Genomic DNA, 57671 nt, shown 5'->3' with positions numbered 1-57671 from the left:
CTGTCGGTGCAGGACAGAGCGGTGACGGAGTCGGCGGCGGACTGATCCCGCCCCCGGGTGCTGCCGCTCAGCAGTACGGCGCACGATGTACCGCATCCCGCATCCCGCATCGGGCAGCCCACAACCCGCACCGGGCAGTCCTCTTGCGCGGTCCGAGGAATGCCCGGTGCGGGACGTGGTCACCATTGGTGCGGCGTGGTTTCCTCCGCGACGTCGTCTGCGGCGCGGTCAGTTGAAGGCGGACAGCACGAGATCCTTCTGTTCATCGGCATGCCGCCGGGCAGACCCCACGGCCGGGGCCGGCGCCTCCGGTCGGCTGACGCACGCGACGGGCCGGTCCGCCAGCCGTTCCAGACGGGGCCCGACGAAGGACCATGCCCCCTGGTTCCGGGCTTCCTCCTGCACCCATCGCACCTCAGTGCCGGCGGGAAAGCGGGCCAGCTCCGCGGCGAACTCCTCCTCCGGAAAGGGATGGAGACGCTCCAGGCGAACGATCGCCGTGTCCGCCAGGCCCTCCTTCTGCCGGTGGGCGTCCAGGTCGAAGAAGACCTTGCCCGAAGAGACCAGCACGCGCTTGATCCGGTCGGCGTCCACGGTGTCATCGGGGATGACCGGCCGGAACGCACCGTCGGTGAGTTCGGCCAGGCCCGAGGTGGCCGCCTTCGACCGCAGCATCGACTTCGGAGTGAAGACCACCAGCGGCTTCTTGCGTTCGCCGAGCGCCTGCCGGCGAAGCAGGTGGAAGTAGTTGCCCGGCAGGGAGGGCATGGCGACGGTCATGTTGTCCCGCGCGCACAGCTGGAGGAACCGTTCGACCCTGCCGGAGGAGTGGTCGGGGCCCTGTCCTTCCAGACCGTGCGGCAGCAACAGTGTCAGCCCGGAGCGCTGACCCCACTTCTGTTCGGATGACGAGATGTACTCGTCGATGACCGTCTGGGCTCCGTTGGCGAAGTCGCCGAACTGTGCCTCCCACAAGACCAGGGCGTCGGGCCGCGCCACCGAATAGCCGTACTCGAAGGCCAGCGCACCCATCTCGGACAACGACGAGTCGTAGACCGTGAGTTCGGCGGCACCGGAACCGAGGGAACTCAGCGGTGTGTACTCCATGCCGTTGCGACGGTCGGTGAGCACGGCGTGCCGCTGGCCGAACGTGCCACGCCGGGAATCCTGCCCGGCGAGACGCACGGGGATCCCGTCCATCAACAGGGAACCGAGTGCCAGTGATTCCGCGGTGGCCCAGTCGATCGTGCCCGCGTCCAACATCGTTGCGCGCCGCTGGAGTTGCGGAGCGACGCGTGAGTGGACGGTGAACCCTTCCGGGGGATCGGTCTGCGCAGCGACGATGTGCCGGGCCGTGGCTTCCGTGATGGCGGTGGACACCGCGGGGTGTGCCGCCTTCTGGACGTCCACGGCGGGCTCGGGCGCGGGGGAGTGGGCCACCGGCAGCGCGCGGGTCTCGGTGAAGGCCCGCTCAAGGTACCCCTGGTAGTCCCGCAACGCGCCTTCCACCTGGCGCTCACCGATGTCCCCGCGGCGTATGAGCGCCTCGGCGTACAGCTTGCGCACCGAAGGCCTGTCGTTGATCCGGTCGTACATCGCCGGCTGCGTGATGGACGGGTCGTCGACCTCGCTGTGCCCGTGGCGCCGATAGCAGATGAGATCCACGACCACGTCCTTGTGGAAGGCCTCCCGGTAGTCGAACGCCAGGCGCGCGACGCGTACGACGGCTTCGGGATCGTCCCCGTTGACGTGGAAGATCGGCGCGTCGACCGATCGGGCGACGTCCGTGGCGTAGGTGCTGGAACGGCCGTTGGCGGGCGAGGTCGTGAAGCCGAGCTGGTTGTTGATGACGACGTGAACGGTTCCGCCGGTGCGGTAGCCGGGCAGCTGCGACATGTTCAGTGTCTCGGAGACCACGCCCTGGCCGGCGAAGGCCGAGTCGCCGTGGATGACGATCGGCAGGACGGGGTCGGCCTCCGCACTGTTGGCGGCCCGGTCCTGCTTGGCGCGCACCACGCCCTGTGCCACCGGTCCCACGACCTCCAGGTGCGAGGGGTTCGCCACGACGGAGACGGCGAGCGTGCGGCCGTCCAGGGCGCGGTAGGTTCCCTCCGCGCCGAGGTGGTACTTCACGTCGCCCGATCCCTGGACCGACCGGACGTCCGCGTCGTCCTCGAACTCGTGGAAGATGTCCGCGTAGGACTTGCCGACGATGTTGGCCAGTACGTTGAGCCGGCCCCGGTGGGCCATGCCGATGACGGCTTCGCTCATGCCCCGCCCGATGCCGCGGAGCAGCAGGGCGTCGAGCAGCACGATCGCCGACTCCCCGCCTTCGAGCGAATACCGTTTCTGGCCCACGTACTTCGTCTGCAGGAACGTCTCGAACGCCTCTGCCGCACCCAACCGGTAGAGAATCTGCAGCTGTTCGGCGACATCCGGCCGGGACGACGTCGACTCCGTACGCTGCTGGATCCAGTGGCGCTCCTGGGAACCGCGGATGTGCGTGTACTCGGTGCCGACCGTGCGGCAGTAGAACTCCTGCAGAGCGTTCAGCACACTGTGCAGCGTCATGGTGGTCCGGCCGGTGAACCCGTCGACGGTGAACTCTTCCGGCAGGTCATCGTCTCGGAGTCCGAACGCCGCGATGTCGAGGTCCGGCTGCGGGTCCCCGGACGGCTCGGTGAGCGGGTCGGTATCCGCCGCCAGGTGACCGTGCGCCCGGTAGGCATCGATGAGCGCGGCAACGCGAACGGCCTTGATCGCAGCCTCGTCCGACCCGGCGCGAGCAGTCGGCGCGTGCTCTGCCGCCCGCTGAGCCGGAAGGGAGACCGGGGACGTGAAGAACTCCCTCCAGGTCCGGCCCACCGAGTCGGGGTCGTGCAGGTAGCGCTCGTACTGTTCGTCCACGAGCCATTCGTTGATGCCGAAGTCCAGCCCCTTCAGGACCGGCTCCGCGGCATGGGATTGCGACGCCACGGTGTGGATCGCCTTCTTTCCTCATTCGGAACGACCGACGGCCGGCACTGCTGGATTCCGGCCTGTCACCCGCAGTGATCGCGAGCATCGTCTTCGCCGGACATCCGCCGTGGGAGCTGGGCATTCGCCCCTGTCGGGCCACCGACAATATGCTTTCGGCCCGGCCTGGGTGGATAGCCCTGAATGCCACATCGGCGGCAGATCAGGACATTGCGTCTAGTGCGGGCGAGTGGGCGCATCGCCCCGGTGGCCGGTCCTCGTGTAGGGGCGGACCGCGGAAACCGTCTGGGCGGCGATCACCACCGCCCAGACTCCGGTGGCGACCCAGATTTCCCCACGGCCCAGAGAGGTCAGCCATGACGTCCCGGTCGTGCGTCCCAGTTCGTGGGTGGCGACCCCGTACATGCCGATCGGGAAGACGAGGTTCCACCAGCCGAACTCGTAACGCAGCGGAATCTTCTGCACGCCGTGGCGCCATACGCCCAGGGCCAGCAGGAGGGGAATCAGCCAGCTCGCGAACGACCACAGGACGAAGGACCAGCCCGTGAGGACCGCGCGGGGGATGAGCAGGCTGTCCGCCGGCAGTTCGAGCAGTCGCGTCCCGGCGAGCACACTGATCGCCGCCGCACCCATGAAGATCCACAACGATGTCATGAGCTCCCCGGGCGCGACCGGTCGCACGAGCAGCCTGGCCAGGACGATCCCCGCGACCAACAGATACTGGATCAAGGCGATGGCCCAGCACACCACCGCCACCACCGGAAGGAAGTCGCCTGTGGTCACATGTGCCAGGGAGGCTGCCGCGACGGCCAGGGAGTCGGAGCCCACCGACCAGAGGAACCAGGTTCCGTTCACCTGGTCGATCGAGGGTCGTCGCCGTGTGGTGGTGATCAGTCCCAGGGGAATCGCGTACCCGAGGATGAGCCACATCGCCGCTCCGAACGCCAGGAACGCCCCGGCCACCGCGGTGTGTCCGCTCGGGACCAGTCGTGCGGCCAGGACGTTGGAGGCGATGGCGACGGTGAGGAAGGCGAACGAGCGCGGCCCGAGGAACCCCGCGACGAACCGCTCCCGCCCGCGCAGCAGTCCCCACCCGTATAGGGGCAGCAGCACGGCGAAGCCGGCAAGTCCCACCCAGAGCAGCGCGGCGGAAGCGGTGCCGGCGCCGTTGACGTACAGCGCGGTGGACACGATCCCCGTGCCCATGACGAAGGAGAGCGCGCCCGGGTTGAGATGCGCGACGGCGGAGGAGAGCCCCGCCCGGTATCCCTGGGGGTGGGTGTCAGGCTTGGTGGTGGACACCCGAGAGCCATTCACCGAGGACGGCTGTCTGACCGTCACGTAGGTCGTTCGACGTGAACACAGGTCTCCTCGATTCGCCGTGTCCGGGGCGGTCACCCCGCGCGTGCCCGCGCCCACCGCGGCCTCGGCGGCCGGAATACCGTCGGGCGGCGCACATCCCGCACGGCCCGGCCCGAATGCGCCGAGAGTGCAGGGCCGTCAGCCGGTCGGCGCCACGTAGGGGAAGGACGACGTGGTCGGTGCGTCGACGGCTTCCTTGCCCAGTCCGACGCTCAGGGCGCTGTCGGTCGTGAGGGAGAACATGACCTCACCCGCGTTGTCCGTGAGCGCCCGGCCGTTGAACTTCGCGAAGCCGAAGACGGCGGGAGTGCCCACTGTGTACGGAAGGACGTCCGGGAGGATCCGCTCGGCCACTTCCTGGCCGTAGACGTGGGGGTCCGCTGTTGTGCCGCGGGCGCCGACGACCGCGGCGACGCGGCTGGTGATCTCGCGGCTGAGGACGCGGGTGTCGTCAGCCGGCCGGGTCTGGTTCAGCAGTTCCGCGAGCTCGTCGTCGAACTGAGCGAAGATCGGCGACACCATCGGAAGTCCGCATCTGTTGATGCGGTGCCATCCGCCGGCGTCCGTCGCCAGCGCGGTCACGCCCCATACGCCGATGTCCCGGTCGCCGGTGAAGGCCAGCAGTTCGGAGTCCGGCACCTCCAGCACGATGGAGCGCACCTTCATGCCGGAGAACAGGCTGGTGACCTCGGAGGAGTCCGGCTCGGGCAGTTCGACGTCGGTGCCGTGCTGGAATGCCTGGCCGACCGCCTCGACGACGGCCGGATTCATCCAGAACGGATCGCTGGCCCGACCGGTCCACACCCGCAGACCCCCGTCGGTGCTCAGCTCACGCCCCGTCCGGCCGGCGAGCAGAACGGTTCCGGCCGCCGAGTCGTCGGCCGCGTCGGCTCCCGACATGCGGCTCAGCTCGACCGTTTGCGAGCCGTCGGCATCCGCCTCTCCGAAGGTGAATCGGAAGGCGAGGTCCTCGACCGCATCGCCGGTGCTGTCGATCTTGAATTCGTATCGAGCCTCGGGGTGGAATCCCTTCGGCGCGTCGGGACCCGCGGAGTCGGAGCAGACGTTCATCACGAGGACGGTTCCGCGGTCACCTCGGAACACATATGTGTCGGAGATGTTCAGCCGGGCATCGGCCCTGGCCGCGGGCGAATCGAGATGGTGGGACATGCGATGACTCCAGACGCAGTTTCGGCAGCGCATGGGCGACGCCGTGATTCCTGCGCGGCATGAGGCGGTCTGCGGGCTGGATGACCCCGGATGCACGACCTGTGCCCGTACTCAACTGCCCGCAAGAACAAGGGACCTGGACCGCGGGACGACAGTAAGTCCCCCGTTGGGCGGTATGCCGCTTTCTTCAGCGTACCGCTCCTGCCGATAGATGCACGGTGAACTCGGACTGGGCAGGACCTGTTCCCGGAGCGCCGGGACGGACGGGCCGGAACACAGGGCGGCGGACCTCTGATCCGATGCCCCGCACGCGTCGCCGAACCGATCGCACAGAGCCGGTGGCGTGCCCCCGCGGCACGCGCCGGCAGCCGACTGCCGCGACACGCGCGGCGACGCGCGCACCGGTACGACCCTGCCGGGCAAGAATCCCTCATGGACAACACGCGCAAAGTCGCCGTCGTCACCGGTGCCTCGCGAGGCATCGGGGAAGGCGTGGTCAGGGCCTACCGGCAGCTCGGCTACGCGGTCACCGGCGTCGCCCGCTCGATCGAGCCGTCGGACGATCCGGATGTGCTCGCCGTGGCCGACGATGTCGCCGCGCCCGGAGCGGGCGCACGGATCGTCGAGGCGACGATGGACCGGTTCGGCCGCCTCGACACGCTGATCAACTGTGCGGGAGTGTTCGTCGCGAAACCGTTCACCGAGTACACCGACGAGGACTACGAGACGGTCGTCGGCGTGAACGTGCGCGGCTTCTTCGAGGTCTCCCGAAGTGCGATCGGCGCGATGCTCTCCCGCGAGGGTGGCGGCCACGTCGTCAACATCTCCACCAGTCTGGTCGACAACGCCGACGCCCGGGTCACGGGAGCGCTCGCGTCCCTTACCAAGGGCGGACTGAACGCCGTCACCAAGTCGCTGGCGATCGAGTACGCCACCCGCGCCATTCGCGTGAACGCCGTCTCGCTCGGTGTCATCCGGACCTCGATGCACCCGACCGACCCCGGCGGCGAGCAGGCCGCGCTGCACCCGGTCCGCCGGATGGGCGAAGTGGACGATGTGGTGCGGGCCATCCTCTATCTGGAGCAGGCCCCGTTCGTCACCGGCGAGATCTCGCACGTCGACGGCGGGCAGAGCGCGGGACACTGATGAGGCCCGAGCGCGGGCCCCACGGCTCGCGCTCGACGCCGACCGTGCTCGACCGACATCTGCTGCCCCCTGCGCCGACGACCGTCTCTCGCTCGGGAGCGGTCGGCAGGGCAATGCGGCGGGCCGGCTGTCGCGTGACGCGGCCTCAGGCCGAAGGACTGCGGCGAACAGGGCATTCCGAGACTGTGCGGGCGAGGCGACAGTCATATGCGGCTAATGTCCTCATATGCTGTGAATGTTCTTTGCTTTTTTCACCCCTGACGTTCCTGCGTGGGGGCGGAGGAGGAAGCCGTGCCCAACGTTTTCGTCCAGGTTTTCCACACGCCCGACTTGCGTAAGAAGCTCTACTTCACGCTTGGCATCATTGTTCTTTACCGCGTGGGATCGCATGTTCCGATCCCCGGCGTGGACTACCAGAATGTCCAGACGTGTGTGAGTGCCGTGTCCAAGGGGACGGGACTGCTGGGCCTGGTGAATCAGTTCAGCGGTGGGGCCCTGCTGCAGATCACGGTATTCGCCCTGGGAATCCTCCCGTACATCACGGCGAGCATCATCCTGCAACTGCTGACGGTGGTGATTCCCCGACTGGAAGCCCTGAAGAAAGAGGGCGCGGCCGGACAGGGGAAGATCACGCAGTACACCCGCTACCTGGCGGTCGGGCTCGCCCTCCTCCAGAGCACAGGTCTGGTGGCCACCGCCCGGAGCGGCGCTCTCTTCCCCAACTGTCCGACTGCCGGCAACATCGTCCCCGACCGGTCGGTCTTCACCACCATCGTGATGGTGCTCACGATCACTTCGGGGACCGCCTGCGTGATGTGGTTCGGTGAACTCATCACGGAACGCGGTATCGGCAACGGAATGTCGATGCTCATCTTCATCTCGATCGCCTCCACCTTTCCCGGCGCGTTGTGGACCGTGAAGGAAGAGGGCACCATCGCCGGCGGATGGGTCAACTTCGGACTGGTCCTTCTCATCGGGTTCGCGATGGTGGGGCTGGTCGTCTTCGTGGAGCAGGCGCAACGCCGTATTCCGGTTCAGTACGCGAAGCGGATGATCGGCCGCAAGTCCTATGGCGGAACGGCTACGTACATCCCGCTGAAAATCAATCAGGCGGGTGTGGTCCCGGTCATCTTCGCCTCGTCGCTCCTCTATATCCCCGCACTGATCGCGCAGTTCGCCGATTCGTCCGCCGGGTGGACGACCTGGATCAACCGCAACTTCACCCGCGGGGACCATCCCTTCTACATCGCCGCGTATTTCCTCCTGATCGTGTTCTTCGCGTTCTTCTACGTGGCGATCACGTTCAACCCGGAGGAGGTGTCCGACAACATCAAGAAGGCCGGTGGGTTCATCCCCGGGATCCGGGCGGGCCGGGCCACGTCCGAGTACCTGGGCTACGTCCTCAACCGGCTCACCTGGCCGGGATCGCTCTACCTCGGCCTGATCGCTCTGGTCCCGACGGTGGCCTTCGCGAGCTTCGGCGGTGCCAACCAGCTGACGGGCACGAGCGTCCTGATCATCGTGAGCGTCGGTCTGGAGACCGTCAAGCAGATCAACAGCCAGGTGGAGCAGCACAACTACACGGGTTTCCTCCGTAAGTAGCCACGGAGACCGCGTTCGAGGTCTGCTCGTCGGGCGGCCGGTCGGTGGCACGTTCCTTGAACTGTGGCCGTTCCTCGTCGAGTTGCGGATCCGCTGTCGGGCCTGAGCTCAGTCGGACGGTGTGGGCGGGGTCCGCATGCCCAGCCACTGCTCGGCGCCCCAGGCCTCGAACCGCTCCACCTCGGTGAACCCCAGTTCCGCCGCGAGACGCAGGGAGCGGACGTTGGCCGTCTGGGTGGTGAGCACCACCGGTTCGCCGGGAAGCGCGTCGGCGAGCCAGTCGAGCGCCGCCGCGCATGCCTCGGCGGCGTACCCGCATCCCCACGTCCGTGGCAGGAAAAGGTAGCCGAGATCCGCCTTCCCCGTGGCGGCCGGGCGACGGTGCTCTGTCGCTCTCCTGAGCAGGATCTGGCCGACCATCGACCCGTCGAGCTCCACGACGAAGCTCCCCGGCCACCGCTCCGGCACGTCCGGCAGCTCGCTTTCCAGCTCGTGACGCGGCCGGGGGCCGCCCAGGTAGGTGTGCACCTCCGGCGACGAGAGCAGTTCGATGAACGCCGCACGGTCCCGGGCCTCGGGCTCGCGGAGCACGAGCCGCCCCGTCCGGATCGGGGCAGGTGGCCAGACGACGGGTCCGAGATCGGTCATGCCGGCCAGCCAATCAGCGGGCCCGCCAACGATCAAGACCGCCAGACCGCCAGACCGGTCGACCCGCCGCGCGGTCCGCGCGGTTGGCCGGGCAGAGTCTGCGCCGAGGTCCGGAGGAAGGTAAACGTCGGCAATATTGTCGGCTGGATCGCTAGGCATATTGTTAACAATCTTGTAGCGTCCCTCACGCCTTGACCCCAAGGCATCGGCGGAGCACTTGGTGCTCAACGAGGGGAGACCTCCCATGCAGCGGCCCTCCGCGTCCTTCGGGCGCGACGGAGAGACCCGAGCGACGGCCAGACGCGAAGGGAACCCCGCGATCCGCAGAGACTTCCTGAGAGTCGTGGCGATCACCGGCACCCTCGCGCTCGCTGCCGGCCCCGTACCTGCCTCCTTCGCGGCGGCCGGAACGGCAGCGGGCCACTCGCGGGGGAGCGCCAAGGGTACGGACCCACAGGACGCCGCGCTCGCGTTCGACTCCACCGCCTACACGACGATCACCGTCTCGGTCGACGGGCGGCCGATGAACGTGCGCTGGTACGAGGAGATCTGCTACGCCGCGAGCCCTGTCGCCGCGGCCGCGCAGCAGCCCAGTGGTCCCGGGGGCGGAAGCACCACGATCCCCAACACCGCCTGCGGCTACGAGAGTATGAACGTGTTCGTGCCCGAGAGCGCCTTCGCCGATCAGCGGGCCCCGGTCTACTTCGCGGTGAACAACAGTGGCTGGATGGCCAGTTACCTCAAGGCCAGCGTGACCGACGGCGCTTCCTACACCAGCGCGACGAGCAACGTCGGTGCCGCGCTGAAGGCCGGCTATGTCTTCGCCGACGTCGCCAACCGCAGCCGTGGACTGATCGGCGCCGACGGCACGTCTCCCGGCAAAGCCCCTGCCGCGGTGGTCGACGCGAAGGCCGCGGTCCGCTACCTCCGCCTCAACGACGCGGTGATGCCCGGAAGCGCCGAGCGGATCGTCGTGAACGGCACCAGCGGTGGCGGCGCACTGTCCTCGATCCTGGGCGCGTCCGGCAACAGCGACGAGTACACCCCCTACCTCGCCGCTATCGGCGCGGCCGGCATCGACGCGAAGGGCCGAAGCACCCTGCGCGACGATGTCTTCGCCGTCAACGCGTACTGCCCGATCACCGACCTGGGCAACGCCGACAGTGCCTATGAGTGGCTGTACAACATCCTCGCCACCCGCGACACCACCAGCGAGAACCCCTCACCGGTGGACGCCGCCGCCATCGCGGCCCAGTTTCCCGCGTACGAGAAGAGCCTCGGGCTGCGCAACCCCGACGGCTCGCGGCTCACCGCCTCCACCATGCTCGACACCATCAAGCACGAGGTCATCCGCTCGGCGGAGAGCTACATGAAGGCTGATCCCGCCAACACGATCCCGCCGCTGGGCGGCACGTTCGAGATCCAGTCCGGCGGCCCCGGCGGCCCGCCCACCACCAAGTCGTACGTCAACGACTGGATCGACGCGGACAACGCCACCGGCAAGGTCGTCTCCGTCGACATGTCGAAGTACCTCGCCTTCGTCGCCACCCAGGCGACCCTCAAGACGACTCCCGCCTTCGACGCCGTGGGCGTCAACGGCAACACCACCAGTGGCACCGAGACCAACCTCTTCGGCCCGCCGACGCAGAAGTACATGAACTACACCGAGTACAGCTGGAATCACAACAACGTCGCCGGCGACGGAAGCGGCACCGACGACACCGGACTGACGTGGGACCAGTACACCAGCAGGAAGAGCACCACGGTCGACGACCAGGTCCAGCTCATCGACCCGATGGACTTCGTCGGCACCGGCGCCGACACCGCGCCGAACTGGTACGTCCGCAACGGCACCCGCGATCGAGACACCGCGTTCATCATCTCGCTCAACCTCGACCGCGCGCTCGAAGCGGACAAACAGGTCAAGAACGTGAACTACCAGCTCGCCTGGAACCAGCCGCACGCCGGCAACTACGACGTGCCCGAGGCCATGGCCTGGATCGCCGACGTCGTCCGCAAGGCCGGCACCCCGCTCGCCCCCGGGCACCACGGATAGGGCGACTGCGGCCGTCCTGACGGACTGCCGGCGCGAACACCGGACGGCCCTTCGGAGTCGGTACGCGGCTGATCGATTCCCGGGCCGTCCGGTCTCCAGCCGTTCCAGGCAGGGAAGTTCGGGTACTCGGCTGGGACGACAACCGACGGACGAGCATGGAGAGCGCCATGGCGAAGACGAAGGCATCCGGCACTACGCACCCGAAGGCCGCCTCGGCGGCAGGCCGGGCCGCCAAGGGTGGCAAGTCGAAGAGCAGCAGGACCGCCGCTGCGAGCGCGCTGTCGCAGACCTCCGGCAAGACGGGCACGGCCGACGCCAAGACGACCAAGTCGGGGTCGGCTTCGGCGGCGGGCAAGACCGTGCGGGCCAAGAAGCGGTCGAAGTCGGAGAAGAGCGCCGCGGCCAGCGCCCTCGCACAGACTCCGGGCACGTCGACGCGACGCCCCGGCAAGAAGGTGCTCACCGCTGCCGCCAAGGTACTGGCCGACAAGAAGTCGACCAAGGCGGAGCGGTCCGACGCCGCGAGCACCCTCGCACAGGCTGCGGCGCACGCGCTGAAGTAGCGCGCGGGGCAGTGTGGTCGAAGCGGCCGGCAGCATCCCGGCGAAGGGAGCGGAGACCGCCGCCGACAGCGCCCTTGTGCAGAGGAGGCCTCATCAGCCGCGGCTGATGAGGCCTCCGCCACGTTCGACGGCAGGGCGTGACCGCCACCGACGGACTGAAACTCCGCGTAGCGGCGCCTGTCCATCACCGAGACCGTCGACCGGGCCGTCAGCATCGCCAACGCGGTTCATCGACAGTGAAGTCGCATCGCGAGCCGGTTCAGGGCCGACCCGCGCCTCGATGACCCTTGCGGGCTCAGCCGACGCTCGGCCTGCCGCCGTTGACGGCGGCGTTCAGGTCCAGCGGTGTGGAGGTCGGGTTGGGCGGCGGGTTGAGGACGACCTGGGGCTGGCCGGGGGCCGGGGCCGGCGGCGTCATGTCGGAACTCGGCAGCTTGGGTGGGGTGGTCTGGTTGAAGACCGTCGTGTCGAAGTCGACGAGGCCCGTCTTCTCCATCACGGTGATGTGGTCGAGGACCGTGTTGTTCGCCTGATCGGCCAGGGCGCGGATCAGCGTGTTCTTCGTGGTCGAGCGGACCTTGGCGATCGTGTTGAAGATCGAGCCGTGGGTCATCCGCAGGATGTTGGCGAAATCGACGTCGAACTGCCGGCCCGACTCGCCCTTGAGCTGGGTGACGAACCCTTCCTGCTGGGGGCTCGCCACGTTGGGCAGCGTGATGTTCAGCATCGGCGCGATCTTGCGGCAACTGGTGTCCAGGGCCGCGTGCCCGTCGACGAGGTGCTGGCTCGCGATCTTCACGGCCTTGCTCTGCCCCTTCTGCAGTCCGATCTCACCGAGCGGGTGCTCCCACAGGCCGGCCGCGCGCACCTTGACCACGAAGTCCCGCTCACCCTCGGTCAGTGGGCCCCACTGCGTGTTGGCGATGATCCGGTCGTTCGAGGTCGACACGGTGTCGAGGCCGAGCATCGCTGGGTACGCCAGAGCGGCGAGGGTCAGGGTGAGAGCGCCGCCCACAAAGAGGGTTCCGATCACGTTCCGCGAGCGCTGCACCGTTTCTCCTACCCGTTGGCTTGTCCGCCGATCTGTTGTCGTCCCTGGTGGGGGCGGACGTGGAGGAGTACGCATGGGGAGCGGCTCTGACTCAGCGGAGCGGGAAGGAATTCACGGGCGGCGCACAGGAGAAGGTCGGAACGGTGTCGAGCGGCGCCGGCTCGCGGGCGGATCCGTCCGAGACGGCGCCGCCGGGGCCGACGGCCCGGCCGGGAAATCACGTCACTGCTCAGGCATGACGTTCCGGGCCACGGCGGTGGAACAGCGTCCAAGGAACGACCCGTACGTTGCCAAGGGGACAGGCCGACGACGAGGCCGAGGACAGGCCACGGGTGCGCGCCGTGGGATCCGGTGAGCAGCGGCACGGGAGATGGTGATCGCGGGGCGGGAACATGGGAAGCTGCGGTGACGGCGGCTGTCGGCCGGAGGGTCAGCTGCCGGGACGGCGTTGATGAAGGAGTGTGTCTGCATGGCGCCACGGGTGACCATGAACGATGTGGCGCGGGCGGCCGGCGTGTCGTCGGCGACCGTCTCGTATGTGCTGAGTGGCAAGCGTCCGGTCGCCGAAGAGACGCGCAAGTCGGTGGAATCGGCCATCCAGCGGCTCGGCTTCACCCTCAATCCCGTCGCGCGCAGTCTCCGTACGGGGCGTTCCACGATGGTCGCTCTCGTGGTTCCTGACCTGGCCAACCCGTTCTACGCGCTGCTCGCACGCTCGATACAGGACGAACTGCGCGGCTGCGGCTATCACGTGGTGGTGTCCAATACCGGCGCACAGCGGGGTGAGGAGGAAGCGCTGCTCGAGGAGGTCCTCCACCAGCGCTTCGCCGGTGTGGTCATGACGCCCTTCCGACTTGCCACGGACGCCTTCGAAGAGATTCGCGGAGCCGGGATCCCCGTGGTGGTGAGCGCTGACACGCCTTTCGGGGACGTCGACCTGGTGACTCCCGACTCGGACGGAGCCGTCGTCGAGGCCATGACCCATATCGTGGCCTCCGGCCGCCGCAGTGTCGGCGTCCTCGCCGGGCCCAGCGACGCCACAGGCGGTGATCCGAGGCTCGACCGCATCGTTCAGCACGGGGCCGCTCTGGGCCTGACGGTGTTGCCTGAGCACATCGTTCATGGGGAACACACCCGTGAGGCCGGAGCGAACGGCTTCGAGCGGCTGATGCTCTCGCCTCGTCGCCCGGAAGCCGTGATGTGCGTCAACGACGTGACGGCCGTCGGCGCGTTGGATGCGGCGGAGCGCCTTGGTCTGGACATCCCTGGCGATGTTGCGCTGCTCGGCCACGATGACATCGATATCGCGGCTCTCGTGCGGCCTCGGCTCAGCACGATCCGGTACCCGGCTCGGGAGGTCGGCGCCGCCGCGGCTCACCTGCTGCTGGAGCAGATCGACGGTCGGACGGAGCCTCGCACGGTTCGTGTCGATGCCCATTTCGTGTCGCGGGCGAGTATCTGACGGGGTTGTGTGCCGAGGACTCGCTTCGCCTCCGCACTCCGCGGGATCCGGTACGGATCGATCACCTGTGACGCTGGCGTAATCGATTACGTTACGCGAGACTGGTGCCGGCGGAACGGCCGTGACGCCTGCGTCAGGGCTGCCGCGCGTCCATTTCGACGGTCTATGAGATGACGTGAGCGCCTTGTTGGTCTATCGCAGAGGGATCCTCGCGTGCGTTTACATTTGATTGACCCTGTTCGTTTCTTGGCTGCTTGACGTCATTGCTCATGTGGCTCCCGACGGTGGCCGCGTTTGAACGGCCCTGAATCGGCGGGTGGTCGAGCGCTGTCACGCCTCGTCACTTCGCGGCCGTTCGATGTCGCTTGCCGCCTTCGGCTGCCCTGATGTCTCGAAAGAAAGCGTTTTCGCAGGTCAGTCAAAGGTCGCAGTGCGACGAGCAGTTGGCTGAAGCGACGGTCCAGGTGGCGGTCACGTTTCGAACAAGTGCCAGTCCAAGCCTTGACGTGTGGGGGCGGGTCCCGCTCTTATTGCCGCCACGATGTTCGAATGAGTGCGTTTCTGATTGCTTTCGGCGAGCGCCACTGGCGTCGTCCTTGCCCACTCCAACCCTCAGGAGCCGTCATGCACCTTCACTTGCCGGGTCATTCCGCCCCGACTCCCAGTCGCCGCACGCTGCTTCGAGGAATCGGCGGCGCGGCAGCGCTCGGCGCGGGCATACCCCTGCTCAGCGCCTGCGGCGGCAGCGGCAGCGCGGCGGACCCGAAGACGGTCAGCGTCGGCTCCAACGCCTCCGACGCGGTGCCGAAGAAGGCCTTCGCCGACATCTACACGGCGTTCAAGAAGCAGTCCGGCGTCACGGCCGACGTGAACACGAAGGACCACAACACCTTCCAGGAGCAGATCAACTCCTACCTCCAGGGCACCCCGGACGACGTGTTCAACTGGTTCGCCGGATACCGCATGCAGTTCTTCGCGTCGAAGAAGCTCGCCTCGCCCATCGACGACGTGTGGGAGAAGATCGGCGGCAACTTCCCGGACGCCATGAAGGCGCTCAGCAAGGGCGAGGACGGCAAGTACTACTTCGTGCCGCTCTACACGTACCCCTGGGCGATCTTCTACCGCAAGAGCGTCTTCCGGCAGCACGGCTACGAAGTACCCACCACCTGGGAGAAGTTCGTCGCGCTGTGCAAGCAGATGAAGAAGGACGGTCTGGTCCCGATCGCCTTCGGTGACAAGGACGCCTGGCCCGCGCTCGGCACGTTCGACCAGATCAACTTCCGTACCAACGGCTACGACTTCCACGTCGATCTGATGGCGGGCAAGGCCGCCTGGACCGACGCCAAGGTGCGCACCGCCTTCGACCACTGGGCCGAGATCCTTCCCTACCACCAGGAGGGCGCGGTCGGCCGCACCTGGCAGGACGCCGCACAGAGCCTCGCCGCGAAGAAGTCCGGGATGTATCTGCTGGGCACCTTCGTGGGCCAGCAGTTCACGAACGAGGCCGACCGCGAGGACCTCGACTTCTTCGCCTTCCCGGAGATCGACCCCGCGTACGGACAGGACACCGTCGAGGCGCCCACCGACGGCTTCCTGCTCTCCAAGGCCCCGAAGAACCGAGCCGGTGCCATCAAGCTCCTGGAGTACCTCGGCAGCCCGGCCGCGGAGCAGATCTACCTGACGTCCGACCCGAACGTCGTCGCCGCCTCCACGAAGGCGGACACCTCCTCGTACAGCGCCCTGCAGAAGAAGGCCTACGAGATGATCAGCGGCGCCAAGCACCTCACCCAGTTCATGGACCGCGACAGCCGGCCGGACTTCACCGCGACGGTCATGCAGCCCGCCCTCCAGAAGTTCATCCGCGATCCCAAGGGCATCGACGGTCTGCTGTCGTCGATCGAGCGCCAGAAGAAGACGATCTTCGCCTCCTCATGAGTACCGACACTCTGACCAAGGACCTCGAGGACGAGGTGACTTCGCCCGAGGGCGTCGAGCCCGCCAAGGGGCGGACCGTACAGGGCCATCGCCGCCTGCTGACCCGGCGTGACCGCATCACGCTGGGTCTGATGGCGGGCCTGCCCACCCTCCTGCATGTCGCGCTCGTCTGGGTCACCGCCCTCGCCTCGATCGCTCTGGCCTTCACGACCTGGGACGGCATCGGCTTCGACTCCATCCACTGGGTCGGACTCCAGAACTTCCGTGAACTCCTCACCCAGAACCCGCAGTTCTGGCCCGCCCTCGAACACAACGTCATCTGGTTCGGCGTCCTCATCCTCATCCCCACCCCACTCGGCCTCTTCCTGGCCGTGCAGTTGGACAAGAAGATCCGCTTCAGCCGGGTCTACCAGACCGCGTTCTTCCTGCCGGTCGTCCTGTCCATGGCGGTCATCGGGTTCATCTGGCAACTCGTCTACAACCCCGACACGGGCCTGATCAACAGCGTCATCGGGGCCAACACGCCCGGTCACTACATCGACTGGATCGGCGACCCCGACCTCAACCTCTGGGCGATCCTCATCGCCGCCTCCTGGCGGCACACCGGCTACATGATGATCCTCTACCTGGCCGGCCTGAAGGGCGTCGACCCGTCGCTGCGCGAGGCGTCGGCGCTGGACGGCGCGAACGAGTGGCAGGCGTTCAAAAATGTCACGTTCCCGGTGCTGCGACCGACCAACACGATCGTGCTGGTCGTCACGATCATCGAGGCGCTCCGTGCCTTCGACCTCGTGTACGTCTTCAACGGCGGCGCCGAGGGCACCGAGTTGCTGTCCATCCTGGTGACCAACAACATCATCGGGGAGTCGAGCAGGATCGGATACGGATCGGCGATCGCCGTCGTCCTGCTGGTCGTCTCGCTCGTCGTGATCATTCCCTACCTGGTGGCCACCTTCCGGAAGGAGCGGCGATCGTGAGCGCCCCCACCCTCGTGTCCAAGGAGCGCGCACCCGTCCGGCCGGCCCGGCTCCTGCTCCACCTCTTCCTCGGCGGGGCATCCCTTGCCTGGATCACGCCGCTGCTCTGGGCGGTCTACGCCGCCCTGCGCCCGTACTCGGAGACGAGCGACAAGGGGTACGTCTCCTGGCCGGACAAGCTGAGCCTCGACAACTTCACCCACGCCTTCCAGCAGTCCGAGATGACCCGCTACTTCGGCAACACCCTGCTGATCGCGGTCCCCGCCGTCCTGCTCACGCTGTTCCTCTCGTCCTGCGTCGCCTTCTACGTCAGCCGCTTCGACTTCCGCGTCAACCTGTCGCTGCTGCTGGTGTTCACCGCGGGCAACCTGCTGCCGCAGCAGGTCATCATCACCCCGCTCTACCGTCTGTACCTCCTGATCGATCTGCCCGGCATCACGGCCAGCGGCAAGCTCTACGACTCCGCGCTCGGCCTGGTGCTCATCCACGTGGCGTTCCAGTCGGGCTTCTGCGCCTTCGTGCTGAGCAACTACATGCGCTCACTGCCCCATGAACTCACCGAGGCCGCGCTCGTCGACGGCGCCTCGGCGTGGCGCCTGTACTGGCAGATCACCCTGCCGCTGTGCAAGCCGGCGATGGCGGCCCTGGGCACCTTGCTGTCCATCTGGGTCTACAACGACTTCTTCTGGGCCATCGTCCTCATCTCGACCGGGGAGAACATGCCGATCACCTCGGCCCTGAACAACCTCTCCGGCCAGTACTTCACCGACCCCAACCTGGTGGCCGCCGGCGCCCTGCTCACCGCGATCCCGACGCTGATCGTGTACTTCGCGCTCCAGCGCCAATTCGTCAGCGGCCTGACCCTCGGCGCCAACAAGGGCTGACCGACTCGTCCCGAACGTGTCCTGGACCCATGGGAAGGACAACCACCGTGTCTCACACCTTCACCCCGCTGGCCTCCGTACGAGTGGATCCGCGCACCGCGCGTGTCCACGAGGAGGGCTGGCAGTCCTGGAGCCCCAGCGGCAGCTACGGACTCGACACCGCTCCCCACCGTCCGACGAACGACAACTGGGCGACGGTCTGCTACCGCCCCGGCAGAACCGTGCCCGCAGCAACCTTCCAGGGAGAGGGACTGCTCGCCCTGGACGCCGGCGACGGCTCCCCGGTCCGCCTGTGGGCCGCCGCGGACCCGGTGCTCGCCGTCCCGTCGATACGCCTGACGTCGGCGGGCGGTCACGCCGAGGTCAGCGCCGACGGACCGGTCAAGGAGTTCTCCTACACCGGTGACCACGGCACTCAAGGGGCCCTCGCCGACTGGGCCGAGGGCCTGAACCTGGCCGCCCCCCGCCCCGCCCCGACCGTGTGGTGCTCCTGGTACGAGTACTTCACCGCCGTCACCGAGGACGACATCCACGAGAACCTCGGCGCCATGGACACCCTCGGCCTGCCCGTCGACGTGGTCCAGATCGACGACGGCTACCAGAGCGCCCTCGGCGACTGGCTCACACTCTCCGAACGCTTCCGTTCCCGCGAGAGCATCGCCGAAGCCATCCGATCGCACGGCCGCCGCCCCGGAATCTGGACCGCGCCCTACCTCGTGGCCCCACACAGCGACCTGGCGGACCGACACCCCGACTGGCTTGTGCGCGACGGCGACGGCGCGCCCTTGCACGCGGGCCGCAACTGGGGCCACGACCTGTACGTTCTCGACACCAGCCACCCGGACGCGGCCGCCTACCTGACGGACGTCTACGCCACTCTGCGCGCGGAGGGGTACGACTACTTCAAGATCGACTTCCTGTACGCGGGAGCACTGGACGGCGCGCGGTACACCGAAGCCGACGCCCTGTCCGCTTACCGGGACGGCATCTCTCTCATCCGGGCAGCGATCGGCGACGACGCGTACCTGCTCGGCTGCGGCGCGCCGATGCTGCCCTCCACAGGACTCTTCGACGCCATGCGGGTCAGCCCCGACACGGCCCCGCACCGGCGACCCGAGGCGGACGACTACAGCCAACCCGGCCAGGAACCGGCCGAGTTCACCGGCGTCGGCCGGCAATGGCAGCACGGGCGGCTATGGATCAACGACCCCGACTGCCTCATGGCCCGTCCCCAGGTCGAGACACGGGAACGCTGGGCCGCCCACGTGGAGGCCACCGGAGGGCTGATGGCCTCCAGCGACCGCCTGCTGTCGCTCGACCCGTGGGGCGTGGACACCACGCGCCGCCTGCTGTCCTCAGGAGGGGCCGCATGACCACCGAACGCACCCTGTCCGTCCCCGGCCTCGCCTACGGCGGGGACTACAACCCCGAGCAGTGGCCCGAGGAGGTCTGGGCCGAGGACATGCGCCTGATGCGCGAGGCCGGCGTGACCATGGTCAGCGTCGGCATCTTCTCCTGGGCTCTTCTCGAACCGGCCGAGGGGACCTACGACTTCTCACGCATGGACCGCCTCCTGGACCTCCTGCTGGAGAACGGCATCGCCGCCGACCTGGCGACTCCGACGGCCGCGCCCCCGGCCTGGTTCTTCCGCTCCCATCCGGAGGCACTGCCCGTGGACCGGGACGGTCGCCGACTGTCCTACGGCAGCAGGCAGACGTTCTGTCCGAGCAGCCCGGCCTACCGGGAAGCCGCCCTGCGCGTCACCCGCGTGCTCGGCGAACGGTACGCCGGGCATCCCGCCGTGGTGATGTGGCACGTCCACAACGAATACGGCTGTCACAACGCGGCCTGCTACTGCGACACCAGCGCCGAGGCTTTCCGCCGCTGGCTGCGCGAGCGCTACGAGGACCTGGCTGCCCTCAACCACGCCTGGGGCACCACCTTCTGGAGCCAGTGGTACTACGACTGGGACGAGATCCTGCCGCCGCGCGTCACCGGCGCCGTCCCCAACCCGACGCACCAGCTGGACTGGCGCCGCTTCTGCTCCGACGAACTGCTCTCGCTGTACACGGCGGAGCGGGACGAGCTGCGCGCCGCGGCACCGTCGACACCGGCCACCACCAACTTCATGGTGATGGACAACTTCGACGCGTTGGACTATTGGCGATGGGCTCCCGAGCTGGACATCGTGTCCAACGACCACTACCTGATGTCGGCCGATCCGGAGTCGGAGATCGACGTCGCGCTCAGCGGCGACCTGACGCGATCACTGGCCGGCGGCCCCTGGCTGCTCATGGAACACTCCACCGGCGCCGTGAACTGGCAGCCCGTCAACCGCGCCAAACGCCCCGGCGAACTACGCCGCAACGCCTTGGCCCACGTGGCGCACGGCGCGGACGGAATCGCCTACTTCCAGTGGCGGGCCGCCAAAGCGGGCGCCGAGCAGTGGCACTCGGCGATGCTGCCGCACGCCGGCACGGAGAGCCGCATCTGGCACGACGTGGTGCGCCTCGGCGGTGACATGAAAGCCCTGGCCGAGGTGCGCGACAGCGTCGGGACGGCCGAAGTCGCCGTCGTCTGGGACTGGAATGCCCGCTGGGCACTCGAACTGCCCTCCCAACCCAGCGGCGAACTGCGGTACTTGGATCTCGTGCGGTCCTGGTACGAGCCGCTCTGGAGGTCCAACATCGCGGTCGACTTCGTACGCCCGGACGCGGATCTGTCTCAGTACCGGCTGGTTCTCGCGCCGAGCCTCTACCTGGTGGACGACGCAGGCGCCACGAATCTCGCCGAGTTCGCCGAGCGGGGCGGCACGCTCGCCGTCGGCTTTCACAGCGGTGCCGTCGACGAGAACTGCCACATCAGGCTGGGGGGCTATCCCGGCGCGTTCCGTGAGGTGCTCGGCGTTCGCAGTGACGAACTCTTCCCTCTTCTCCCCGGTGAGACAGCCGCGCTCGACGGGCAGGTTCCTCCGGGTGCCACGGGCGGGCTGTGGTCGGAACGGCTGTATCTGAAAGGTGCCGAGGCCGTCGCCGGCTACACGGACGGGCCGCTCATCGGCTGTGCGGCGGTGACGCGGCACGCATACGGGACGGGCAGCGCCTGGTACCTGGCGACGCGGCCCGACGCGGACACGCTCGCGACGCTGCTCGATCGGATGTGCTCGGAGGCAGGTGTGGCGGCACCGCTCGCCGGCCCGCCCGGGGTCGAGATCGTGCGACGGCGTGGAGAGGACGCCGACTACGTCTTCCTGATCGACCACGCAGGTGACGGCGCCGAGTTGACCGTTCCGGCGGGGGCGACGGAACTCCTGACGGGCAAGCAGATCCTGGGTTCCGTCAGCGTGCCTCCTGGTGACGTGGCCGTGGTCCGAGTACCGCGTTCCGACGAAGCGAGCTCTGCTTGACGCGTCCATGAGCGGCTCCTGTTCGGGCTGCGCCGCCGCGTCGGTGGCACAGAGGTCCTGGCATATGCCGATTTCCCCTTCTTGGCACCAACTGCCTGAAGGCCGACCGTTTCGGACAGCCACCGTTTACAGTCCTCCTGTGGCCGGTGCCGTAATCGATTACGGCACCGGTGGAGCGCGTTCGGCCGAGCGTCTCGGCGCTTCCGGCCGACGTGGTCGGTCCGGAGGGTGTCGGTCGCGCCGCTTATGCCGGAGGCCGGTCGTGCCTGCACACTTGCGCAGCGTCCACCGGTGCAGGCCCGTGGCCGGAGCCCGAGGGTCGGGCGTGCTACTCGAATGGAGCTGGATCGGTGACGTCGCCAGGTGGAGACCAGTACGGTGCGTACCCTCACCCACCAGGACAGTCGGACGGGTCCCGGTCTCCGGCCGCCTCGGGTCGCGCCGGTAAGCCCTCCGCGCTGGTGCGGCCCTACGCGATGACCGGTGGTCGTACCCGGCCGAGTCACCAACTGGCGATCGAGGCGCTCGTGAGCACCGCGGTCGACCTGACCCGAGCGCACGGTCAACCGCCGGAGGCGTACCGGATCTGCGTCCTGTGCCGGGAGGTCAAGTCGGTCGCCGAGATCTCGGCACTCCTCGCGCTCCCGCTCGGCGTCGCCCGTATCCTCGTCGCGGATCTCGCGGAGACGGGTCTCGTCGTCGTGCAGCAGCCGCAGGGAGACGAGGCCAGTGGCGGCAGACCTCACGTGACGCTGCTCGAGAAGGTGCTCAGCGGACTGCGCCGACTCGATTAACGGAATGACAGGTTCATGACCGCAGTGTCGGTCGTGACTGCCGTGTCGGTCGTGGCTGCCGCGCCGGCCTGGTCCGCGAGGTCCGGGTCGGCGTGGTGGTGCGGGTTCTGTCGACCTGTCCAGCGGGGTGCTCGCCGGTACTCCGTGGGCCGGGTCGATGCGGTGCGACGCGGTCGGCGGCAGGTGCATACCAATCGGTCGGTCAAGTTTCAGCCAGCCTCAGCGTAACCATGTACCGGCATGAGGGCGGCGCCTAAGGTGTTGGCCCATGGCCCACGTAATCGATTACCTCCACCCTGGTCCATTGACCGGGGTGGACGCCGCTCATGCCTGGGTGATGCAGGAACTACCGGCCGACCCCATGGACATCTGCGCCGTCGCTCAAGCGCTGGTCGTGTCGCCCGTGGATGCCCAAGCGCTCGGCCTGCCCGCCCACCGGATCGAGGAGCGGAGCGTCAGGCCTGTGCGTGGGCTGATCGCGGTTCTGGCCCAGCTCTACCCGGAGCGCCTGCACCGCCCTCGTCCGCCCGCCGCGCGCGTCGTGGGAACGAGCCGGCATGTGGCTGTTCTCGCCTGCACGCTGCTGCGGGCGAGAGGCTTTCCCGCACGGGTGAGAGCCGGGTTCGTCGTTCGCGGCGGCTACTTGACAGCTGAGGACCTGTGGATCACCGAGTATTGGTTCGGCCCCGAGCAGCGCTGGATACGAACACACCCGCACGTGGCGGTCGATGGAGCCGGTGGGATCGACTCGGGGCCCGGCAGCTTCCTGTCCGCCGGTGAGGCGTGGCAGCAGTATCGCGGGGGACTGCTCACCCAGAAGCCACCCGAGGACGGCGGCACCGGGAGCAGTTGGGGGCCGGTCGAGATCAGCTGCGCCACGGTGCGAGACCTGGCGGCTCTCTGCCAGGTGGAGATGCTGCCCGACGACGTGTGGGGCCGGATGGCGCAGGTCCACGAGGGTCGCATGCCGGCCGCCTACGACAACCTGATCGATGTCACGGCCTCCGCGTGCGCGCGAGGCGACACCACCGATCTGGCTCGCCTCTTCTCGACCGGCGACCTCGCCGTGCCTCCCCACATGCTCAGTTGATCGCCAAGGACGTTGTGGCGGAACACGCGAACCCTCGGCAAAGCCGCCGGACTGTCCGTATCCGACGGATCGATCGGCGCTCACAGGCGAGGCGGCCGTGTCCTGAGCGAGGGCATCCACGGAGCATGTCCGTCGTGCCACCTCGGTGAACCACAGCACTGCCACGTCCGCCTGCCGAACCTCCCGCGAACCCCTGAGGAGAGGAACAACTGCCGTGCTGTCTCCAGCCGTTCACCCTTCGCCACGCGCTCCACGCATCGTCGTGGTGTTCGCTCTACTGGTCTCGCTCATCAGCTTCTCGCTCACCGCGGCCGACGCGGCCGACGCGGCAGCCGGGCACCGCGTGACCTCCGGCCGTTCCTCGACCGTCTGCGCTACGACGGCCTCGCCCGACTTCGGCATGGATCTGGCGGGCAGCGGCTGGCGGTTCCGCACCGGCGACGACCCGGCCTGGGCCGCGGACGACTACGCCGACGCGTCCTGGGACAGCTGGACGGTCCCCGACGACTGGGGCCGATCGCCCGACCTCTCCACGTACGACGGCTATGCCTGGTACCGCAAGACGTTCACCCTCCCGGAGCGTCCCGAAGGCGTCGACGACTCCTCCGTCATCGCCGCGCTGGGGTTCATCGACGACGCCGACGAGGCCTTCCTCAACGGCGAGAGGATCGGAGGCACCGGGGCCTTCCCGCCGGCCTTCGACTCCACGTGGGAGGTTCCGCGCGAGTACTACCCGCCGAACGGCCTGCTCCGTTGGGGAGCCGTGAACGTCCTCGCCGTGCGCATGTACGACGACACAGGCGGCGGTGGCTTCTACAAAGGTCCTGTCGGTTTGTACTCGAAGGCGCACCTGCGCAACCTCTCCGGCCCTGCGGGTGCTGCCGCGAGCCCCCGTCAGCTCGCTCACGCCTGCGCTGTGCTCGACCGGCAGCACGAGGCCGTCGCCGCGGGAGACCTGGGCCGCTACGCCGGTACCTTGGACCACGACTTCTTCCACCAGGGCGACACCACTGCCCGTCGGCTGGCCGATGTCCGCCGGATGATGGCCGGCGGATCGGCGGTGGTGCTTCACGATGAGCAGGCGGAGGTCCTGGTCGACGCGCAGGGTCGTCTCGTCGTCGACACCGTTCGAAGCTGGGCGACCTCCGACGGCACTGTGCTCTCCCCACCGCGACGGGAGTTCCTCTACATCGACCCGCACAGGCGGCTCGAACTGGGCGACCACTCGCGCTTCTTCCGTGACAGCTACCGGTCCGCGGCGATGCACCGGCGTGTCGAGTTCACCGTGTATCTCCCGCCCGGCTACACCAGCACCACGGCCAGGCGCTACCCGACGGTGTACATGCTGCACGGCTTCAACGGCAGCAACATCGAATGGGAAGCCCGCGACATGGACCAGGTGATCGACCGCCTCGTCGCTGAGAAGCACATCGCCCAGTCCGTCGTCATCTTTCCTGACGGCGCGAGTGGTTGGTGGGTCGACAGTTCTGCCGGCGACTACGCCACCATGGTGACCGAAGAGCTCGTCCCGCTGGTCGACCGCGCATACCGCACCATCCCCGACCGGGACCACCGAGGCATCTCCGGCGTGTCCATGGGCGGACAGGGGGCGTTCACCCTCGGGCTGACCCACCCCGAACTGTTCAGCTCCATCGCCAGTCACATGGGCGCGCTCAGTCTGCCGCCGCTGGCCGGCACGGCCGAGGAGCAGGCCGCCCATGCCTCCCTCGAGCCGCTCACGCTGGTCCACTCCTTGGGCGCCCGCCAACTGCGCCGTCACAGCTACTACTTCGACGGGGGTTCGGAGGACGACTTCGGGTTCGGCCAGGCCGCGATCCGGATGGGCTCCGAACTGGCGGCCAAGGGCATCGCGTACGACTACCAGGGTGGCCCCGGGCGCCACGAGGATGCCTACTGGGTGCCCAAGCTCGACCGCTCCTTCGCGCTGCACAGCAAGCAGTTCCGCGCCCATCCCGTGCACCGGCAGTACGAGCCGCACAGGCCGAGCCCCGCGTCCGTCTGGCCGTAGCTGCTCGCGCGGGGGAGCTCGCTGCGGCGGCTCAGCGTGCCGCGTGCTTCCCCGCTCGCGCGGCCCCTCGTTTGCGCTCCCTGGCCAGTTCCCTCGTGTACGCGCGCGCGTCCACCTGGATCGTGTGCCGGGGAGACGCGACATAGCGGTGCCTGAGACGCTCGCCGTAGGTGTCGATCTCGCTGAGCATCTCCTCCCGCGTCGGCAGGGCGCATCTGCCGAGCAGCAGGTCGGCGACCCAGTGGGCCTGTGCTTCCGCCAGGGGCATGATCGCTCCGAGCGGTTGTATGAGCCCGATGAAGTAGAGGCCCGACTGATCAGGGGCGACGACGCGGTGGTACAGGTTCAGATCATTGCCACCGGGGTCGATCAACTCGGTCTTGAGGAACGGAAAGGAGATGTCGTATCCCGTGGCGTAGACGATCGCGTCGATGTCCTCCGCCGTGCCGTCCTCGAAGACCACACGGTGGGCCTCCAGGCGTCGTGGGGCGGGTCGCACGACGATGTCTCCGTGCCCCAGACGCGTCAGGAGATCGTCGGAGATGGTGGGGTGCGCGGCGAGGACCCGATGGCTCGGTGCGGGAAGCCCGTAGTCGCTCAGGCGGCCCCGGCTCAGACGCAACAGCAGCTCCAGGCCGAGGCCCTGCACCCGATGGGGTGCCCTGGCCAGCCATGAGTTGGTGAGATGGTCGGTAGGTCTCCCGAACAGGTACTTCGGGATGATGTGCGCACCGCGACGCATGGCCAGGACCGTCCGCCGCGACACGCGGGACGTCTCCACGGCTATGTCGCAGGCGGAGTTCCCCACACCGAGAACCAGGACGCGCCGATCGGTGAAGGGCTCGGGTGTCCGGTAGTCGTGCGAATGTGTCTGTGTGCCCGCGAACGCCTCCGTTCCCGGTAGTGACGGTTGCGGCCAACGGGCCTTCCAGTGATGCCCGTTGGCGACAAGGACGGCGTCGTAGGTTCTCGCTGTCTCCCGCTCCGTGTCACGGTGACGGCACCGGACCGTCCACCGGCCGTCCGCACCGGGTGCGACGTCGATGACCTCCGTGCCAAAGGCGATGGACTCGCGCAGTCCGAAGTGGTCCACGAACGCGTCGAAGTAGCGGGCGATGTGAGCGTGGCCGGGGTAGTCGGGAGTGTCGTGCGGCATCGGGTAGGAGGCGTACTCCATCACCTGACGTGAGGTGTTGATGTGCAGCGAGCGGTAGGCGGCCGAGAGGCCGTTGTCGTTCATGTACCTCCAGTTCCCGCCTACCTGAGAACCGAGTTCGAAGCAGTCGTACGGGATGCCGCGTGCGGCGAGCACTTGGCACGCGGCGATTCCGGAAGAGCCCGCCCCGATCACACACACCCTGCGCATGTCCCTGCACCTCCCGTGTGCGTCCGGCCGTATGACCAGGTGGTCACAGGCTGAGGCCCGAGATGTGCCGTGTCAATGGGGGATGCACGCTCTGCGGCCGGCCGGAGATTCCCAACAACCCTTCCTGCGCTACGCGTTGACACTTCCCGACGGCCGCTCCACGATGACCGGGCGGTCACATGACCGTCCGGTCATCAGGGAGTGCCCATGCCCACGTCCACCTGGACCCGGCTTTCGCCGGCCCGACGCGAGAGCGTGCTCGTCGCCGCCATGGACGAGTTCGGCACCCACGGCTACTCCACGGGCAGCCTCAACGTCATAGCCCGCGAGGCCGGCGTGGCCAAGGGCTCACTGTTTCAGTACTTCTCCGGCAAGCTCGACCTGTTCACCTACGTGGCGGAACAGACGTCACTGCGCATCTACGCGCACATGCAGCCCTGGCTCGACGGATACGACCGAACCCTGATCTTCGGAGTCCACCTCGGCGACGCCCTGGAAGCCTGGCTGGACTACTTCGCGACGCACCCGCTCGAACGCGGCGTCACCGTGGCCACCAACATGGAGATGAATCCGGCCGTGCGCGACGCGGTCCTGGTCCCGGTCAACGAGATCTACGAGACCGGCCTGCGTCCGTTGCTGGAACGCGCTGTGGACGCCGGGGACCTGCGCAAGGACGCCGACCTGGACGCCCTCCTCTCCATCCTGCTCGTCATGCTGCCGCACCTCGCCCTGGTCACGCACGCCCCGGGACTCGACGGCCCGGTCCCGCTCACCGTCAGGAATCCCCGGACCCGCCGCGAGAACCTCGACCGGCTCGTCACACCCCTGCTGGCCGGCTTCGTCGCGAGGGGCGATCAGTGACCGGCTTCGACTACGACGTCCTGGTCGTCGGTTCGGGTTTCGGCGGCAGCGTCACCGCCCTTCGCCTGACGGAGAAGAACTACCGCGTGGCGGTGCTCGAGGCCGGCCGTCGCTTCACTGACACCGACCTCCCCCGAACGTCCTGGCACATCAGGGACTACCTGTTCGCACCCCGCCTCGGCTGCAACGGAATCCTTCGTATGTCCCTGCTCGGCGACGTGATCGTCCTGAGCGGAGCGGGCGTGGGCGGCGGCTCCCTCGGCTACGCCAACACCCTCTACGAGCCACCCGCCGCCTTCTACGAGGGGTCGGCGTGGGCCGCGATCACCGACTGGCGCCGTGAACTCGCCCCCTATCTCGCGCAGGCGAGCAGGATGCTGGGCGTCACGACGAACCCGGTGTTCACCGAGGCCGACCGGTTGCTCAAGGACACGGCTGCGGAGATGGGCTGCGCGGACACCTTTCGGCCCACCCCGGTCGGTGTCCACTTCGGCCCGCCCGGCACGGTTCCCGGCGCCGCCGTCGCCGACCCGTACTTCGGCGGTGTCGGCCCGGAGCGCAACGCCTGCCTCAACTGCGGCGCCTGCATGACCGGATGCCGTCACAACGCCAAGAACACCCTCCCCAAGAACTACCTCGGACTGGCCGAGCGGGCCGGAGCCGTCGTGCTGGCACGCCGTACGGTCACGCGGCTCACCCGGCACGGGGAGGGCTGGGCCGTCACCCATACGCGCACAGGCGCCATCCCGGGACGCCGCCGCAGGACACTGACCGCACGTCATGTCGTCCTCGCCGCAGGCGCCTTGGGTACACAGCAACTGCTGCACAGGATGCGGGCCGACGGTCACCTTCCCGACCTCTCACCCCGCCTGGGGCGACTGACCCGCACCAACTCCGAGGCCATCCTCGGCGTTCGCTCCAAGAGCCGCGAGGCGGACTACACGCACGGCGTCGCCATCACGTCCTCCGTTCACCTCGACGCGACAACCCACGTCGAACCGGTGCGGTACGGTCCCGGCAGCAACCTGCTGGCCCTGCTCGGCGCGCTGTTGATCGACCCGGTCCCCGGAAGGTCCCGTCTCCTGGTCGGACTTGCCGCCATGGCGCGCGCCGCGCGCGATCTGCCGGCTCTGCACAATCCGCGGCGCTGGTCCCATCAGTCGGTGGTCCTGCTCGTCATGCAGACCGCGGACAACTCGGTGACGACCCACCTCCGGCGCACGTGGACCGGCCGGCGCCGCCTGACCAGCCGCCCGGGGGAGGGTGCTCCCAGCCCGACCTGGATTCCCGCCGGTCACCGGGCGGCCCGCATCGCGGCATCGCGCATCGGAGGCCGGCCCTGCGGAACGTGGGGAGATTTCCTCAACGTGCCGACGACGGGCCACCTCCTCGGAGGCTGCACCGTGGGCGACAACGCACGGACCGGAGTGGTCGACCCGTACCACCGCGTGCACGGACATCCGGGGCTGCACGTCGTGGACGGCTCGACCGTCTCCGCCAACCTGGGAGTCAACCCCTCTCTGACGATCACGGCGCTCGCCGAACGCGCGACCGCCCTGTGGCCCAACAAGGGCGATCCCGACCCCCGTCCGGAGCCGGGCCGGCGTTACCGCTCGCTCGAACCCGTCCCGCCGCTACGGCCCGTGGTCCCGGCCGGCGCGTACGGGGCCCTGCACCTTCCGCCCCCCACCGGTAAGGACGCGCGATGACTCCGTACCCAGAACAGCCCTGGCACCTGGCCGGTCAGATGTATCTGTCACTCTGGCTCGCGCCGCGCGGTGACCTGCCCGAGGTCGCCGCCGGCACACGGCCCGTCATCGCCTTCGGCCGAGGTGTCGTCGGCGCCGCCTGGGTGGTCTACCGGGTCGTTCGGCCCGCGGCGGTCACCGAGGTGTGCGGTATGCGACCACGCCCCGGACACGCGATGAGCATGTCCGGGGCGCTCCGCCGCGGTGGCCGCTTTCTTACACCGCGGCGATGCCCTCCCTGCCGGAATCGGCGAGGCGGGCAGCCTGGTTTCCGCCGTGACTTCGGTGAGGGCGCCATCGCGTCCGATCCGGAAGCCGTCGGCGGTGCCCTTCCACCGCCGAGGGCGTGTGCCCTCTGACGCGGCCACGCCTGCGCCTGTCGTGTCTGCTCTCCTCGACTCCTCACGTCCGGGGGCCTTGAGTGAACAGAGTGACGCCTGTTGTGGCCCTTGTGGGTCCTGCCGTGTGCCGCGTCAGACTCTCGTAAGGGTCCAACTTGCCCGATGAGAGGGGGAATTGAGGTGTGCGCTCGGGACGGGGACGCTGCCGTCGGGGGCCCGGATGTCGCCGTACGTCGTGGTGGGGGAGCCGCCGGACCGGCGAGCGACCACTGGTCGCGAAAGCGGGGAATCGCCCTCGCCTGCTTGGTTCGTGGTCTCGCGTCGACGAGTTGTCGGACGTACCTGAACGCAGCCGGCCGGCAAGCGATGCGCGGTTGAACGGCCCGCCGCGTATGCGCGTACGTATCCCCGAGCGCCGGCACAGGAATGAGCGCACCGTGCCGTCCCACCCCTTGCGAGACGGGACGGCTCTTTCCCCCGACCCGAGTGAGGCATCTGTATGTCCAGGGCACTTCCGAAGTACAACAAGGGCCGTGTCGTCATGATCGGCGGCGCTGCCGCGTTGTTGGTGTCCGGCGCGGTCGTCGCCGGCTCGGCCTTGGCGGGCGAGACCCCGGACAAGGGCCGGTCCGCATCCACGTACGCCTCCCCGGGCACGATCAGTTGCCCTGCGGTGGAGGGGAGTCTGCCGGCGATTCCCGCTTCTGCGCAGGCGGAGGTCGCCCGTAATCTCGCGTTGTTGGATACGCAGGTCGGGGAGGCGAACAAGCGTCTGGTGGAGACGGTGGGTCAGGGTGGGGCGAATTTCGTTCAGAACGCGATTCTGGGCCCGCTCGAGGACAAGCGGGTTGCCACGCTGAACCGTATCGAGACGGCCATCGGCCGTACGGCGGCGAAGCCGGAGGGCTTGGAGGCACTCGCACCCTGCACCCTCGGTGGCGACGCCGCCGCAGGCGATGCCGGCAACGCGGCCGACGATCAGGCCGGTGCGGGCCAGGGAGCCGAGGCCGGCCAGGAGGAGGGTGACGGCGGAGACGCGGGCGATGCGGGCGCCGCCGGAACCATCTCCTGCCCTGCGGTGGAGGGGAGTCTGCCGGCGATTCCTGCCTCTGCGCAGGCGGAGGTCGCGCGCAATCTCGCGTTGTTGGATACGCAGGTCGGGGAGGCGAACAAGCGTCTGGTGGAGACGGTGGGTCAGGGTGGGGCGAATTTCGTTCAGAACGCGATTCTGGGCCCGCTCGAGGACAAGCGGGTCGCCACGCTGAACCGTATCGAGACGGCCATCGGCCGTACGGCGGCGAAGCCCGAGGGCCTGGAAGCACTCGCACCCTGCACCCTCAACGAGTAACAGCACCTGCGCTCGCCCCGCTTCGACGGCAGGAGCCATCGGCGGGGTGAGCCGCGGTTGGCCATCGCCACAACTGGGCGGTCCCTCCCACCGGTTGGCCGGCCGCCAGACCTGGTGAGAATGAACGCATGATCGCGACCTCACCGCAGGGACCCGTCGAACCTCCCCGTTCGGTCACCGCGCTCGCGGCGGGCCGGCCGGTGCGAGCTGTCTGGGAGAACGAGGTCGGCGGGCTGACGTTCCAAGTCGGCGTGGGCGATGCGCGCCAGTTCGTGAAGTGGACGCCGGCCGACAGCGGTATCGACCTCGCGGCCGAGGTGGCACGGCTGCGATGGGCGGTGCGTTACATCACGGTGCCGCTGGTACTCGGCGAGGGCGCCGACGAGACCGGGTCCTGGATCGTCACCCGCGGGCTGCCCGGACGTATGGCGGTGGATGACCGCTGGAAGCGCGACCCGGGCACCGCGGTACGCGCGATCGGCGCCGGACTGCGGGCGCTCCACGAGACGTTGCCCGTCGCGGACTGTCCGTTCGCCTGGTCGGCCGAGCAGCGGCTGGAGAGCGCGCGGTCGCGAGCGGTGGCGGGCCGGGTCCATCCGACGGACTGGCATGAAGATCTTCAGCACATGGGCACGGTCGAGCGCGCCCTCGGTGTGCTCGCCGACATCCCGCCCGTCGACCGGCCCGTCGTCTGCCACGGCGACGCCTGTGCTCCCAACACCCTGGTCGGTGACGACGGCACGTACACCGGACACGTCGACCTCGGCGCGCTCGGAGTGGCCGACCGCTGGGCCGATCTCGCCGTGGCCACCTGGAGCACGCAGTGGAACTACGGTCCGGGATGGGAAGAGCCGTTGCTCGAAGCCTACGGAGTCGAGCCGGACCCGGAACGGATCCTCTACTACCGACTGCTGTGGGAGCTTTCGGGCTGAACACCGCGCAGAGCCTGGAGAGGTTTCCGCTGCGAGGTGAGCGGTCCGCCGGAGCCGCCCACGAGCGGCAGCGCGGGGTCTCGAGTCGTAGCGCGCGGAGGCATTGAAGCCCTCGGGCAGCGGGCCGAACGCGCCGCCGTGGCCGCGGGCGACCGCCGTACTTCCGGATCTGTCGGACAAGCCCCCCACTGTCCGCGCCCGTTCGCACATACGGACCCAAGAAGTCCCGCCCAGCGTCTTGACCCCTGCCGACCAGAGGTTCACAGTGTCGTTAATGCGCATTACTAATACGCATTAACGACCGGAGGAGCACGGTGGAGGAACCCAGGAAGCGCGCCCGGCCGGGGCGGGCACCCGCACCCGCGGGGCGTACGTCGCGGCCGCGTCAGGCCGAGGTCGCCCGGCTCGCCGGGGTCTCGCAGGCCACGGTCTCGCTGGTGCTGGGGGGCTCGAAGCAGGGCGCCTCGATTTCGGAGGAGACGCGGCAGAAGGTCCTCGACGCGGTACGCAGCCTCGGCTACGTCCCCGACCCGGCGGCCCGCCGGCTGGCCGCGGCGCGCAACAACCTGCTCGGCGTGTTCAGCTTCACCTCGACGTTTCCGACCGACGTGCAGCACTCGTACTACCCCTTCCTCGTCGGCGTCGAGCAGGAAGCGGCCGTACGCGGCTACGACCTGGTGCTCTTCACCGGCTCCAGCTCCGGCGGGGCGGGGGCGGCGGGACCGAACGCGCTGAACCGCGTTCGGCTCGCCGACGGTTGCCTCTTCCTGGGCCGTCACGCGCCGGCCGAGGAGCTTCAGCGGCTGGTCGCCGACGGCTTTCCCGTGGTCCACCTCGGCCGCCGGGACGAACTGGAGGGGTTGGCCTGGGTGGGCGCCGACTACATCAGCGCCAGCAAGGAGGTCGTCGCCCACCTCGCGGACCTCGGCCACCGGCGGATCGTCCTCGTCCGCGAGGACGACGAGGCACCCGCCTCCAGCGACCGTGAGCACGGCTTCCTCAAGGGCCTGGAGGAAGCGGGTCTGCCCGGCGGGCCCGATGCCGTCCTGCGGTCCGCCGACCTGCGGCATGACCTGACCGCCGATCGGCTGCGGGGCTGGCTCCGGGACGGCGTGACCGCGTTCGTCGCCGAGGAGACCGACACCGGCGACGCGTGGCGCGTGCTGCGGGGCGCGGTACACGCCGCGGGACTCGACTGCCCCGGTGATGCCTCGCTCGCACTGCTCGGCAGTCCGCCGCCGGACCTCTCGGAGGACCCCGCACCCACCGGATTCGACATCCCCCGGCCGCAGTTGGGCGCCGCCGCCGTGCGGATGCTCGCCGCGCTCGTGGCGGGGGAGCAGGCGACCGAACCGCTGGTGGCCTGCACGTTCCGGCCCGGCACATCGGCCGGAGCACCTCCCGCCCAGCCCTGAGCCGAACCTGATCGCCTTTCACAGACGTGACGCCGGGCGCCCAAGGCGCCCCGCACGCGCAGCACTTCAAGGAGACCCGTGACATCCGCACCCGACATCCTCATCGTGGGCTCCGGGCTCGGCGGCGTCGCCGCCGCCCTGGCCGCCTGCAGGGCCGGACGCACCGTCGTCCTCACCGAGGAGACGGACTGGATCGGCGGCCAACTCACCTCTCAGGCCGTCCCGCCCGACGAGCACCCATGGGTCGAGCAGTTCGGCACCACCGCCTCGTACCGCACCCTGCGCGAGTCCATCAGGGACTACTACCGACGCTGGTATCCGCTGCGGTCCCAGGCCCTGGCGCTGACCGACCTCAACCCGGGCGCGGGCCGCGTCAGCAAGCTCTGCCACGAACCGCGCGTAGCCCTGGCCGTCCTGGAAGCGATGCTCGCACCGCACCGCGCCTCGGGCCGGCTCACCTTGCTGACCGAGCACCGCCCCGTCGCGGCCGAGGCCGGAGACGACGACACCGTTCGGTCCGTCACGCTGACCAGCCTGCGTGACGGCAACAGCCGTACGATCCACGCCCGTTACGTCATCGACGCGACCGAGACCGGCGAACTGCTCGAACTCGCCGGTGTCGAGCACGCGATCGGCGCCGAGGCGCGCGGCGAGTTCGACGAACCGCACGCGCCCGACGAGGCACAGCCCCTCAACCAGCAGGGCATCACCGTGTGCTTCGCGCTCTCCCACCACGAGGGCGAGGACCACACCATCGAACGCCCCGCCGACTACGACTTCTGGCGCGCCTACCGGCCCGACTTCTGGCCCGGACCACTCCTCGGCTTCCTCGCGCCCGACCCCCGCACCCTGGAGGCCGTGCCCCGCACCTTCGTCCCCAACCCGGACCTCGACCCGCTGGACGTGACCGCCGACCAGTCCGCAGACGCGGGCGACAAGGAACTCTTCGGTTTCCGCCGGATCCTGGCCCGCAAGCTGCACCGGCCCGGCGCGTTCGACTCCGACATCACCCTGGTCAACTGGCCGCTCAACGACTACTGGCTCAAGCCCCTGATCGGCGCGGGACAGGAGACGTCGGACGCCGCCCTCGCCGAGGCGAGGCAACTGTCCCTCTCGGTCCTGTACTGGCTGCAGACCGAAGCTCCGCGCGCCGACGGAGGCACCGGATTCCCCGGACTGCGGCTGCGTCCGGACGTCACCGGCACGCCCGACGGCCTCGCCAAGGCGCCCTACATCCGCGAGTCGCGCCGTATCAAGGCGGTCACCACCATCACCGAGCACGACGTCGCCATCGACATCGTCGGCCCCCATGGCGGCACCCGCTACCGGGACTCCGTGGGGGTCGGCAACTACCGCATCGACCTGCACCCCTCGACCGGTGGCGACAACTACGTCGACATCGGCTCGGTGCCCTTCGAGATCCCGCTCGGCGCGCTGATCCCGCGCCGCGTCCGCAACCTTCTGCCCGCGGGCAAGAACATCGGCACCACCCACATCACCAACGGCTGCTATCGGCTCCACCCGGTGGAATGGAACATCGGCGAGGTGGCGGGCGCACTGGCCGCGCACTGCGTCGCCGAGGGGGTCGAACCCCGGCAGGTCCAGGCCGAGGACAAGCGGTTCGACCAGTTCGCCCGGCTCCTCGACCGCGAAGGAGTCCAACGCCACTGGCCCGACGTCCGCGGTTACTGACACCCGCGGACAGCTATACCCGCGGACAGCTACATCCGTGGACAACTACGTCCGCGGGAAGCCGCAACACCAACAACAGCGGTAACAGCGACAACACCGAGAACGGCGGACGGCCGAGCGGGTGCAGCTCCACCTGCCCCGCCCGGCCCACCGCCCGCGCCCCTGCCCACCCTGCACAAGGAGGTGCCCAAGCCATGAACACCCACCGCATCCGCGTCGGCATCGACGTGGGCGGAACCTTCACCGACGCCGTGGCGGTCGACGCCACGACCCTGCGACTGCTGGGACAGGTAAAGGTCCCCACCAGCCACCATCACGAGGACGGCGTCGCCCACGGCATCGTCGAAGCTCTCGACCGTCTGCTGGAACAGACCGGACACGCCCCTGAGGACGTGGCCTTCCTGGCCCACGGCACCACCCAGGCTACCAACGCCCTGCTGGAGGGCGACGTCGCCACCGTCGGCCTGATCGGCATCGGCGCCGGCCTCGGCGCCGCCTTCACCCGCCGGCTCGCCGCCTTCCGCAAGCTGCACCTCACTCCCGGCAAGCAACTGCCGCTCGTCTACGTCCATGTCCCCGACCCCGATGACGCGCCCGCCGTACGCGCCGCCCTCGACGAGGCCGTCCGGCAGGGAGCCGAGGCCGTGGTCGCCAGCCAGCCGTTCAGCGTCGACCGCCCCGAGGGCGAGGACACCATCGCCGCGGCGGCCGTCGAACGCGGCCTGCCGACCACCGCCGCCCACGAGATCACCTCGCTCTACGGACTCCACAAGCGCACCCGGACGGCCGTCGTCAACGCGGCGATCCTGCCCCGCATGCTCGCCACCGCCGACCTCGTCGACGCCTCCATCACCAAGGCCGGTGTCGGAGCGCCGCTGATGGTGATGCGCTGCGACGGGGGAGTGATGTCACTGGAGGAGATGCGCCGCAGGCCGCTGCTCACCGTGCTGTCCGGCCCGGCGGCCGGCGTCGCCGGCGCACTCATGCAGGAGCGCATCAGCGACGGCGTCTTCCTGGAGACCGGCGGCACGTCCACCGACATCAGCGTCGTACGACGCGGCAAGGTCGCTGTCCGGCACGCCACCATCCTCGGGAAGACGTCCTATCTGTCGGCGCTCGACGTGCGCACCGTCGGTGTCGGCGGGGGCTCGATGGTCCGTGTGGACAACGGCAGGGTCACCGGTGTCGGACCGCGCAGCGCACACACCGCGGGTCTGCCCTACGCCTGCTTCGCGACCGCGGAGGACCTGCGGGACGCCCGACTCACCACCATCCGCCCGATGGACGACGACCCGGCCGACTACGCCGTACTCGACGCCGCGGGCGGACGCTTCGCGATCACCATGACCTGCGCGGCCAATGCCCTGGGCCGAGTCCCCGACGGGGACTTCGCGCACTGCGACCCGGCCGTGGCCGAGGCCGCCATCGCCCCCTTGGCCGCCGCGCTGGGCACGGACGTCGCCACGGCGGCCGCCCGCGTCCTGGACGCCGGCACCGACCAGGTCAAGGCCGTCGTCGACGCGATGATCCGCGACTACCGGCTGGACAAGGACACCGCCGTCCTCGTCGGAGGCGGCGGGGGAGCGGCCACCGTCACCCCGCACCTGGCGGCAGTCTCCGGCCAGGAGGGCAGGATCGCCCGCCACAACGAGGTCATCAGCCCCATCGGTGTCGCCCTGGCCCTCATACGCGAACAGGTCGAGCGCATCATCCCCGGCGCCCGCCAGGAACAGATCCTCGCCGTACGGGCCGAGGCCGAAGCCGCGGTCGTCGCCCAGGGCGCCGCGGCCGAGGGCGTCGAGGTGGAGATCACCGTCGACCCGCAGACCAACACCGTGCGCGCCGTCGCCACCGGCGCCACCGAACTGCGGACACAGGACCGCACCCGTCGGGCCGGCGACAGCGACCGGCTGCGCGCCGCCGCCGACAGCCTCAAGACCGACCCGGCATCGGTGCGCGTCCTGGCGGGCACCGACTCCCACACCGTGTACGGGACCGATGTCCGGCGCCGGTTCAGCGCCGACCGCCACCCGGTGCGCGTCGTGGACAGTGACGCCGTCGTGCGACTGCACGCGCCGGACGCCCGCGTCGAGACGACCACCGTCGCCCGCGCGCCCGAAGTCCTCGCCCAACTGGTGCGCGAGGCCACGTCCTACGGAGACGGCGGCGTCCGAGCCCCCGCCCTGCGCCTCTTGATCGGCTCCCGGATCGCCGACCTCTCCGGCGTGCTGGACCCGCAGCCCCTGCTCGCGCTCGCCCGCAGCGAGCTGCGTGCACGCGCCGCCGACGAGCCGGTCGTGGCTGTCCTGGAGACCCGCTCATGACGAATGCCCTCCTGGATCACACCACGCTTGCGGGAATCAAGGAGCTCGAAGAGAGCGACGACGCCGAGTTCGCCGTACGACTCCTGGCGGACACGCCCACGCACGAGGGCCGCGACCGGCCCTGCTGCGTCAATGGGCCCGGGCGGCAACCGAGTTCGGCTCCGCGCTGCCCCCCGTGGCGGCCTCGGCCCGTGTCGTGGAGAGCGACGGGGGTCTGGCCAAGGGGCTCCTGGCCCGCTACACCTCCCGGCCGGTGCCCACCGTCGAGGTGTTCACCGACACCGTCGCCCTGGCCGAGGAACTGATCGACCGACTGGGCTGGCGCCACTGGTACCCGGCCGGGTCACTGCGGGCGGCGGCGATCGCCCACGAGGCCGTACACGAACAGCTGCACCACGGACCCGCGAAGAAGGCATTGAAGCGTTCGCTGGGCCACGTCGTGCTGCACGCGGGACGTCACCGCCTCCACGGCCACGTCGCGGGCGCCGACGAGATCGCCGCCCACGCCTACGCCGGCACGGTCTGCGGTCTCGGCCGCAGCCCCCTCCTGCTGACGGCCGCCCTGACCGTCGCGGCCCGAACGCCGCACGGTTTCCCGATCGGAAGAGAGAAGTAACGCCATGGGCGTCGTCATCCTTCTTGTCATGGCGGCAGGTGTCGCCGCGATGCTCACCCGCAGACTTCCCACCGCCTTCGCGCTCGTCATCCTGGGCGTCGTCATCGCCCTGCTCGCCGGCGCCCCGCTGACCGGCGAGAACAGCGTCCTGGACACGGTCATCCAGATGGGCGCACCCGCCCTCGCCTCCACGATGATCGCGATCCTGTTGGGCTCCTGGCTCGGCAAACTCCTCGACGAGACCGGCATAGCCGGAACCCTCGTACGCAAGATCGTCGAGTTCGGAGGCGACCGCCCCGTCGTCGTCGCCCTCGGCGTCCTGCTCGTCTCCACCCTCGTCGGGACGGTCACCGGCTCCGCCCCCGCCGCGATGCTCGCCGGCATCATCGGAATCCCCGCCATGATCGCGGTCGGGATCCCCAAGGTCACCGCGGCCGGAACCATCTTGATGGGCATCGCCGCCGGGATGCCCTTCGAACTGCCCATCTGGCAGTTCTTCTCCACCGCGCTGGAACTGCCGGTCGACACCGTGCGCGGCTTCATGTTGAAGCTGTTCCCGCTCGCGCTCGCCGCCGCCGTCCTCTTCGTCGTCATCGAGACGCGGCGACGCGGCGTCGAACACGCATGGTCTCTCAAGTCCACGGCCACGAAGCTCGATTCACGCCGTAAGCAACTGGGCGACGCCCCCTGGTACGCCCTCCTCACCCCGATCGTGCCGCTGGTCCTGGCCCTCGGGTTCGACATCGCGATCCTGCCGTCGATGCTCGCCGGTGTCCTGTACGCGCTCGTCACCACCACCCGGCCCGGCGAGATGAACAAACGGCTCCTGCGCACCCTCTACGCCGGCTTCGAGGTCGCGGCGGCACCGATCGTGCTGTTCATCGCCATCGGCATCCTCCTCGCCGCGGTGAAACTGCCCGGCGCGGTGGACGCCCTCGAACCGCTGGTCAAGGCCGTCAGCCCGCACAACCCGGTGCTGTTCGTGGTCGTCTTCACCGTCCTCGTACCGCTGTGCCTCTACCGGGGACCGCTGAACGTCTTCGGCCTCGGCGCCGGCATCGCCGGTGTCCTCATCGCCGCGGGCATCTACCCCGCCGTCGCCGTGCTGGGGATCGCCACCTCGTACAACCAGGTCTTCGGTGTGGCGGACCCGACCAGCACCCAGACGGTGTGGAGCGCGCAGTACGCCGGGGTCGCACCGCAACAGGTGATGCTGCGCACCCTGCCCTACGTCTGGGCCGTGGCCCTGGGCGGATTCTGCGTCACCGCCGCCACCTACCTGTGATCTCTCAACTCCCGGGACGGAGTACGACATGACACAGCACGACAGCAGCACCCACCGGCCTTCCGCCGATGACCCGCGCCACCCCGGACGTCGCATGTTCCTGCGCGCCGCGGCCGCGACCGCCGCGGCGGCAACGGGCGTCATCGCCACCGGGGCGGCAGCCGGTGCTGCCGGGCAAGCGGCGCCGGCCGCCGCCGCGATACCCGGCGGTTTCCCCGACTACCGCTACCTCAAGACCCTCCTGACGCCTTCTCAGCTCAAGTACAACCCCACCGGCGAGATCATCTTCCCGTGCATCCGCGGGGTCTACGACAAGCTGGCGAACCCGCTGGGCCGCTACTACCTCTACTACGGGCCGCACGACGCACCCGGCGGCATCTGCCTCGCCTACGGCGACTCGCTGGAGGGACCCTTCACCGAGTACACCGCCAACCCGATCGTCTCCAACAACTGGCAGCCGCACTACAGCGTCAGCCACGTCGCCTCACCACACGTCCTGTGGAACGAGGACGTCAAGGAACTGTGGCTCTACTTCCACGGTGAGAACGGCACGACCCGCCTCGCCCGGTCCAAGGACGGCATCACCTTCACCTACGACAAGGTGGTGCTCACCACCGCCATGATGCCCGCGGGCAGCACCGAGACCTCCTACGCCCGCGTCTTCCGGCACGACCTGCCGTCGCGCGGCGCCCGCTACGTCATGCTGTTCATGCTCAACAACCAGTCCAACCACCGTGACATCGCCTGGGGTTGGTCGGCCGACGGCCGCACCTGGACGTTCGACCAGCAACCCCTCGTCCGGCACTCCGACGTCGGCGCGAACAACATCGGTGGCCCGCACCTGCTGACCCGCGACAACAGCACCTACGTCGTCTACAACACCAGCAAGGAGAACGGCGGCAATCTCCTGATCACCGAGGTCGGCAACGACTTCACCCGCCGCAACCACCTCGGCCTCTTCCACGACTCGGCCGACACCGCCCCGGACAACGGACGCAGCGCGTCACCGACGTTCGGGACCGACCACGGCGTGCCCTACATGATCTACGAGGCAGGTGAAAGGCTCCAGGGTTCGATCGCCGTGGCACGCGGCTGACACCCGTCGCCGGACGGACGGGGAGGACCGGCGGTCGATCGCCGCCTCGATGGGTGACCGACCGGACCCCGACTCGGATCCGGGCGCCGTGGCCGGCGGCAGTGCCGGCCACGGCGCATGGTGCATGGCCAGGCCGACGCTGTCGTCGGGGAAGGGTGCGGGGGCGGCGTGGGCCGGGCCGCGTGATCCCGACGGGCCGTGGCTAGGGGGCCTCGTGGACCCTCTTCAGGAGAACCATGAGCTGGCTCTGCTCGTCCGCGGTGAGCGGTGCCAGCAGCTCGGCGTTGGCTGCTTCGGCCAGCGCGGCGCAGCGGGTGAGGACGGCTGTGCCCTCCGGGGTGACCGTGATGGCGTTCTTACGGCGGTCGGCCGGGTCCGGGGCGCGCAGCACGAGTCCCGCCTGTTGGAGCTCGTTGAGGATGCCGACCATGTCCTTGGGGTCGACGGCGACCCGGCGGCCCAACTCGGCCTGGGCGACCGGCCCGTACTCGGAACTCGCGGCCAACACCGCGTGATGCATGAGCTTCAGCCCTTCCGCCGTGAGCGCCTCGGCGACCAGACCGCGGGCGCGCGCCGCGACACGGCCGACGAGCCAGCTCGGCAGGGACTGGATGCGCTGAAGGGCTGCGGTCATGCTCCCAACCTATCCCGAAAACCATGGGTACTCCCTACGAATTTCCGATACCGTTGGGCTCCCCAATGAAATTGGACAGGGAGGTCCTTGTGCTGCGGATCCGCCACGAGGTCGACGGACGGGCCACCGCGTTGGTCGCCGAGGAGACCGATCGTCCCGTACCGGGAGCCGGGGAATTACTGATCCGGACCCGGGCGATCGGCGTGACCCTGCCCACCGTGCGCAGGCTCCGGGACACCGGAAAACCGGTCACGCTCGGCGGCGAAGTCGCCGGAGAGGTCGCCGCCCTCGGCGACGGGGTCACGTCCTTCGGCATCGGAGACCGCGTCACCGGCCTGTGCTTCGCCGACGCCTACGCGGAGTTCGCGGTCCTGAACACCGCGATGACCACCCGGATCCCGGACCGCGCCGGCGACGTGGAGGCGGTGGCGCTCGTCCGCAGCGGGATGGTGGCGCGCGGTGCCTACGAGGCCGCACACGTGCGGCCCGGCGAGTCCGTCCTCGTGACGGCGGCCGCGAGCGCGGTCGGCACGCTTGCCCTCCAGTACGCCAGGGCCGGTGCGGCCGGACGGGTCGTGGCCGCTGTCAGCAGCGCCGGCAAGGCCGATTTCCTCAGGGACTTGGGAGCCGACGAGGTCGTTCTCTACGAGGACGCCGACTGGGGCGCCCCGTACGACGCGATCCTCGACGGAGTCGGCGGCGACCTCCTCGGCCCGGCCGTGCGGGCCCTGGCCATCGGCGGGCGGCTGGTGGCCTTCAGTTCCGGCGGGGGCACGGTGGAGGCGTACGAACTCCTTGTCCGCGGTGCTTCGTTGATCGGCTTCCACATGCGTGCCGTCGCCGTAGGCAAGCCCGACCTGTACGACCGCTGGCTGCGTGAACTGTGGCAACTGTACGAAGAGGGCACCCTGCGCGTCGCCGTGCACGAGGAGATCCCCCTTGCCGAAGCCTCCCGGGCCCACGCCCTCATCGAACAGCGCCGCAACCTCGGCAAGGTCGTCCTCGTGCCGCCGCTCCAGCCAACGGCGCCGCGAGCGACGTGAGCCCGCGGCGCGTCGATTCGGACCGCGTGCGAAGAGCGCGCCCTCGCGTCGGACCGCGTGGGAACAACGCGCCGTCCCGTCGGATCCAGGCCCCGCGTTCCGTTCGTTCAAGTGTCGTTCAGCGCACAACCATCGGCCGTTTCCGTGTGTCTCAGTGGTGAATCACCACCGCGCGCACGCGTCTCGACGTCGCTCGCGCCTCTAGGAGGAACCGTGGGCATCCGCCGACCCGCCATATCGACCGCCGTAGTCGCCGCCCTGATCGGATCGTTCAGCGTGCCGATCGTCGCGGCCACCGCATCCGCGAAGGACCGCGCCACCACCGTGCGCGAGGACTTCGACGGCGACGGCTATCAGGACGTCGCCGTCGCCGCTCCCGGCGCGAAGGTCGGCGGCCATACGTGGGCCGGCTACATCACGATCAGCTACGGCTCGGCGAAGGGCCTCGACCCCGCGCGCACCACGGTCATCAACCAGGACACACCCGGCGTGCCCGGTGACTCCGGCGACAACGAGGTCTTCGGCTACGCGATGGTCTCGCGCGACCTCGACGGCGACGGCCTGACCGACCTGGCCGTCGTCACCCGCGACTACCGGCCGGAGGACAACGTCAGCGGATCGGTGATCGTCCTGTGGGGCCGTAAGGGCGGCATCTCCGGCGACGGCGCGGTCCGCGTCGGCGCCCCGGCGAACGCGCAGGTCGGCGACGACATCACCGCGGGCGACTTCGACGGCGACGGCCATGTCGACCTGTTCATGGGCAACAGCGAGGACTCGTACGACTTCCACGACGTGCTCTACGGTCCCCTCGGCCGGGACGGCGCTCCCGCCCGCGAGCAGCGCCTTCAGGTGTACAGCACGGACAACACCATCAATTCCACCGCCGCGGGCGACTTCAACGGAGACGGCATCGAGGACCTCGCGACCTTCTACGTCTACGAGAACCACGCCGAGGGCGGCAAGCTCTGGCTCGGCACCGAGGACGGCCTGTCCACCGTCCCGCAACGGCTGACCTCCGCGTCCAGTGCCGCCGTCGCCGACTTCGACCAGGACGGCTACGCCGACCTCGCGACCCGGATCTTCCTCAACGGCGACACCGAGAACGTGGAGGACCCCGGCACCCTCACGATCTACTACGGTTCGCCCGCCGGCCCCAGCCAGACCCGCACGAAGACGATCACGCAGGACACGGCGGGCGTTCCCGGGGTGAGCGAGAAGAGCGACCAGTTCGGCGGGCGGCTGAGCGCGGGCGACGTGAACGGCGACGGATACCCCGACCTGGCCGTCGGCGTCCCCGGCGAGGCGATCGGCTCGAAGAAGAAGGCGGGCGCCGTGGTCCTGCTCAAGGGAGGCAGGAGCGGACTCACCGGCACGGGAGCGCAGGCCTTCCACCAGGACACGACGGGCGTTCCGGGTGTCGCCGAGGCAGGCGACCTGTTCGGCGGTTCCACCCGCCTGCTCGACGTGACGGGTGACGGCAAGGCGGACCTGGTCGCCGGCGCGCCGGGCGAGGACCTGGGCACCGTCGTGAACGGCGGTGCCGTATGGCTGCTGCGCGGCATCTCCTCCGGCCTGACGGCCTCGAAGTCGGTCGCGGAGAACCCGACGGACATCGGGGCGCCGGCATCGAGGGCGTTGTTCGGCCTGAACCTGAGCGGCGACAACGGCCCCGGAACGGCGGTCTCCTAACCCTGCCGAGGCGTATCCCCGGAACCGGTGATCGCCGCATCCGTCAGCAGGGCGCTCGCGACGAAACCGAAGAGGTGATCGGCGCGCGGCGCGAGTGAGGGCTGGTCGCCGAGCCACGCGAGCGCGGCCACCAGCGCGAACAGATCGGTGCCGTCCATGTCGGTCCGCGCCGCGCCCGCCTCCTGGGCGCGGCTGAGGAGCCGCGCCCCGGCCGCCCGCAGGGTCACGCATGACGTGTGGAGCGCGGACTCGGTGTCCTCGATGGCGGCCGCCATCAGCACGGTCACGCCCCGGTACTCCGTTGTCCATGTGACGCAGTCGCGCAGCCACGAAACGAGAGCGTCGGCGGGCGAACTCGAGGTCTCGAGTTCGCCCGCCTTCGCTGTCAGTTCGTCGAAGCTCGCACGGAGCAGGGCTTCGAGCAGGGCCTCGCGAGTCGGGTAGTGCCGCAGCAGTGTCGCGAGCCCGACATCGGCCCGGCGCGCGATGTCGCGCATCGACGCGTCGACGCCCTGCTCGGCGATGGCGGCGCCCGCTACCGCGAGCAGGTGATCGCGGTTCTTCCTGGCGTCGGCCCGCATCTGTCCTCCTTGACTATCCGGATCGGTGGTCCATATATTCGGACCAGTGGTCCGTTTATGTGGATCGCCGATCCGGATGAGTGTATCCCGCGACTCGGGCAGGAGAGAGAGATGTCGACAGGCACGATGAGGGCGGTTCGGCTCCATGAGCACGGTGGTCCGGAGGTTCTGCGGTACGAGCAGGTGCCGGTTCCCGACCTCAGGCCGGGTGAGGTACTCGTTCGCGTGTGCGCGATCGGTGTCAATCCTCCGGACTGGTATCTGCGGGGCGGGCTGACCACGATGCCCGGGGAGACGGAGTCGACGGTGAGCCTGCCGGTGTTCCGGGGACGGATGTCTCGGGTGTCGTCGAGGCCGTCGCCGCGGACGTGGCGGGTTTCTCGGTCGGTGACGAAGTCTTCGGTCTTCTGCGGTTCCCCAGCTTCGACGGCAGGGCGTACGCCGAGTACGTGGCCGCGCCGGCGTCGGACCTCGCCCACAAGCCCGCCGGCATCGATCACGTGCACGCCGCCGGGGCGCCCATGGCGGGGCTGACGGCGTGGCAGTTCCTGATCGAGGTCGGACACGATCACCCCTCGCCCTTCCAGGAGGCGGGGCATCACCCGACCACGCTCGACGCGGACACGACGGTGCTCATCAACGGTGCCGCGGGCGGTGTGGGGCACTTCGCGCTGCAACTGGCGAAGTGGAAGGGCGCCCGCGTCGTCGCGGTGGCATCGGGCGCGCACGAGTCGTTCCTGAGCCGGCTCGGCGCCGACCGGTTCATCGACTACACCAGGAGTCGCGCCGAGGAACTCGTGCGCGACGTCGACCTGGTGCTCGACACCGTCGGTGGTCCCGAGAGCAGGCGTTTCCTGCGTACGCTCAAGCGCGGTGGCGCCCAGTTCGCCGTGCTGCCGGGGGAGTTCGACCAGGAGGAGACCGCGAAGCTGGGAGTCACGGTCTCGAGCGCCCAGGTCCGCTCCAGCGGCACACAACTCGCCGAACTCGGACGGCTCCTCGACGCCGGCACGGTCCGCGTCGCGATCGACAGCACCTTTGACCTCGCGGACGCCCGAGCGGCCCACGAACGCGCCGCCCAAGGACACATCCAGGGCAAGATCGTGCTCACGGTCGCTCCGGGCTCGTAACGCGAGTCTGTTGGTGCCCGGGCCCGGGCCTGGACCGGTGGCGGATGGCCGGGTTCTCAACCGGCTGGACGGCGTCTTGCTCGCGGAGCTGTCGCGGTCGGCGACTATGGCCGACGGGCTACGGCCGGTCTCCGGCTACTCCGTGACGGATTCCGAGACCTCGCGCCACGCGGCGTCGGACTCGGCGAGGGCGGCGGCTTCCGCTGCGGCGTACTGGACCGCGTCCTTGCCGATCAGGAGGCGCCGGGGAGCGTCCGTGCGGCCGGCGAGGTCGGTGATGACCTGGGCGACCTTGGACGGGATCGCGGGCTCCTGGCCGGATGCCTGGCGGAGCATCTCGCCGAACTGCCCGACGGTCTGCTGGTACGGCTCACTGATCGGCGGGACGGCCATGGAGGATCCGGCCCAGTCGGTGCGCATGCCGCCCGGCTCGACCGAGGTGACCTGGATGCCGAGCGGGGCGACTTCCTGGGCGAGCCCGACGGAGAAGGCGCTGACCGCCCACTTCGACGCCTGGTAGGCGACCAGGCCGGGGCTGGCGAGGCGGCTGCCGAGGGAGGAGATCTGGAAGATGTGCCCGGAGCCCTGCTCCCGCATCGACGGCAGGACGGCCTTGGTGACGTGGACGGTGCCGTAGAAGAGGGTGTCGACCTGGCGTCGGAAATCGTCCAGGGAGATGTCCTCGACGGAGGCGAGATCGGCGTATCCGGCGTTGTTGACGACGATGTCGTAGCGGCCGAACGCCTTCAGACCCTCCTGGACCGTCTTCCGCACGGCGTCGACGTCCGTGACGTCGAGCGGGAGGGTGAGGATCTTGTCGCCGTAGCGGGCGGAGAGGTCGTCGAGCTTCGTTGTGTCACGGGCGGTGGCGACCACTCGGTCACCGGCTTCCAGGGCGTTCTCGACGATGGCGCGGCCGAGGCCGCGGGAGCTTCCGGTGACGAACCAGACCTTGGACAAGAGGATGCTCGATTCCTGTTGGCGCACCGGCGCGAGTCCCGCGCAAGCCGCTCCGATACGGACCCGCCATTTCAGACCGGCAGTCCGTTATTTTGTGTCCAACGTAAAACACCACCGGTCTGATGTCAAAAGACCGCAAGTCTGTACGATGGCGGCATGACTACCTTCCAGCGCGCTCGCAGCGAGGAGCAGCGGGAATCCCGACGCCGGGCAATCCTCGACACCGCCGCCGCCATGCTCGACGAAATGCCCGTGAGCGCGGTCAGCCTCAATGAGCTGAGCCGCCGCGTCGGGCTCGCCAAGTCGAACGTACTGCGGTACTTCGACTCTCGCGAGGCGGTCCTCCTGGAGCTGCTCGACCAGGCATGGAAGGAGTGGTCGGCCGACCTGCCGGACCGGCTGGCCTCCGGCATCAACGCCGGGGAAACGGTGGACGTGCGGGGCGAGCAGTTCGCCGCGACGGTCACCGCCTCACTGACCGAACGTCAGGTGCTGTGTGATCTGCTCAGCGCGCAGGCGGGTGTCCTGGAGCACAACGTGTCGCCGGAGGTGGCCGCCCGCTACAAGAGGGCCGCCATCGGCAACGTCGGCGAACTCGCCGCACTGGCACGCCTCCACCTGCCCGAGCTGGGCGAGCGAGCGGGCCAACTGGCCGCTGCCGCGGTCATGGTGATCGGCGCGGTCTGGACCCACGCACGCCCCTCGCAGGCGATGCTCGCCGCGTACGACGCCGATCCCACCCTCGCCGTGCTCAAGCTGGACTTCGCCGCGTCACTTCGCGAGTTCCTGGCCACGCTCATCGCAGGCACCCTCGCCCGCCCTTCGTCCTGACCCCGGCGGCCCGGCCCCCACGACCTCACCCTTGGAGAACTGTGCGCGTCATCATCTTCGGAGCGTCCGGAATGGTCGGACACGGGGCACTGCATGCCTGCCTTCGCGACGACACCGTCACCGAAGTCCTCGCCGTCGTCCGCAGCCCGCTCCCGCTGACCCACGCCAAGCTGCGGCAGATCGTCCACGCCGACTTCACCGACTACGCGGCCGTGCAGGACCAGTTGAAGGGCCTGGACGCCTGCTTCTTCTGCCTCGGCGTCTCCGCCGTCGGACGCAGCGAGAAGGAGTACGCCCGTGTCACCCACGACTACACACTCGCCGCCGCCCGCGCCCTCAACGCCGCCAGCCCCTCCATGACGTTCGTCTACGTCTCCGGTGAGGGCACGGACAGCACCGGCAAGAGCCGCCAGATGTGGGCCCGGGTCAAGGGTCGTACCGAGAACGAACTGCTGGCCATGCCGATGTCGGCGTACATGTTCCGCCCCGGCTACATCCAGCCCGTCGACGGAGCCAGCTCGCGCACCCCGCTCTACCGCGTCATGTACCGCGTCACGGCCGCCCTGTACCCCGTCCTGCGACGCGCCTTCCCCCGGTACGTCACCAACACCGACGCCGTCGGACGCGCCATGCTCGCCGTAGCCCGGCAGCACGGCACCGGTCCCACGGTGCTGCGCAACCCCGACATCAACCGCCTTGCTTCCGGCTGACCACGACCCGCCCGCCTCTCAGGCGACCTCACAACGCGATCGTCGGCGTGAGCGGTCATGAATATCAGAGGTAGCTCAAGTCCGTTGTGCGTCCCAGCCGTGTGCAGCAGAGTGCTGTCGAGTCGGCGATCAGTGACGCTCGCCGGGAGCGGGACCGCTGTAGCCGGGGTTCGACCGGGGGGCCGAAAATGACCTGCAAGCAGCCGGCGCTTTTCGCGCTGGCCGTCTGCGCACTTCTCTGGGGGCCGATTGCGTGCGGCCCGGACGATGCGAGACCGCACGCGGCCGAGGGCGAGACGACCAGGGCGACGAAGCCACCGCGGTGCGAGGCCGCCAAATACAGCTGGTCCAAGCCCACGAGGCGTGTCTTCCTGGCGGGCGTCTCCCAGCCGCACGTGCTCGGCAAGGGCGGCGGACGTTTCAACGACGCCAGTCGGCCGGTGCCGCACCCGGACTCGAAGGTCACGGTGGAAGAAGGCCCGGACGTCGACGCTGCGAAGGTAGTGGGGGCGCTCGACGCCTACAGCGACTGGGGATTCCTCTACGGGCCCGGCGAGATCGAGCCAGGGAGGTCGGACGGCTCTGCCTTGTCGTACGAGGTGCGCGAGTCCGGAGTCTATGTGCAGCTGAAGTTCGGGCAGTTGGTGGAAGCCGATTTCAGGCGAACCTGTCGCGGGGGCGTCCCGACGTCCCGAGGGCATGCCGTGGGCATCGGTGCGTTCGGTGGCAGCACTCTGGACTGCACCGAGACACTCCACCTCAAGTTCTTGAAGGACGAGGACGTTTCGCTCGGCGAGGCGACACGCGAAGGTGCGCGCGCCGCGTGTCCGTCGGGATCCCGGGCGTCGAGGAAGAGCTGACCCGTCCAACTCCGTTCGTGGCCAGGGCGATCGACGACGCCGGTCAGAAGTGTGTCGCGATACCGAAAGCGCGGCGGAGTTGTGCCATGTCCTGCCGATCGCGGTCCGAGGGTTCGTAGCCCTGATGGAAGGAGACCTGCTGCTCGGCGGACAGGCACGGGACTGGCATCCCCCGGACGGTGCCTGTCTCGAAGCACGAGGAAGGGTACGTGAACGGACGCCCGGGCTCGGGTGACGCCTGCAGTGCCGAGCCGTCGTCGGCGAAGACCAGGGGGTGAAGGTCGATCTCCCGTCCATCCGGAGCCGTCACGACGAAACGGACCGGTCGCCGGTTCAGTGTCTCGACGAATCCGGCCGCGTGGAGCGCCGCCGACACCACGACTTCATGGTCCTGTCGGTGCATCAGATCCAGGTCCCGGTGTTCGCGGGTCTGTTCGCCGATCAGCGCGTCGATCCCCCATCCGCCACCGATCCAGACGTCCGCCTTCGCCTGTCGCAGCAGGGCCAGGACGAACACCACGTCGTCAGCCGTCATCACCTGACGCAGGGTAGAGGCGTTCGTCCGGGGTCGCCCACACTTTGCTGCCGGGCCGGCTCCGTCCGGCCCAGCGCCAGCACACCAGCCAGGGAGACACGGTCGCCGCGAGGCCGCCGTGCACAGCTGTTCCGTGACGCCGACGACCCCTCCGAACGAACCGTGGTGGTTCGTCCGGAGGGGCCGACCGCTGACCGTGTCGCCTCGTGAGGATCAGCGGAAAGGATTGTCGCGCCGGCTCGGCAGCGACGTATCAGCCGTCACCGATCACCGTCCTCCCTCGGCCCGGAGGTCCTCACCGGCTGCGCCCACTCCGCCGCGGGGGACCAGAGTCCGGCGCCCCCGGCGGAGCCGGCTCCACTGTCTGCCGGGTCCCACAGGGTGGCTGCTCCGGCGGCGCGGTCACCGCTGTCTCCGCCGGCCGCGACGGGGCGGTCGTCCCGGTCCGTGGGCTGGAACCCGACCGTGTAGGTCCGGGTGACCGAGCCGTTGGCCGAGGTCACCTTGATGGTGCGGGTGGTGAACCGGGACCCGGTCGAGGAGAGGACCGAACTGCCGTCGGTGACCTTCACCCGCGCGCCGGACTGGGCCGGTGCGGCGGAGACGGCCGGGATCCTCGCGTTCTTCGGCCAGTCGACGACGTACGTGGACACGTCCGCGTCGAACCCGTCGATCGCGACACCTCCGACGGTGATCGCCTTCGCGTCGGCGACACTGGCCTTGGTGGCGTCCGAGAAGTTCTTCACCGTGACCGACCCGTCGGCGCCCACGACGACATGCGCCGCCATCGCCGCCGCCAGGTTGATCCGCTGCCAGCTCGCCTGCCCGTCAGCGGTGAGGTCGAGCGGGTACCCGGAGTCCGTCGCGGTCTGTTCCAGGATCTGAGTGCGCTGCTCGGTGGTGAGATCCGGGAACGCCGTGATCAGCAGTGCCGCCGCGTCCGAGGGCGTCTCGACGGCCTGCCCCGCCTTGCCCACCTGGGAGAACCCGTACGTCAGGCGCCGCGTGTACAGGTCGACGTCCTGTGCCGTGCTCAGCCCGGCGTACGCGTCGCCCTGACAGGCCGCGAGCGTGTCCCCGTATCCCTCCTTCTCGCACTGATCGACCAGTACGTTCTCCATCTCGGTGTGGGCCTGCGTCAGCAGCTTCGCGAAGTCGGGGTCGGCCCACCGGTGAGCCACGGTGGCCTGTCCGGAGATCCGGCCGCCCATGACGTCCAGCGGGTAGTGGAAGCCGAGGACGATGCGGTTGTCCCCGTATTCCGAGGTGCGCGCCAGGATCGACGGTGCCAGCTCCGGCAGGAGCGTGGCGAGAATGGTTCCGGCCTCGTAGCCGCCATAGGTGTGGCCGCTGGGGTACGAGCCGCTCGTGGTGAGACTGCCGTACGAGCCGTCCTGCGACTCGTAGACACGGCCGCCGTCGCCGACGAACCCAAGCCGCACGTAAGGGCGTTGGTAGCCGTACTGGTTCTTCGCCGCGTCGACCTTGTCGAGGCCCTTGGTGACGCGTGAGAACAGCGCGCTGGTCTTGGGTAGTTGGCCGCCGTTCAGGGCGTCACTGTAGATCTTGCCGAGCCGGGAGCCCAGGCCGTCGGCCATCGTGACGGTGGAGCTGTTGGTCGCGTCGACCTCGGCGCGGTCCACCTCCTTCTGTGTCGCGGCGTTGTTGATGCGTACGGCGATCTTGTCGTTCTCGGCGGTCGGCGCGGAGCCCTGGGGCACCTTGGTGTTGGCGCCGAGGATGTCGGAGCCGAGGTCCCCGATGCCGTTGAGCAGCTTGGAGAAGTAGTCGTTCCCGTCCCCGGAACCGGGCCAGCTGTCCGACGGGTACGCGGCGTTGAGTGTCTCGTCCGGGAAGGGTGACGGCACGTATGCCGGGTCGGAGGCATCCGCCGGGGCGCTCGCCGATGTGGTTGTGGGGGAGTCGTCGGAGGTTCCGGCCAGGGTGACCGCGGTGACGGTGGCCGTGTGCGCCCTCGCCTTGCCCGTGGTGGTGAGCAGCGCCGTGTCGGTCGTGCCGGAGACGTGTGCGGTGGTTCCGTCGCCGAGAGCCACGGTGTAGCCGAGGATCGGCAGCCCGCCGTCGCCGGCCGGCTGCCAGGACACGCGGACCTGCTTGCCGTCGGTGATCACAGTTGTCACGGTCGGCCGCTGTGGCTTGCCGCCGTCCGCCACCACAGGTGCCGTGGGCGTACTGGAGGATGAGGTGCCGACGGCGTTCACCGCCCGGACGCGCGCGGTGTACGTGCCCGGCCTCAGCCAAGTGAAGCTCGTGCCGCGGCTGTCGGGATCGTGGATCTCGACCTGGTGTCCGTCGTTCAGAGTGACCCGGTAGCCGGTGATCGGCGCGCCCCCGGTGTCCTTGGGCTCGGCCCAGGCGACCGTCACACTCGTCCCGGACGTCGTCGCCGACACCGCGTCGGGCGCGGCCGGCACCGTCCTGGGCTTCGTGGTGAGCGCGGACACGGTGCGGTGAAGGGTGCTGTACCGCGCCGAGAGGGTCTCGTCCGTGGCCGTGTCGCTCGCGAGCGCGGTCCTCGCCTCGGCGAGTGCCGTGGTGAACGCCTTCCACGAAGTGTCCGTGTAGCGCGTGTCCTTCAGGGCTGAGGCGGTCGCGACCAGGTCCTCCAGGCGCAGCCTCGCGACCGGGACCAACTGCCTGGCGGCGAGGGTGAGGCTGCGGGTCCGGGTGTCGACTTCGAGTTGGGACGCGCCGTCGGCGTCGACGAGGGCGCGGGCGGCGGCGAGTTCGCGCCGGTACACACCGAAGTCGATCGTGTCGTAGCGTGCCGCGTCGTCGGTGAGCCCCGCGTACTGGCCGATCGCCTTGCGCAGAGCGGACTTGTCGGTGACGGCGGGCGTGTCGACGTGGTTGAAGGTGATCCGGCCCAGGTTCGCGACGTAGGGGTGCGAGGAGTCCGGGTTCGTCGTCAGTCGCAGGGAGACGGCGTGCGTGCCGGTGATCGCCTTGGGCAGAGTCAGACTTGTCGTGCCTCCTGACGACCAGGCGGCCCCGGTGGCCGGCAGCGGGACGGTTGCGTCCGGCGTTCCCGGGTTCGCCGCGTCGAACGAGTCCAGGTAGAGCTGGACGGCCGAACCGGTGCCGCAGCGGGCGGAGTTGTTGGCGTAGGTGACGGTGACGGTGCTCTTGGGGGAGCTGCCGAAGTCGATGTCCCCGTAGCTGAGCCAGGCGCCGTTGTAGGTGCCCCCGAGGTCGGTGGTGGAACCCGCGCCGGTCCAGCCGACCGGCTCGCTCTTCAGCCCGCCGCCACTGTTGGAGTGGAACGCGGTCGCGTCGAAGCCCACGGGGGCGTCGGTGTCCTGCGTCAGGCTCAGGGAGTAGATGTTGCCCACGTACGGCTGGGACGCCGACTGCGTACTGGAGACGAAGTCGGCGTACACGTCCTGGACGCCGGTGAAGACACCCGGGTCGAGGTGCACGCTGGTGGTGGCGATGGTTCCCCAGCCCGAGCCGCTGTAGTCGAGGGGGATGTCGACGTTCTTCGTACCGTCCTTCGAGCCGAGGTGCAGCTCGATGTGCGAGTCCGACGCGGAGCGCGACTGGGGCTTGTCATAGCGGACGGTGACGGTGTCGGCGCCGTCGCGGAGATCGGTGTCCTTCCACTCGGCCCACGCGCCGTTCGTCACGTTCTCGAAGATGCCGTTCGAGAGGTTGAGCGGGCTCGAACCGCCGCCCGTCGTGGTGCTGTTCACCGCGGACAGCGTCGCGAGCGTCGTCGAGGGGGACGAGGAGACCTCGTACGGCGAGAACTGGCACCAGTCGAAGTTCGACACCCACTGCTGGCCGGACGGGGCGTGGAACACGAACGTCGCACTCGACGTGTCCAGCAGGGCGGCCGGGTCGGTGACGGCAGCCTGCACCGTGGAGTAGTACTGCCAGCCGCCGGTTCCGGGCAACTGGACGGTGGCGACGACGGGGCCGTCCGCGGCACCGGCGTGGATGTCGACACTGCTCGGCTTCGCGTTCGTCGCCTGCGAGTTGGCGTAGCGGACCGAGACGCTGCGGGGTGAGACGCCTCCGAAGTCCAGCTTGGTGAACCGCTCCCACGATCCCTCGGTGACGCCGCCGAGGTTGCCGTCCGAGTTGTTCTTCTCGCTGGTGAGGCTGGGTCCCTCCTTCTGGTCGGGTGACTCGGCCTGCAGGACGGCGTAGCCGCCCTCGTCGATGGTGAGTGCGTCGATGGCGGACCGCAGCGCGTCGTCCGCGGCCATGATGGTGCCCGTCGCCGAAGCGGTGTCCGCGAGAACGGTCCGCGCGCGTTCGAGGGCCGCACGGAACAGGGTCCACGAGCCGTCGGCGTAGTTGCCGCTGCGCACCAGAGACGCTTGGCCGACGAGTGCGGCGAGAGACCCGCGCTGCACCGCGGCCGCGGAGACGACGAGCGGGTCGGTCGGGGATATCCCGGTGCCGCGCACCGTCGAGGCGGCCACGCCGTGCGCGAAGGCCGCGTCCTGGAACGTGATGCCGAAGCGCGCGTCGACCTGCGTGGTGCCGGTGAGCGACAGCGTCGCCGTGTGCGAGCCGGTGACGCGGAGGTCCGCTGTGACACCGCCCGGCAGACCGGTCACGGTCGCTGCCCCGGTCCTGGTGAGGCTGGTTCCCTTGCGGGCGGCGAACGACGCGGGGCCGGACAGGGTGAGCTTCACACTCCCGTCGACGCCTCCGTCCGCGGCGGTGTCGACGATGCCCGGACGGGCGGAGACGACGGTGTCGCCCCTGGTTCCCGAGCCGCCGTCACCGGCGTCGCCCGAGTCGGTGTTCAGCGAGTACGCCGGCTCCGTGCGAGCGCCCCACTGGGAGGGCTTGGAGCCCATGGTGAAGTCCAGCGTTCCGCCGGAGATGATCTGCGAGTAGTCGAGCCACGTGTTGTCGAACCGCTTCCCGTCGAGGGTCGCGTTCTGCACGTAGTAGTTGCTCGGCGACACCCCGTCGGCCTTCACCGTGAACCGCTTGCCGTTGGCGTAGGTGATCGTCGTGGAGTCGAAGAACGGGCTGCCGATCTGGAACTGGCTGGAACCGGCGGTGACCGGGAACAGGCCCAGGGCGGCGCCGACGAACATCGTCGACATGGTGCCGGCGTCGTTGTCCATCGTCGGGAGGAAGCCGTTCGGGGACAGCTTGTAGACCTGGGTCTTCACCGGTGGCGTGAACTGGCCGCCCGAACTGGGCGCCTCGTTCGTGGAGCCCGTCGCGATGTAGCGGTTCCAGGTCGTGCCGGTGTAGATGGCGCGTACCCACTTCTGCGTCAGGCTGGGCTCACCGACGTAGTTGAACAGGTACGGGGCCTGCAGGTCGATCTCGTTCGCGTTGGAGTGCAGCATGGTCGAGCCGTCGTCGGCACTGGAGTCCTCACCGAACATGTGCTTGACCGCGGCCTTGCCGGCCTTGTCGCCGCCCATGGCCTTGATGAGTCCGCCCATGTCGTACGCGTCGTACCAGTGGTACTGCCAGAGCGTGCCCTGATAGAGGCCTGCCGCCTCGAACTTCTCGTAGTCGGCGCTCTGCCATTCACCGCCGGTGGCACGCGGGGTGAGCAGACCCACCTTCGTTCCGTCGGCCGCGGTCCAGGCGCCCGCCTTCACGAGGTTGTCGATCGCCATGGTCGACTGGGTGCGCAGCTTCTTCGCGTCCTCCTCCTTGCCGAGGGCGCCGGCGATGACGGACAACGCCCACTGGTCGTAGCCGCGTTGGACCGTCGTACCGGGATCTCCGGTGACGTAACCCTGCCGCAGCTGTGCCCCCGTGTAGTACCCGGAGTACGCCAGCAGCGCCGGGTACGCCTCGTCGAGCCGGTCGAAGTTCTTGTAGCCCTTCGACAGCGCGTCGGCGACCAGTACGGCCGAGCGCTCCCAGCGCACGGTCGGAACCGAGTGGGTGAGGCTGCCCAGGCTCTTGCCCGACGCTCGCGCGTCGGCGAAGAGTTCGATGAGCGACTGCACCATGTCCCGGTAGGTGGACGGGTCGATGTACGCCTCGACGGAGTACTTGCGGAAGTCGTCCCAGGTGGACCAACCGTCGTAATACGTGAAGCCGTTCGCCTTGTGCACCGCCCCGTCGGCGCCGCGGTACGTCCCGCTGGTGCTGGTGGCGTTCACCGGCAACGCGTACATGCGGTACAGGTGCGTGTAGAACTCCTTGGTGAGCGTCGACCCGGGGTCGGACTTCGCCGAGGAGCGCACGGCGACGGCGCCGAGGGCCTTGTTCCAGTCCGCCTTCGTCTGCGCGCGCGCCTGGTCGAAGGTGAGGTGGCCCACCTCGTTCTGCTGGTCGGTCGCGGCCTGCTCGGCGCTGATCGGCGACAGCGTGATGCGCAACTCGACGTCGTTCCCGGAGGACTTGTCGAACCCGAGGACGGCGCCGGTGTCGGACCCGTCCTGAGTGGTCGCATCGCCCGGCTTGCCGTCGCTGCCCCAGCTCTTCAGGGAGGTCACGGGGACGTTCGTGGTGGCGCTGTAATACAGCTGGTACGAGGCGCCGTTGAACGATCCGGCGACGAGTCCGGAGATCGAGGTGGTCCCGTCCGGGAGCGTCGTCGCCTTCATCGTCGAGCGGGTGCGGCTGGTGAAGTTGTTCGCCAGGTCCAGGACGAGCTCGGGGTCCGCCCCGGCGGGAAAGCTGTACCGCTCGAGCGCCGTTCGCGTCGTCGCGGTCATCTCGGCCTTGATCGTGCCGGAGTCCTGCTGCACCGACGAGCTGGTGCCGGAGACGGCCCCGAGGCCCACCTGGTAGGAGCCGGGCGTCGCACTCTCGTCGTCGTGGCTGTACGCGTGGGCGTACGTGCTCGGGGCGGGGCGCTTGTCGTACTGGACGGAGGTCGGCACGACGAGCAGGTCGCCTCCGCCTCCCGAGCCGCCGACTCCGTCGAGGTTCGTCGCGGTGAACCCGGCGATGTGGTCCTCGTTGTGGTCGTACCCGGTGTGGTTGCGGTCCGGCGTCGTCAGGGGGTTGACCTTGGCCAGACTGTGCGGCGCCTGGGCTCCCGGCAGGTCGTTGCCGTCGTCGCCGGCGGTCGACACGAACGGGTCGACGAGCTTGGTGTAGTCCGTCCCGCTCGACCCCGCGGTCGGGGCCGCGGCGGGCACTGCAGCGGCCGCACCGCCACCGGCCAGCGCGGCGACGCCGAGGGCTCCCGTGAGCAGCAGGGCGACCGTCGCGCGCAACGGTCGGCGACGCCGCCGGACGGTTCTGGGAAGGACCACCCGGGGGAAGGGGGGATGGGATCTGATCGGCACGTGACTTCTCCAGCGTCGCTATACGCACGCACCGTTGGCCCCGCTTTAGACAACGTTGTCAGTCCGGGCCGCCGGGCATGCAACCCAGAGTGAGACGGAAGTGAGCACCCAGGATTGCACCTGAACATCAGATTGCACCCGCCGCGTTCACGACCGTCCGCCATGACACACGGGGAAAGCGTACGGCGCGCGAACACTATTCGAACAGAGTGAGCGTGTCGGACGCCGTGCGGGCGATGCGGCGGGGGAGCGGTCGGGAGGCTGCTGAGTGAGCGACCGTCAGGTACTGCCTCGCCTGGCCCGTTGCCCGAACGCGGGCACTCGGAATCGGATATCGGGCGAGAGAGTCCCCTGTTATGGTGCGCCGATGTCATCGATCAAGCAGTTCCAAGTCACCTTTGACTGTGCGGAGCCGGAGCGCGTCGCTCGCTTCTGGTGCGAGGTGCTGGGATACGTCATCTCGCCACCGGCGGGGTTCGACACATGGGAGGAGTACGACGGCTCCCGGCCTGCCGAGGAGCAGGGGTCATGGTGTGCGTGCATCGATCCCTCGGGTGTGGGCCCGCGACTGTTCTTCCAGCGTGTCCCTGAAGGCAAGGTCGTCAAGAACCGGGTGCACCTCGACGTGCGGGTCGGCACCGGTCTCGTGGGCGAGGAACGCCTGGCCGTGCTCGAGGCCGAGTGCGCGCGACTGATTCCGCTGGGTGCGGTGCGCGAGCGACTTCTCTATGACGGCACGGATTCCTGCATCGTGATGCAGGACGTCGAGGGCAACGAGTTCTGCGTCGACTGAACATCTTCATGCGGGCTCTGCCGCGTACGAGGCGCGACGCTTCCGCGGTCGTCGGAACGCAGGTCCGGATGGCCGTCACCGGGTCGGCGGCACCTGGACCGTAACGGCCATCGAGGACCGATGCTCGTCGGAGGTGCCGCCCACCGGGCGGCTCGCGGCGTCGGTGACGCTGGACACGGAGACCGCCTGGCGCTTGTGCACCCGCGGCATCGAGCCCACGACTGCCCTCTCACGCGCCCGGATCGAGGGCCGCCGTGGGCCGACAGAAGCCACCTGCCACATCGTGTCCGTAGTCCACTGAGAACCACGCCGCCGTAGCTTGCCTGACGGGCCATCGCCGGTCTTCGGCCGAAGCCCATCACGTACGCAGGCTCGCTGCGCGCTAGGAGTTGTCTTCAAATGTCACGCCCACATCAGGAGCGAGGCGAGGGTGACGGCTGCCTGGTAGGACTCGGCGGTCTTGTCGTAGCGGGTTGC

At 69.1% G+C, this 57671-nt stretch carries 41 protein-coding genes and 2 pseudogenes (1 of these 43 running past the window's edge); 31 read left to right on the top strand and 12 right to left on the bottom strand.

Features of this window, described 5'->3' with window-relative positions; all coding sequences use genetic code 11:
* Positions 1-45, top strand: the final stretch of a protein-coding gene (locus tag ABZT74_RS23920) for a DJ-1/PfpI family protein (RefSeq protein ID WP_356437943.1). 1017 nt of this gene lie to the left of the window's left edge; the window shows 45 of its 1062 coding nt (coding positions 1018-1062); the start codon falls outside the window, past its left edge; it ends in the stop codon at positions 43-45.
* Between the two features lie 183 nt (positions 46-228).
* Here ABZT74_RS23920 and ABZT74_RS23915 read toward each other — a convergent pair whose 3' ends face one another.
* From ABZT74_RS23915 to ABZT74_RS23905, 3 genes are all read right to left on the bottom strand, one after another.
* Entirely contained in the window at positions 229-2976 is a 2748-nt protein-coding gene (locus tag ABZT74_RS23915) for a multifunctional oxoglutarate decarboxylase/oxoglutarate dehydrogenase thiamine pyrophosphate-binding subunit/dihydrolipoyllysine-residue succinyltransferase subunit (RefSeq protein ID WP_356437940.1), read from the bottom strand.
* Between the two features lie 216 nt (positions 2977-3192).
* Positions 3193-4278 (bottom strand): tellurite resistance/C4-dicarboxylate transporter family protein, encoded by a 1086-nt coding sequence (locus ABZT74_RS23910; protein ID WP_356437937.1) that lies wholly within the window; start codon positions 4276-4278, stop codon positions 3193-3195.
* A gap of 198 nt (positions 4279-4476) precedes the next feature.
* Positions 4477-5508 carry a DUF4331 family protein gene (locus ABZT74_RS23905; RefSeq protein ID WP_356437935.1) on the bottom strand — a complete coding sequence of 344 codons (1032 nt, stop codon included), beginning with the start codon at positions 5506-5508 and terminating at the stop codon, positions 4477-4479.
* A 432-nt stretch (positions 5509-5940) separates the two neighbouring features.
* Here ABZT74_RS23905 and ABZT74_RS23900 point away from each other — a divergent pair, with 432 nt between their 5' ends.
* Positions 5941-6654, top strand: coding sequence for an SDR family oxidoreductase (locus ABZT74_RS23900; RefSeq protein WP_356172787.1), 714 nt, complete (start codon positions 5941-5943; stop codon positions 6652-6654).
* Positions 6655-6945: 291 nt separating this feature from the next.
* Positions 6946-8256, top strand: a complete 1311-nt coding sequence (gene secY, locus ABZT74_RS23895; RefSeq protein ID WP_355884510.1) for a preprotein translocase subunit SecY — start codon at positions 6946-6948, stop codon at positions 8254-8256.
* Between the two features lie 108 nt (positions 8257-8364).
* On the opposite strand, the gene ABZT74_RS23890 is transcribed toward secY, so the two are convergent.
* Positions 8365-8904 carry a GNAT family N-acetyltransferase gene (locus ABZT74_RS23890; RefSeq protein ID WP_356437932.1) on the bottom strand — a complete coding sequence of 180 codons (540 nt, stop codon included), beginning with the start codon at positions 8902-8904 and terminating at the stop codon, positions 8365-8367.
* Positions 8905-9148: 244 nt separating this feature from the next.
* Between ABZT74_RS23890 and ABZT74_RS23885 the strand changes: the two genes are divergently transcribed.
* Together ABZT74_RS23885 and ABZT74_RS23880 are read left to right on the top strand one after the other, a co-directional pair.
* On the top strand, positions 9149-10960 hold the full coding sequence (locus ABZT74_RS23885; protein WP_356437929.1) for a subtype B tannase: 1812 nt from the start codon (positions 9149-9151) through the stop codon (positions 10958-10960).
* 167 nt (positions 10961-11127) lie between these two features.
* Entirely contained in the window at positions 11128-11523 is a 396-nt protein-coding gene (locus tag ABZT74_RS23880; RefSeq protein WP_355884504.1) for a hypothetical protein, read from the top strand.
* Between the two features lie 295 nt (positions 11524-11818).
* Here ABZT74_RS23880 and ABZT74_RS23875 read toward each other — a convergent pair whose 3' ends face one another.
* Positions 11819-12538 (bottom strand): DUF4142 domain-containing protein, encoded by a 720-nt coding sequence (locus tag ABZT74_RS23875; protein WP_356438080.1) that lies wholly within the window; start codon positions 12536-12538, stop codon positions 11819-11821.
* Between the two features lie 505 nt (positions 12539-13043).
* On the opposite strand from ABZT74_RS23875, the gene ABZT74_RS23870 reads away from it, so the two are divergent.
* The 9 genes from ABZT74_RS23870 (at position 13044) to ABZT74_RS23830 (ending at position 25151) form a co-directional block, all read left to right on the top strand.
* Positions 13044-14036 (top strand): LacI family DNA-binding transcriptional regulator, encoded by a 993-nt coding sequence (locus ABZT74_RS23870; protein WP_355884347.1) that lies wholly within the window; start codon positions 13044-13046, stop codon positions 14034-14036.
* A gap of 624 nt (positions 14037-14660) precedes the next feature.
* Positions 14661-15971, top strand: a complete 1311-nt coding sequence (locus ABZT74_RS23865) for an ABC transporter substrate-binding protein (protein ID WP_356437926.1) — start codon at positions 14661-14663, stop codon at positions 15969-15971.
* Positions 15968-16948: a sugar ABC transporter permease gene (locus tag ABZT74_RS23860; RefSeq protein WP_356437922.1), complete on the top strand. Its 981-nt coding sequence runs from the start codon at positions 15968-15970 to the stop codon at positions 16946-16948. The genes ABZT74_RS23865 and ABZT74_RS23860 overlap by 4 nt, the downstream gene beginning before the upstream one ends.
* Entirely contained in the window at positions 16945-17832 is an 888-nt protein-coding gene (locus ABZT74_RS23855) for a carbohydrate ABC transporter permease (RefSeq protein ID WP_356172772.1), read from the top strand. The genes ABZT74_RS23860 and ABZT74_RS23855 overlap by 4 nt, the downstream gene beginning before the upstream one ends.
* Positions 17833-17879: 47 nt before the next feature.
* The gene (locus ABZT74_RS23850; RefSeq protein WP_356437920.1) at positions 17880-19205 is read left to right on the top strand and encodes a glycoside hydrolase family 36 protein; all 1326 of its coding nucleotides are present in this window, start codon (positions 17880-17882) and stop codon (positions 19203-19205) included.
* A complete protein-coding gene (locus ABZT74_RS23845) occupies positions 19202-21238 on the top strand; it encodes a beta-galactosidase (protein ID WP_356437918.1) in 2037 nt (678 codons plus the stop codon). The genes ABZT74_RS23850 and ABZT74_RS23845 overlap by 4 nt, the downstream gene beginning before the upstream one ends.
* A gap of 350 nt (positions 21239-21588) precedes the next feature.
* The gene (locus ABZT74_RS23840; RefSeq protein WP_356437915.1) at positions 21589-22032 is read left to right on the top strand and encodes a DUF742 domain-containing protein; all 444 of its coding nucleotides are present in this window, start codon (positions 21589-21591) and stop codon (positions 22030-22032) included.
* 268 nt (positions 22033-22300) lie between these two features.
* Positions 22301-23122, top strand: coding sequence for a transglutaminase-like domain-containing protein (locus ABZT74_RS23835; protein WP_356172760.1), 822 nt, complete (start codon positions 22301-22303; stop codon positions 23120-23122).
* A gap of 265 nt (positions 23123-23387) precedes the next feature.
* Positions 23388-25151 (top strand): alpha/beta hydrolase-fold protein, encoded by a 1764-nt coding sequence (locus ABZT74_RS23830; protein WP_356437912.1) that lies wholly within the window; start codon positions 23388-23390, stop codon positions 25149-25151.
* A gap of 31 nt (positions 25152-25182) precedes the next feature.
* On the opposite strand, the gene ABZT74_RS23825 is transcribed toward ABZT74_RS23830, so the two are convergent.
* A complete protein-coding gene (locus tag ABZT74_RS23825) occupies positions 25183-26517 on the bottom strand; it encodes an NAD(P)-binding domain-containing protein (RefSeq protein ID WP_356437909.1) in 1335 nt (444 codons plus the stop codon).
* Between the two features lie 207 nt (positions 26518-26724).
* Between ABZT74_RS23825 and ABZT74_RS23820 the strand changes: the two genes are divergently transcribed.
* From ABZT74_RS23820 to ABZT74_RS23775, 10 genes and pseudogenes are all read left to right on the top strand, one after another.
* Positions 26725-27378 (top strand): TetR/AcrR family transcriptional regulator, encoded by a 654-nt coding sequence (locus ABZT74_RS23820; RefSeq protein ID WP_356437907.1) that lies wholly within the window; start codon positions 26725-26727, stop codon positions 27376-27378.
* Complete coding sequence (locus tag ABZT74_RS23815) at positions 27375-29087, top strand: GMC family oxidoreductase (protein WP_356437905.1); 1713 nt, start codon at positions 27375-27377, stop codon at positions 29085-29087. The genes ABZT74_RS23820 and ABZT74_RS23815 overlap by 4 nt, the downstream gene beginning before the upstream one ends.
* An 879-nt stretch (positions 29088-29966) precedes the next feature.
* A complete protein-coding gene (locus ABZT74_RS23810; protein WP_356437903.1) occupies positions 29967-30815 on the top strand; it encodes a hypothetical protein in 849 nt (282 codons plus the stop codon).
* 128 nt (positions 30816-30943) lie between these two features.
* A complete protein-coding gene (locus ABZT74_RS23805) occupies positions 30944-31747 on the top strand; it encodes an aminoglycoside 3'-phosphotransferase (RefSeq protein ID WP_356437901.1) in 804 nt (267 codons plus the stop codon).
* A gap of 314 nt (positions 31748-32061) precedes the next feature.
* On the top strand, positions 32062-33162 hold the full coding sequence (locus ABZT74_RS23800) for a LacI family DNA-binding transcriptional regulator (protein ID WP_356437898.1): 1101 nt from the start codon (positions 32062-32064) through the stop codon (positions 33160-33162).
* A gap of 78 nt (positions 33163-33240) precedes the next feature.
* Positions 33241-34854 (top strand): FAD-dependent oxidoreductase, encoded by a 1614-nt coding sequence (locus tag ABZT74_RS23795; protein ID WP_356437896.1) that lies wholly within the window; start codon positions 33241-33243, stop codon positions 34852-34854.
* A 194-nt stretch (positions 34855-35048) separates the two neighbouring features.
* Complete coding sequence (locus tag ABZT74_RS23790) at positions 35049-37178, top strand: hydantoinase/oxoprolinase family protein (RefSeq protein ID WP_356437893.1); 2130 nt, start codon at positions 35049-35051, stop codon at positions 37176-37178.
* Positions 37175-37794, top strand: a pseudogene (locus ABZT74_RS23785) (hypothetical protein). The gene ABZT74_RS23790 and the pseudogene ABZT74_RS23785 overlap by 4 nt, the downstream one beginning before the upstream one ends.
* A gap of 4 nt (positions 37795-37798) precedes the next feature.
* The gene (locus tag ABZT74_RS23780; RefSeq protein ID WP_356437891.1) at positions 37799-39079 is read left to right on the top strand and encodes a transporter; all 1281 of its coding nucleotides are present in this window, start codon (positions 37799-37801) and stop codon (positions 39077-39079) included.
* A 28-nt stretch (positions 39080-39107) separates the two neighbouring features.
* Positions 39108-40175 carry a hypothetical protein gene (locus ABZT74_RS23775; RefSeq protein WP_356437889.1) on the top strand — a complete coding sequence of 356 codons (1068 nt, stop codon included), beginning with the start codon at positions 39108-39110 and terminating at the stop codon, positions 40173-40175.
* Between the two features lie 202 nt (positions 40176-40377).
* On the opposite strand, the gene ABZT74_RS23770 is transcribed toward ABZT74_RS23775, so the two are convergent.
* Positions 40378-40809, bottom strand: coding sequence for a MarR family transcriptional regulator (locus ABZT74_RS23770; protein WP_356172722.1), 432 nt, complete (start codon positions 40807-40809; stop codon positions 40378-40380).
* Between the two features lie 98 nt (positions 40810-40907).
* On the opposite strand from ABZT74_RS23770, the gene ABZT74_RS23765 reads away from it, so the two are divergent.
* Positions 40908-41852, top strand: a complete 945-nt coding sequence (locus ABZT74_RS23765) for a zinc-binding dehydrogenase (protein ID WP_356438077.1) — start codon at positions 40908-40910, stop codon at positions 41850-41852.
* Between the two features lie 213 nt (positions 41853-42065).
* Positions 42066-43541, top strand: a complete 1476-nt coding sequence (locus ABZT74_RS23760) for an FG-GAP-like repeat-containing protein (RefSeq protein ID WP_356437887.1) — start codon at positions 42066-42068, stop codon at positions 43539-43541.
* On the opposite strand, the gene ABZT74_RS23755 is transcribed toward ABZT74_RS23760, so the two are convergent.
* Positions 43538-44122 (bottom strand): TetR/AcrR family transcriptional regulator, encoded by a 585-nt coding sequence (locus ABZT74_RS23755; protein WP_356437885.1) that lies wholly within the window; start codon positions 44120-44122, stop codon positions 43538-43540. The two genes, ABZT74_RS23760 and ABZT74_RS23755, sit on opposite strands and share 4 nt — an antisense overlap.
* A gap of 111 nt (positions 44123-44233) precedes the next feature.
* On the opposite strand from ABZT74_RS23755, the pseudogene ABZT74_RS23750 reads away from it, so the two are divergent.
* A pseudogene (locus ABZT74_RS23750) lies at positions 44234-45252 on the top strand (NADP-dependent oxidoreductase).
* Between the two features lie 135 nt (positions 45253-45387).
* Here the strand turns inward: ABZT74_RS23750 and ABZT74_RS23745 are convergent.
* On the bottom strand, positions 45388-46212 hold the full coding sequence (locus ABZT74_RS23745; RefSeq protein WP_356437882.1) for an SDR family NAD(P)-dependent oxidoreductase: 825 nt from the start codon (positions 46210-46212) through the stop codon (positions 45388-45390).
* 156 nt (positions 46213-46368) lie between these two features.
* Here ABZT74_RS23745 and ABZT74_RS23740 point away from each other — a divergent pair, with 156 nt between their 5' ends.
* The 3 genes from ABZT74_RS23740 to ABZT74_RS23730 all read left to right on the top strand — a co-directional run bounded on the left by ABZT74_RS23740 (position 46369) and on the right by ABZT74_RS23730 (position 48613).
* Positions 46369-47043, top strand: a complete 675-nt coding sequence (locus tag ABZT74_RS23740; RefSeq protein WP_356437878.1) for a TetR family transcriptional regulator — start codon at positions 46369-46371, stop codon at positions 47041-47043.
* A 41-nt stretch (positions 47044-47084) separates the two neighbouring features.
* Complete coding sequence (locus ABZT74_RS23735; protein ID WP_356437875.1) at positions 47085-47753, top strand: NAD(P)H-binding protein; 669 nt, start codon at positions 47085-47087, stop codon at positions 47751-47753.
* Positions 47754-47941: 188 nt separating this feature from the next.
* On the top strand, positions 47942-48613 hold the full coding sequence (locus tag ABZT74_RS23730; RefSeq protein ID WP_356437871.1) for a hypothetical protein: 672 nt from the start codon (positions 47942-47944) through the stop codon (positions 48611-48613).
* Positions 48614-48656: 43 nt separating this feature from the next.
* Here ABZT74_RS23730 and ABZT74_RS23725 read toward each other — a convergent pair whose 3' ends face one another.
* Positions 48657-49148 carry an amino acid transporter gene (locus tag ABZT74_RS23725; RefSeq protein ID WP_356438074.1) on the bottom strand — a complete coding sequence of 164 codons (492 nt, stop codon included), beginning with the start codon at positions 49146-49148 and terminating at the stop codon, positions 48657-48659.
* A 260-nt stretch (positions 49149-49408) separates the two neighbouring features.
* Positions 49409-56329 carry a glycoside hydrolase domain-containing protein gene (locus ABZT74_RS23720; RefSeq protein WP_356437869.1) on the bottom strand — a complete coding sequence of 2307 codons (6921 nt, stop codon included), beginning with the start codon at positions 56327-56329 and terminating at the stop codon, positions 49409-49411.
* A 439-nt stretch (positions 56330-56768) separates the two neighbouring features.
* Here ABZT74_RS23720 and ABZT74_RS23715 point away from each other — a divergent pair, with 439 nt between their 5' ends.
* On the top strand, positions 56769-57194 hold the full coding sequence (locus ABZT74_RS23715; RefSeq protein ID WP_356172701.1) for a VOC family protein: 426 nt from the start codon (positions 56769-56771) through the stop codon (positions 57192-57194).
* A 75-nt stretch (positions 57195-57269) separates the two neighbouring features.
* On the opposite strand, the gene ABZT74_RS23710 is transcribed toward ABZT74_RS23715, so the two are convergent.
* A complete protein-coding gene (locus tag ABZT74_RS23710) occupies positions 57270-57413 on the bottom strand; it encodes a hypothetical protein (protein WP_356437866.1) in 144 nt (47 codons plus the stop codon).
* Positions 57414-57671 lie beyond the last annotated feature (258 nt).

This window comes from Streptomyces sp. NPDC005302 (assembly GCF_040607345.1).
Taxonomy (GTDB): Bacteria; Actinomycetota; Actinomycetes; order Streptomycetales; family Streptomycetaceae; genus Streptomyces.
This window is presented reverse-complemented; position numbering and strand designations above follow the sequence as displayed.

Excerpts from the sequence above, each read along its gene's own strand:
- ABZT74_RS23905 (WP_356437935.1), bottom strand. The coding sequence starts at position 5,508 with ATGTCCCACCATCTCGATTCGCCCGCGGCCAGGGCCGATGCCCGGCTG.
- ABZT74_RS23900 (WP_356172787.1), top strand. The coding sequence starts at position 5,941 with ATGGACAACACGCGCAAAGTCGCCGTCGTCACCGGTGCCTCGCGAGGC.
- ABZT74_RS23890 (WP_356437932.1), bottom strand. The coding sequence starts at position 8,904 with ATGACCGATCTCGGACCCGTCGTCTGGCCACCTGCCCCGATCCGGACG.
- ABZT74_RS23885 (WP_356437929.1), top strand. The coding sequence starts at position 9,149 with ATGCAGCGGCCCTCCGCGTCCTTCGGGCGCGACGGAGAGACCCGAGCG.
- ABZT74_RS23880 (WP_355884504.1), top strand. The coding sequence starts at position 11,128 with ATGGCGAAGACGAAGGCATCCGGCACTACGCACCCGAAGGCCGCCTCG.
- ABZT74_RS23870 (WP_355884347.1), top strand. The coding sequence starts at position 13,044 with ATGGCGCCACGGGTGACCATGAACGATGTGGCGCGGGCGGCCGGCGTG.
- ABZT74_RS23865 (WP_356437926.1), top strand. The coding sequence starts at position 14,661 with ATGCACCTTCACTTGCCGGGTCATTCCGCCCCGACTCCCAGTCGCCGC.
- ABZT74_RS23860 (WP_356437922.1), top strand. The coding sequence starts at position 15,968 with ATGAGTACCGACACTCTGACCAAGGACCTCGAGGACGAGGTGACTTCG.
- ABZT74_RS23845 (WP_356437918.1), top strand. The coding sequence starts at position 19,202 with ATGACCACCGAACGCACCCTGTCCGTCCCCGGCCTCGCCTACGGCGGG.
- ABZT74_RS23835 (WP_356172760.1), top strand. The coding sequence starts at position 22,301 with ATGGCCCACGTAATCGATTACCTCCACCCTGGTCCATTGACCGGGGTG.
- ABZT74_RS23825 (WP_356437909.1), bottom strand. The coding sequence starts at position 26,517 with ATGCGCAGGGTGTGTGTGATCGGGGCGGGCTCTTCCGGAATCGCCGCG.
- ABZT74_RS23820 (WP_356437907.1), top strand. The coding sequence starts at position 26,725 with ATGCCCACGTCCACCTGGACCCGGCTTTCGCCGGCCCGACGCGAGAGC.
- ABZT74_RS23810 (WP_356437903.1), top strand. The coding sequence starts at position 29,967 with ATGTCCAGGGCACTTCCGAAGTACAACAAGGGCCGTGTCGTCATGATC.
- ABZT74_RS23805 (WP_356437901.1), top strand. The coding sequence starts at position 30,944 with ATGATCGCGACCTCACCGCAGGGACCCGTCGAACCTCCCCGTTCGGTC.
- ABZT74_RS23790 (WP_356437893.1), top strand. The coding sequence starts at position 35,049 with ATGAACACCCACCGCATCCGCGTCGGCATCGACGTGGGCGGAACCTTC.
- ABZT74_RS23780 (WP_356437891.1), top strand. The coding sequence starts at position 37,799 with ATGGGCGTCGTCATCCTTCTTGTCATGGCGGCAGGTGTCGCCGCGATG.
- ABZT74_RS23775 (WP_356437889.1), top strand. The coding sequence starts at position 39,108 with ATGACACAGCACGACAGCAGCACCCACCGGCCTTCCGCCGATGACCCG.
- ABZT74_RS23770 (WP_356172722.1), bottom strand. The coding sequence starts at position 40,809 with ATGACCGCAGCCCTTCAGCGCATCCAGTCCCTGCCGAGCTGGCTCGTC.
- ABZT74_RS23755 (WP_356437885.1), bottom strand. The coding sequence starts at position 44,122 with ATGCGGGCCGACGCCAGGAAGAACCGCGATCACCTGCTCGCGGTAGCG.
- ABZT74_RS23740 (WP_356437878.1), top strand. The coding sequence starts at position 46,369 with ATGACTACCTTCCAGCGCGCTCGCAGCGAGGAGCAGCGGGAATCCCGA.
- ABZT74_RS23730 (WP_356437871.1), top strand. The coding sequence starts at position 47,942 with ATGACCTGCAAGCAGCCGGCGCTTTTCGCGCTGGCCGTCTGCGCACTT.
- ABZT74_RS23725 (WP_356438074.1), bottom strand. The coding sequence starts at position 49,148 with ATGACGGCTGACGACGTGGTGTTCGTCCTGGCCCTGCTGCGACAGGCG.
- ABZT74_RS23715 (WP_356172701.1), top strand. The coding sequence starts at position 56,769 with ATGTCATCGATCAAGCAGTTCCAAGTCACCTTTGACTGTGCGGAGCCG.